The following is a 56,362-nucleotide window of genomic DNA, read 5'->3' on the forward strand; positions in this document are numbered from 1 at the left end:
AGCAACTTTAAGACGAGTCATTTTGACTCGTCTTTTTTGTGTACTAAAAAATATTTTGATATGTAAAGGACTTCGTCATTTCTCACTAATGATTTACCTTCATCAATCTGATTTTCATGAACTACTCATAAATAGCGAAAAAAAAGTCTTTTACTTTTTGAGTAATTACAATCGTAGCATTTTTTAACAGACCTAAATAATAAACTGAGTGATTAAAGAAGAAAAATTTTGGTTAGGATAGTGAAGAAGCAAAAGAGTTGCAAATTTTTTTAATACGTATATAATTAAAGTCAAAGATAGTCAAAGTCAATAAAGGTGGCGGATAAATGAGAAATATATCTGATATCATTGAGCAATATCTAAAGCAAGTTATTGACTTAAGCAATAATAATGTGATTGAAATTAAGAGAAATGAGATCGCGGACCGATTTGATTGTGTCCCGTCTCAAATTAATTATGTAATCAATACTCGTTTTACGTTAGAAAGAGGATTTTTAGTTGAAAGTAAACGAGGCGGAGGAGGTTACATTCGCATTATCAAAGTCAAATTGCATGACGATATAGACATTATTAATCAAATGCTTCATATGATTGAGCATAGTATTGCGCAAGGAAATGCAGAAAGTATCATCATAAGATTAGTGGAAGAAGGTATTGTAACAAGTAGGGAAGCAAAACTTATGTTGAGTGTATTAGATCGATCTGTATTATCGATGGATTTACCTGTTCGAGATGAACTTAGGGCTCGAATACTATGCGCAATGTTAAGGACACTGAAATATAAATAAATACAGCTTTTGTTAAGAAATGTTTTTAATGGTAATTCATTTTATTGTGGAGCTTTTTACAAGCGAGATTAAGCGAAGAAAATAATCTAGTGATGTATAAAAAGTATCATGAGGTAAATCGTTCCTATTGTAAAGGTGGGGATATAAGATGACTTGTCAAAGTTGCAACATAAGACCAGTAGCATTACATTACACAAAAGTGATAAACGGACAAAAGACGGAAGTTCATCTTTGTGAGCAATGTGCAGAGCAAAATGGCTATACGTCTTTCTTTCAATCACCACAATCTAGTTTTTCCTTCCACGACTTACTAGCTGGATTACTACATGGAGAACCGGCAATGTTTGAAAACAAAGAGGATAGTTTTTCAGATACAAGCGTGCTACGATGTCCAACCTGCAATATGACATATAAGCAATTTGCAAAAGTTGGCCGCTTTGGATGTGCTTCTTGTTATGAAACATTTAAGGGACAACTAAATCCAATGCTGAAGCGACTTCATGGTGGTCATACACATCATTGTGGAAAAATTCCAGAGCGCATGGGAGGAAATATTCATCTAAAGAAAGAATTAGATGAACTAAAACTAAAATTAAAGCAATGTGTACAGAAAGAAGAATTTGAAAAAGCAGCTCAAACACGTGATAAGATTCGAAGTATCGAAAATCAGCTTGGTGGGCATAGAAAGGGGGAATGATTCTATGTCACTGGACCGTATTATGAACGAAGCGATTAGTCCGTGGATGAGGGGAGATGGTCCTGATTCTGATATTGTTTTAAGTAGTCGTGTTCGTTTAGCTCGTAATTTAAAAGATTATCATTTCCCTATCATACAAACGGATGAAGAGGCTAAGCAGATTACTAATGTATTTAAAGAAAAGTTTTTAAATCAGAAAGTGAAATCCTTTGGGAATTTTGAACTATTAAAAATGAATGAACTACAACCAATTCAGCGAAGGGTTTTAGTAGAAAAGCATTTAATTAGTCCTAATCTTGCTGGAACAGAATTTGGTGCTTGTCTTTTATCCGAAAGTGAGCATATAAGTATAATGCTGAACGAGGAAGACCACGTGAGAATTCAATGTTTGTTTTCAGGATTACAATTATCCAAAGCATGGCAAAGCGCCAATAAAATGGATACTTGGATCGAAGAAGCAGTTGAATATGCTTTTGATGAATCACTTGGCTATATTACAAGTTGCCCTACAAATGTTGGAACGGGGTTGCGTGCTTCTGTGATGATGCATTTACCAGCACTGGTTTTGACGAAAAGAATGAATCGTATTATACAAGCAATTCAACAGTTAGGCCTAGTCGTAAGAGGAATATACGGTGAAGGTAGCGAAGCTTTAGGTAATATATTTCAAGTTTCTAATCAAATAACACTTGGAAAATCAGAAGAAGATATTATAGCAGATTTAGAGAGTGTTGTTCATCAAATTATACAACAAGAGAGAGTAGCTCGAGAATTAATTATGAAGAATTCAGGTATAGAGCTTGAAGACAAAGTATATCGTTCTTACGGTGTACTGGCCAATAGTCGATTAATTCAATCGGCAGAAGCGGCTACTTGCCTATCAGATATGCGGCTAGGCATTGACCTTGGTTATATAGAAAATATATCAAGAAATATTTTAACAGAGTTGATGGTATTAACTCAGCCTGGAATTTTACAGCAATATGCGGGCGGTTCTTTAAGTGCAGAAGAAAGGGATTATCGAAGAGCAACATTAATCCGTGAACGATTACGAATTGAACAAAATTGAGCGCAAGTAGGAGGCGATTTCTATGATGTTTGGAAGATTTACAGAACGAGCACAGAAAGTATTAGCTTTATCTCAAGAAGAGGCAATTCGCATTGGGCATAATAATATTGGGACAGAACATATTTTACTTGGGCTTGTACGCGAAGGTGAAGGAATTGCAGCTAAAGCGTTGATTGCCCTTGGATTAAGCCCGGAGAAGGTACAAAAAGAGGTAGAGGCATTAATTGGTCGTGGAACAGAGATGTCTCAAACCGTCCATTATACACCACGTGCAAAAAAAGTAATCGAATTATCTATGGATGAGGCACGTAAACTTGGTCATTCTTATGTCGGAACAGAACACATTTTACTAGGTTTGATTCGTGAAGGTGAAGGTGTTGCAGCACGTGTTTTAAATAACTTAGGTGTAAGTTTAAATAAAGCAAGACAACAAGTATTACAGCTTCTTGGAAGTAATGAAGCTACATCTGGTCATCAAGGTGGTGCATCAGCAAATGCAAATACACCAACACTAGATAGTTTAGCGCGAGATTTGACAGTTGTTGCACGTGAAGGACGTTTAGACCCTGTTATTGGGCGTAGTAAAGAGATTCAACGTGTTATTGAGGTATTGAGCCGTAGAACAAAGAATAACCCAGTATTAATTGGGGAACCTGGAGTAGGTAAAACTGCAATTGCTGAGGGTTTAGCACAACAAATTGTAAATAATGAAGTTCCAGAAACATTACGCGATAAGCGTGTTATGACGTTAGATATGGGTACAGTTGTTGCTGGTACGAAGTATCGCGGTGAATTTGAAGATCGCTTAAAGAAAGTGATGGATGAAATTCGACAAGCAGGTAATATTATCTTATTTATCGATGAACTTCATACATTAATTGGTGCAGGTGGTGCAGAAGGTGCAATTGACGCATCTAATATTTTAAAACCATCATTGGCACGTGGTGAATTGCAATGTATTGGAGCAACAACATTAGATGAGTATCGTAAATACATTGAAAAAGATGCAGCATTAGAAAGACGTTTCCAACCAATTCACGTTGATGAACCGAGCTTAGAAGAGTCGATTCAAATTTTAAAAGGACTACGTGATCGCTATGAAGCACATCACCGTGTTTCTATTACAGATGATGCAATTGATGCAGCTGTAAAACTTTCGGATCGTTATATTACAGACCGTTTCTTGCCTGATAAAGCAATTGACTTAATTGATGAAGCTGCTTCAAAAGTTCGTTTACGTTCTTATACAACGCCACCAAATTTAAAAGAGCTTGAAGTGAAACTTGAAGAAATCAGAAAAGAAAAGGATGCAGCTGTGCAGAGCCAAGAGTTTGAAAAGGCAGCTTCTTTACGTGATATGGAACAACGTTTACGTGAAAAGTTAGAAGATACAAAACGTCAGTGGAAAGAGCAGCAAGGAAAAGAAAACTCAGAAGTAACAGTAGAAGACATTGCAAATGTTGTTTCTACGTGGACGCGTATCCCGGTTTCTAAACTTGCACAAACAGAAACAAATAAATTATTGAATCTAGAATCTATTTTACATGACCGAGTAATTGGCCAAGATGAAGCTGTTGTTGCTGTAGCGAAAGCAGTACGTCGTGCACGAGCTGGCTTAAAAGATCCAAAACGTCCAATTGGTTCATTTATTTTCTTAGGACCGACTGGTGTAGGTAAAACAGAATTAGCAAGAGCATTAGCAGAATCTATGTTCGGTGATGAAGATGCAATGATTCGTATTGATATGTCTGAGTACATGGAAAAACATTCTACTTCTCGTTTAGTAGGGTCACCTCCAGGATATGTTGGATATGAAGAAGGCGGTCAATTGACTGAAAAGGTTCGCCGTAAACCATATTCTGTTGTTTTATTAGATGAAGTAGAGAAGGCACATCCAGATGTATTTAACATTTTACTTCAAGTGTTAGAAGATGGTCGTTTAACGGATTCTAAAGGACGTACAGTTGATTTCCGTAATACAATTGTGATTATGACTTCTAACGTTGGTGCCGAAGCACTAAAACGAAATAAACATCTTGGCTTTAACGTACAAGATGAGGGCCGTGATTATTCAGATATGAAGGGTAAAGTAATGGATGAATTGAAAAAAGCATTTCGTCCAGAATTCTTAAACCGTATTGATGAAATCATCGTGTTCCATATGCTTGAGAAAAAACATATTCAAGAGATCGTAACGCTTATGGTTAATCAATTAGTGAATCGATTAAAAGAACAAGAGATTGAACTAGAGTTAACAAGCAAAGCAATTGAAGCAATTGCTGATAAAGGCTTTGATCGTGAATATGGTGCTCGTCCTCTCCGCAGAGCAATTCAAAAACATGTGGAAGATCGATTGTCAGAAGAGCTTCTAAAAGGAGCGATTGAAAAAGGACAGAAAGTTGTCTTTGATGCTGAAGGAGAATCATTTGTCATTCGGAGTGCAGAAAAGGTAAAATAAGTATAGACAAACGAAGAGGGCTAAATCATAGCCCTCTTTCTTGTACAAGAAAGATACATGTTTACATATGAAAGTGAAGTGAAGTAAAAAACAAGATGGCTAAAAAGAAAACAAAGTTTATATGTCAAGAATGTGGTTATCAGTCACCAAAATATATGGGGAAGTGTCCTGGATGTGGACAATGGAACACCCTTGTTGAAGAAATGGAACAGGTTGTATCCTCGCGCCGTATTAACTATGCAAATGCGATTCAAACGGAAGTAACAAAGCCAAGGCGTCTTACAGAAGTAGAGACAAATTCAGAAGCGCGTATTGAAACAAAATTTCAGGAATTTAATCGTGTGCTTGGTGGAGGAATTGTAGACGGTTCTCTCGTACTTATTGGAGGAGACCCTGGAATTGGAAAATCAACCTTATTACTACAAATATCATCGCAATTAGCAGATTCTTCGTATGATGTACTATACATATCTGGTGAAGAATCAGCAAAACAAATTAAACTTCGTGCAGATCGCCTACATGTAAATGGGAGTAATTTATTTGTTGTTTCGGAAACGGATTTACAGAGAATTGCGGCACATATTGATGAAATGAATCCTTCCTTTGTTGTCATTGATTCCATTCAAACAATTTATTTACCAGAAGTAACTTCAGCGCCAGGAAGTGTTTCGCAAGTACGTGAATGTACAGCGGAATTGATGAAACTTGCAAAAACGAAAGGAATTCCGATTTTTATCGTAGGACATGTAACGAAAGAAGGCGCAATTGCAGGCCCCCGTATGCTAGAACATATGGTGGATGCGGTTCTTTACTTTGAAGGAGACCGTCATCATACATATCGTATTTTACGAGCTGTTAAAAATCGATTTGGTTCTACGAATGAAATGGGTATATTTGAAATGAAGGAATTAGGTCTTGCAGAAGTATTAAATCCTTCTGAGATTTTTCTAGAAGAGAGACCTGTTGGAGTTGCTGGTTCTACGGTTGTTGCTTCGATGGAGGGGACGAGACCAGTTTTAGTAGAAATCCAGGCGTTAATTTCTCCTACTAGCTTTGGAAATCCACGAAGAATGGCTACAGGAATTGATCATAATCGTGTATCACTTATTATGGCAGTATTAGAGAAAAGAGCAGGCTTATTATTACAAAACCAGGATGCGTATTTAAAGGTTGCTGGAGGATTAAAGTTGGATGAGCCAGCAATTGATTTAGCGGTTGCTTTAAGTATTGCATCGAGTTTTCGAGATAAACCAACTGCACCAACTGATGCGGTGATAGGAGAAGTTGGGTTAACTGGAGAAGTAAGAAGGGTATCAAGAATTGAACAACGTGTACAAGAAGCAGCTAAATTAGGATTTCAGCGCGCCATCATCCCGCGAAAAAATCTAGGGGGATGGACAATTCCTGATGGGATTGAAGTAGTTGGTGTTTCTAATTTAGGAGAGGCTCTTCGTTTGACATTAGGAGGCTAGGCTATGGAAGAAAACAAGCAACGTGTCAAAAGTATGATCAATATTTTACAGCTTGTTGCACCAGGGACACCTTTGCGAGAAGGAATAGACAATGTACTTCGGGCACAAACAGGTGGTTTAATTGTCCTTGGATATAATGATCAGATTAAAAGTATTGTTGATGGAGGATTTCATATTAATTGTGCATTTTCTCCTGCTAGTTTATACGAATTAGCAAAAATGGACGGGGCTCTTATTTTAAATGAGACAGGCAGTAAAATTTTAATTGCGAATGCACAATTGGTTCCCGAGGCATCTATTGATTCTATTGAAACAGGGATGCGTCATCGTACAGCAGAACGCGTAGCGAAGCAAACAGGAAGTCTTGTTGTTGCTATTTCACAAAGGCGGAACGTCATTACGCTATACCAAGGAAGTTTACGTTATACACTAAAAGACATAGGGGTTATTTTAACTAAGGCAAATCAAGCAATTCAAACTTTAGAAAAATATAAGGCAGTATGGAATGATGGCATTACGAACTTGGGTATCCTAGAGTTTGAGGAAGTTGTTACGATGTCTGAAGTGATCCATGTCTTACATAGTGTCGAGATGGTGCTCCGTATTAAGAATGAAATCTTAAGTTATATTCATGAACTAGGAACAGAAGGTAGGCTTATTCGTTTACAGCTTACGGAGCTATTGGCTGATTTGGAAGCTGAGGCAGCATTATTAATTAAAGACTACTATCAAGAAAAGACACAAGATCACTATCAAATCCTAAAAAAATTACAGGAACTTGCAAATGCGCAGCTTTTAGAAGATAGTGATTTAGTAAAATTACTTGGTTACCCAGGGCAAATGAGTTTAGAGGAAAGTGTTACACCGAGAGGATATAGGATTACTAGTAAAATTTCTAGGGTACCGCCTCTTATTATTGAAAACTTGATTAACCGATTTAAAACGTTGCAAGGTGTTTGTCGTGCAAGTATAAATGAATTAGATGATGTAGAAGGAATTGGAGAAGTTCGGGCGAAAAAAATACGAGAAGGCTTAAAACGGATACAAGAGCATCTATATATGAGTAGACACAATTAAGAATATTACATTGATTTCATAATATAACGACACTAGCACATTTTTGGTATATGATATGATATATTGGTAAATAAAACAATTTACGAAAAGACACGTCCGCTTTTGCATTCGGCGTTTTGATTAGCAAAACAATGGTTAATAATGAGTAGGAGGTGGTTGGATGTTAAAACGGATCGTACAGCTCTTCTTTTTAGTAATTGGTGGAGCGTTAGGGATTTATTTAATTCCTAAAGTTATTAATGTATTGAACATTGGTGCAATTCCTTTGCTTGAAGGTTCCTATGTTCGTGCAATTATCGGTGCAATTATTTTATTTTTAACAACATTTTGGCTTGTAGATTATATTGTTCAGCTTATTAAACATATTGAAGAAGCTCTTGTAAAAGCGCCTGTAACAGATGTTTTATTTGGTACGCTAGGATTAATTTCAGGTCTTATTGTTGCATATTTAATTTTGATACCAATTCGTGAATTTACAATTCCAGTCATTAGTACGGTATTACAAATCTTCTTTACACTTTTACTTGGTTACTTAGGATTCCAAGTAGGATTTAAAAAGAGGAATGAATTATTAGGATTATTTACATTACCACAACGCGGGGGTAAAAAGAAAAATACTAATAGCGAAAATGAAGAGGCCGAAGCGGTAGCAGAAAAAAGCACTTCTCATTGGAAAATTCTTGATACGAGCGTGATTATTGATGGTCGTATTGCTGATATTTGCCAAACAAAGTTTCTAGAAGGAACGATTGTCATTCCTCAGTTCGTATTAGAAGAGTTGCAACATATTGCGGATTCGTCAGATGCACTAAAGCGTAATCGAGGACGTAGAGGATTAGATATTTTAAACCGTATTCAAAAGGAAATGCCAATTCCAGTAGAAATTTATGAAGGCGATTTCGACGATATTCAAGAAGTAGACAGTAAGCTTGTAAAATTAGCAAAAATAACGGGTGGTACTGTTGTCACGAATGATTTTAATTTAAATAAGGTTTCTGAACTACAAGGGGTAACGGTTTTGAACATTAATGATTTAGCAAATGCGATTAAACCGGTTGTACTTCCTGGTGAAGAATTAAGTGTTTATGTTGTGAAAGATGGAAAAGAACAAAATCAAGGTGTTGCTTATTTAGATGACGGTACGATGATTGTAGTGGAAGACGGTAGGCAATATGTTGGTTCACAACTTGATGTACTCGTTACGAGTGTACTACAAACATCTGCTGGTCGAATGATTTTTGCAAAGCGTAAATCATTAGAAAAAGCACTATAATTAGAGGGTTATTAGTATGTATACATTAATTATTCCGGCTGCAGGTCAGGGGAAGCGAATGGGTGCGGGTAAAAATAAATTATTTTTGCTTATTAATGAAGTTCCTATCATTGTGCATACGTTACGCGCCTTTGAAAAAGATAAAGCATGTAAAAATATTGTTATGGCAATTAATGAAGAAGAGCGCCCTTATTTTGAAGAGTTAATACAGAAGTATCGCATTCAGAAAGATGTGCATTTTATTCAGGGTGGGGCTGAAAGGCAAGATAGCGTATATAACGCTGTTCAACATGTAAAGGATGTTGATTACGTTCTCGTGCACGATGGAGCACGTCCGTTTGTAACGAATAAAATGATTCATGCTGTATTAACTACAGCAAAGCAGAAGGGTGCTTCTATTTGTGCAGTGCCTGTTAAAGATACAGTGAAAAAAGTAGAACAGGATACGGTTGTTGAAACGGTTGAACGTTCCCAGTTGAGGGCGGTACAAACACCGCAAGGGTTTTCTGTTTCTCTTTTACTAGAAGCACATAGAAGTGCGAAACAAGGTTGTTTCCTGGGTACTGATGATGCAAGCCTTGTAGAACGTATAGGGAAAGAAGTAGGCGTAGTAGAGGGTAGTTATTACAATATTAAAGTAACAACGCCAGAAGATTTAGTAATTGCCGAAAGTTTCTTGCGTGTTCAGAAGGAACAGTAGTGGTGGTATAATATTAAGAAAAGCTCGGTAATTACCGGGCTTTTCTTAATAAATTCATCGATATAAAATCATGGAATTCAGTAGTTTAGCTTGAGGAGGATGTAAAATGTTTCGAATTGGACAAGGTTTTGATGTGCACGAATTTGCAGAAGATAGACCATTAATTATCGGCGGGATTACGATTCCGTACGAAAAGGGTTTATTAGGTCACTCAGATGCAGATGTACTTTTACATACAATTGCTGATGCATGTTTAGGGGCAATTGCTGCAGGTGACATCGGCAAACATTTTCCAGATACAGATCCTGCCTTTAAAGATGCAGATTCAGCTGTGTTATTGCAGAAAGTTTGGGAATTCGTGCGTGAGCAAGGATATGAGTTAGGTAATTTAGACTGTACAATCATTGCACAAAAGCCAAAAATGGCACCGCATATCGAAAGCATGCGTAAACGTATTAGTGAGTTATTAGAAACTTCTATAGACAATATTAATGTGAAGGCAACAACAACTGAAAAATTAGGATTTACAGGGAGAGAAGAAGGGATTGCCTCTCAAGCTGTTGTATTATTACAGAAAAAATAGTTGTTTTTGATTCGCAAGATGGATAATCATATTTTTTTGGTGTACAATTATAGAATCTGTTGACATTAAGAATGGAAGGTGTACCAATTATGGAAAAGCAAGTGAGAGTGCGCTATGCGCCAAGTCCAACAGGACACTTACATATCGGAAATGCGCGTACGGCATTATTTAATTATTTATTTGCTCGTCATCAAGACGGCAAGTTTATTATTCGTATTGAAGATACTGATGTAAAACGTAACGTTGCTGGTGGTGAAGAAAGCCAATTAAAATACTTGAAATGGCTCGGCATGGACTGGGATGAAGGTGTTGATGTTGGCGGTGAATATGGACCATATCGCCAAACAGAACGTTTAGATATTTATAAGAAGTTATATGAAGATTTATTAGAGCGTGGTTTAGCTTATAAATGTTACATGACAGAAGAAGAATTAGAAGCAGAGCGTGAAGGACAGATTGCTCGTGGTGAAACACCTCGTTATGCAGGGAATCACCGTGATTTAACAGAAGAGCAAATCAAACAATTTGAAACAGAAGGCCGCATTCCAAGTATTCGTTTCCGTGTACCCGCTGATCGCGACTACACATTTAAGGATATCGTAAAAGACGAGGTTGCTTTCCACTCAAATGATTTTGGTGATTTCGTTATCGTGAAAAAAGATGGAATTCCAACTTATAACTTTGCGGTAGCAGTAGATGATCATTTAATGGAAATCACACACGTTCTTCGTGGTGATGATCATATTTCTAATACGCCAAAACAAATGATGATTTATGAGGCTTTCGGATGGGATATTCCTCAGTTCGGTCATATGACATTAATCGTAAATGAGAGCCGTAAAAAATTAAGTAAGCGCGATGAATCTATTATTCAATTTATTGAGCAATATAAAGAGCTTGGATATCTTCCAGAAGCAATCTTTAACTTTATCGCATTACTTGGTTGGTCACCAGTAGGAGAAGAAGAAATCTTCTCTAAAGATGAGTTTATTGAAATGTTTGATGCAGCTCGTTTATCAAAATCACCTGCATTATTCGATTCTCAAAAACTTAAGTGGATGAACAACCAATATATGAAAAAGCAAGATTTAGATACGGTTGTAGCATTAAGCTTACCGCATTTAGTGAAGGCTGGTCGCGTAAGTGAAAATGCAAGTGAGCAAGAACAAGCTTGGCTTCATGATGTAATTGCTTTATACCATGAACAAATGAGCTTTGGGGCTGAAATTGTAGAGCTTTCTGAAATGTTCTTTAAAGATCATGTAGACTATGAAGAAGAAGGACAAGAAGTGTTGAAAGGTGAGCAAGTACCTGAAGTACTTCGTGCATTCGCTGCAGAATTAGAAGCTCTAGAAGAAGTAGAACCAGCAGCAGTTAAGAAGGCGATTAAAGCTGTTCAAAAAGGAACAGGCCATAAAGGTAAAAACTTATTCATGCCAATTCGTGTTGCAACTACTGGTCAAACACATGGTCCAGAACTTCCAAATGCAATTGCGCTTCTTGGAAAAGAGAAAGTTTTAAATCGTATTCATAAAGTAATTGGTTAACATTTAGCGAATTTAGAAATATAATAAGAATACTTAAAAACCTAATAAAGGAAAGCGACGAGAAGGAGAAGTAGAAAATCAGGCTTTTTACAGAGAGAACCACCTTTTGGCTGGAAGTGGTTTATAAGCGGATTTTTGAAATGCCCCTTCGAGTCTTCTACTGAACAACGAAGAGTTTCGTGAAACGTCGTAAGGGCGCAAAGTAAGTAGAAGCGGTATAAACCGTTATCATAATGAGTTTGAGGCTTTATTTAAGCCTAAACAGAGTGGAACCGCGCTTAAAAGGCGTCTCTGTCAATTTGACAGAGGCGTCTTTTTTTATACCATGTAAATAGGTATGAATTTTTGTACAGATGGATAAAGACTAGGTAATAAGTAAGGGGGATTAGCGATAAAGTGAAACTGTATGTAATTAGCAGGTATCATTTTCATCCCTTACTCATTATGAGCCTTTGTAAATCGGGCTTTACGGATAGTTTATCTCTCACTTAACTTTTTTCTTTTGCTAAATATCGAGGTGGAAGTATGATTGTCTGGGAATAGCGAGGTAAATCGGTTCACTCAGAAAAGTATCCCATAAAGGGGAGGGGACATCGATGTTTAAGAGGCTTCGAGAAGATATTGAAGTCGTTTTTGAACAAGATCCAGCAGCGCGAAGTTATTTTGAGGTTATTTTAACTTATTCTGGATTACATGCGGTTTGGGCACATCGAATTGCACATGCTTTTTATAAACGGAATTTTTTCTTCATTGCACGCCTCATTTCGCAAGTTAGTCGTTTTTTTACCGGCATCGAAATTCATCCAGGGGCAACAATTGGTCGTCGTTTTTTTATTGACCATGGTATGGGAGTTGTAATTGGGGAGACATGCGAAATTGGCGACAATGTAACGATTTATCAAGGAGTTACATTAGGTGGTACAGGGAAAGAAAAAGGAAAAAGGCATCCAACAATCCAAGATAACGTACTTATTGCAACTGGTGCAAAGGTACTGGGATCTATTATAGTTGGGGAGAATTCTAAAATTGGTGCAGGTTCTGTTGTATTGAAAGAAGTTCCTGCACATTCGACAGTTGTCGGTATACCTGGTCGTGTCGTAATTCAAAATGGAGTAAAGATAGGCCAGGAATTAAACCATTCAGATCTGCCGGATCCAATTTTTGATAAATTAAAAGTGATGGAAGCTGAACTTGAAAGATTAAAAAAGCAACTGGGAGTAAAAGTGGAAAGGAAGGATGAAAATGACTATTCACATTTATAATACGTTAACGCGTGAGAAAGAGGAGTTTGTTCCTTTAGAAGAAAATAAAGTGAAGATGTATGTATGCGGACCGACAGTATACAACTATATTCATATCGGAAATGCAAGGCCACCTATGGTATTTGATACAGTACGTCGCTACCTAGAGTACAAAGGGTATGAAGTGCAGTATGTTTCTAATTTTACGGATGTAGATGATAAATTAATTAAAGCAGCAAATGAACTAGGAGAGGATGTTCCGACAATTGCCGATCGCTTTGTTGAAGCATACTTTGAAGATGTCACTGCATTAGGTTGCAAGCATGCTACAGTTCATCCTCGTGTAACAGAAAATATGGATATCATTATTGAGTTTATTGAAGAACTTGTGAAAAAAGGATATGCATATGAGTCTGAAGGCGATGTTTATTACAAAACGAAAGAGTTTGAAGGTTACGGGAAATTGTCTCATCAACCGATTGCAGACCTGCGCCACGGTGCACGTATTGAAGTTGGGGAAAAGAAACAAGACCCACTAGACTTTGCTTTATGGAAGGCTGCAAAGGAAGGCGAAATCTTCTGGGAGAGCCCTTGGGGGAAAGGTCGACCAGGGTGGCATATTGAATGCTCAGCAATGGCGCGTAAATATTTAGGTGATACAATTGATATTCATGCTGGTGGGCAAGATTTAACTTTCCCTCACCATGAAAATGAGATTGCTCAATCAGAAGCGTTGACGGGAAAAACATTTGCACGTTATTGGATGCATAATGGATATATTAATATTAACAATGAAAAAATGTCTAAATCATTAGGGAACTTCATTTTAGTTCATGACATTATTAAGCAATATGACCCGCAGTTAATTCGCTTCTTTATGTTATCTGTACACTATCGCCACCCAATTAACTTTAGCGAAGAGTTATTACAGAGTACGAATAACGGATTAGAGCGTATTAAAACAGCGTATGGAAACTTAAAGCACCGTATGGAAAGTAGCACGGATTTAACAGATCATAATGAGAAGTGGTTAGTTGAAATAGAGAAATTCCAGTTAGCGTTTGAAGAAGCTATGAATGATGATTTTAATACAGCAAATGCGATAACTGAGCTATACAATTTAGCAAACCACGCAAATCAATATCTATTAGAAGAACATACATCAAAAGTTGTAATTGAGGCGTATGTAAAACAGTTTGAAACGTTATTTGGTATTTTAGGTTTAGAATTAACAAAAGAAGAATTGCTTGATGAAGAGATTGAAGCATTAATTCAAAAACGTATTGAGGCTCGTAAAAACCGTGACTTTGCATTGTCTGATCAAATTCGTGATGATTTAAAAGAGCGTAATATTATTTTAGAAGATACAGCCCAAGGTACAAGATGGAAAAGAGGATAAGCATGATTGATGCAAAGCAATTAAACAGCTTAGCGTTAGCATATATGGGTGATGCGGTATATGAACAATATATCCGCTATCACCTCCTTCAAAAAGGAACGGTACGTCCTAACCAATTACATCGTTTAGGGACAAGCTTTGTTTCGGCGAAAGCACAAGCGAAAGTTGTTTATCATTTACTAGAAACGGCATTTTTGACAGAGGAAGAAGAAGCGGTCTTAAGAAGAGGACGTAATGCAAATTCAGGTTCTGTACCGAAAAATACGGATGTGCAAACATATCGCTATAGCACTGCTTTTGAAGCGTTGCTTGGATACCATTACTTATTGAACAATAGTGAAAGATTAGAAGAGCTTGTATATAAAGCAATTGATGTTTTAGAAGTGAAGGAAGGGGGCACATCAATATGAGTAGTGAATACATTATCGGACGTAACCCTGTTATTGAAGCGTTGCGGTCAGGAAGAGATATTAATAAAATTTGGATTGCGGAAGGTGCAGCTAAAGGGCAAGTGCAAATTGTACTAGCATTAGCAAAGGAAAATAAAATTATTTTACAACATGCACCAAAGAAAAAGTTAGACCAACTCGTTGAAGGGAATCATCAAGGGGTTATTGCACAGGTGGCAGCCTATCAATATGCAGAATTAGAGGATTTATTTGAAGCAGCTGCTAAACGTAATGAAGATCCGTTCTTCTTAATTTTAGATGAAATCGAAGACCCGCATAACTTAGGTTCTATTATGCGTACGGCAGATGCAACAGGAGCGCATGGGATTATTATTCCGAAAAGAAGAGCGGTTGGGCTTACGGCAGCAGTTGCAAAAGCTTCAACAGGAGCAATTGAATATATTCCTGTTGCTCGTGTGACAAACTTATCTCGAACAATTGATGATTTAAAAGAGCGCGGTCTTTGGATTGCGGGTACAGATGCAAGAGGGAAAACAGATTATCGTAATTTAGATGGTAATATGCCAATTGGATTAGTAATTGGTAGTGAAGGAAAAGGTATGAGCCGTATTATTGGTGAAAAATGTGATTTCTTAATCAACTTACCGATGGTTGGTAAAGTTACATCCTTAAATGCTTCAGTAGCTGCAAGTCTGTTAATGTATGAGGTATATCGTAAACGTCACCAAATTGGTGAGTGAAAATGAATGATATTTTAATTGTTGATGGTTACAACATTATTGGGGCTTGGGGAGACTTAAAGAAATTAAGGGATGTAGACTTACAGGCATCAAGGGACGCGTTAATTGATAAGATGGCGGACTATCAAGGTTACACAGGAACAAGAGTAATGATTGTATTTGATGCTTATACAGTTCAAGGTATTGAAAAGAAAATGAAGCAATTGCGTGTTGAAGTTATTTTCACAAGGAAAAATCAAACCGCTGATGAAAAAATTGAGCAACTTGCGATTGAGCTTCGCAACATTAATACGCAAATTTATGTTGCGACTTCTGATTATACGGAGCAGTGGGTCATTTTTGCACAAGGAGCGCTTAGAAAGTCAGCCCGTGAACTAGAAATAGAGGTACAGGCAATGGAACAACAAGTGCGCCATCAAACGCAAGAGGTAAAAGAGAAACAGCCAGCTATGCGAACGATATTTAGTAAGGATATTACAGAAAAATTAGAAAAATTAAGGCGAGGAGAGCGTTGAAGCATTGACGCTCTTCAAGCCCTTACTGTATAATATTTCTAAATAAATAGCGGTCGGAGGGATTAGAGTGGAAACAGGCTTCGTAAGTACCAACAACGTTACGTTTCGCGATTTAGAGGATGAGGCAATAGTTGAGTTAGTTCGAAAAGGTAATATTGATGCTCTTGAATATTTAATTCACAAGTACAAGAACTTTGTTCGCGCAAAATCAAGATCGTATTTTTTAGTAGGTGCCGATCGGGAAGATATTGTTCAAGAAGGTATGATTGGATTATTTAAAGCCATTCGTGATTATAAAGAGGACAAGCTATCTTCTTTTAAAGCATTTGCTGAATTATGTATTACTCGTCAAATTATTACTGCTATTAAGACAGCAACGAGACAAAAACACATTCCTTTAAATTCGTATGTTTCTTTAGATAAACCGATTTACGATGAGGAATCTGATCGTACGCTATTAGATGTTATTTCAGAAACAAAAGTGACTGATCCGGAAGAAATGATTATTAGTCAAGAGGAATATACCGACATAGAACTAAAAATATCTGAATTATTAAGCGATTTAGAAAGGAAAGTTCTTTCTTTATACTTGGATGGGCGTTCTTATCAAGAGATTTCAGAGCAGTTAAATAGGCATGTGAAATCTATTGATAATGCTCTGCAACGTGTGAAAAGAAAGCTTGAACGATATATGGAAATGAGAGAAAATACAACTTTAAATTCATAGTATATGTTGCGGGAGCAGAATAATTCTCCTGCTTTCTTTTTTGTAAGGTGACAATGGCATGTCATTGACATTGTCTTTTATTGTATGATACATTTTTAGGGACATAATGTTACAAGGTTGGTGTAACTAATGAGAAAAAAAGTTGTACTCTCATGTGAAGAGTGTAAGAATCGAAACTACTCCACAATGAAAGATACGAGCTCAGTAGAGCGACTTGAGATAAAGAAGTTTTGTAAAACATGCAATATGCATACAGTTCATAAGGAAACAAAATAAATAATTGAAACAATACATTGGAGGTCCCGTAAATGCGTTTGACGAACTTTTTCGGCGATGTAGGTCGCGAAATGAAAAAAGTAAGTTGGCCTAAGAAAGATGAGTTACTCCGTTCGACAGCTACCGTTATTGCGACAGTTGTGTTTTTTGCAATTTTCTTTGCAGTAGTTGACATGGGTATTTCTTCTTTAATTCGGTTAATTCTTGGTTAATTCTTGAATAAGAAGCACTTATCCATGATATAATGTTATTTATACGAACTGTGTAAAAGCCCGATGAACGGGTTTTTTCATTTGCACAAAAAAATGTACGTCAGGGAGGGAAGGACGCTCGTCCTAAATGAATGGAAAAAAGTTGGTATGTTGTCCATACTTATTCTGGATATGAAAATAAAGTAAAAGCAAACCTAGAGAAACGTGTAGAATCAATGGGAATGCAAGATAAAATTTTCCGTGTTGTTGTTCCGGAAGAAGTAGAAGTAGAAATGAAAAACGGAAAAGAAAAATTAACAAAAAGAAAAGTATTCCCAGGTTATGTGTTAGTTGAACTAATTATGACTGATGATTCTTGGTATGTTGTTCGTAATACGCCGGGTGTAACAGGTTTTGTTGGATCTTCTGGATCAGGTTCAAAACCATCTCCTTTATTAGAGGAGGAAGTTGTTACCATTATGAAGCATATGGGAATGGACAATGAAGTGGTTGATTTTGACTTTGAACTTCATGAAACAGTACGTGTAAATGAAGGGCCATTCGCGAATTATACAGGCGCAATCGAAGAGATTGATATGGAAAAACAAAAGGTAAGAGTGCTTGTAGATATGTTTGGTCGTGAAACACCAGTCGAGCTAGATTTCCATCAAATTGAAAAATTATAAAATGAAACTTGAAATGAATTGTAAAAAGTGATAATATCTTTTAAGTCAGTACGTCTTCGGCAACGGAGACGTTTTTTGAAAAAGATTTTATCGTTACAGATAAAATATGAAGTGGGAGGGCAAATCACTGCCCAATTGACCACATCACGGACTTAAGGAGGTGTGTCTCGTGGCTAAAAAGGTAATTAAAATGGTAAAACTTCAAATTCCTGCAGGTAAAGCTAACCCAGCTCCACCAGTTGGTCCAGCATTAGGACAAGCGGGTGTTAACATCATGGGCTTCTGTAAAGAGTTCAACGCTCGTACAGCAGATCAAGCTGGACTTATCATTCCTGTTGAAATTACGGTATTCGAAGACCGTTCATTCACTTTCATTACTAAAACTCCTCCTGCTGCTGTTCTTCTTAAGAAAGTAGCTGGTATTGAGTCTGGTTCTGGTGAACCAAACCGTAATAAAGTGGCAACTGTTAAGCGTGATAAAGTACGCGAAATCGCTGAAACAAAAATGCCTGACCTAAACGCTGCTAGCGTAGAAGCTGCAATGCGTATGGTTGAGGGTACTGCGCGCAGTATGGGTATCGTTATCGAAGACTAATTCGATTTGTTTTTTGTAAAAAGGTTGCGGGTCTGGAATTCCAATTCGCAACCTTTATTATCGTAAATGAGTATCGTTTTTAAATAAATGGATGGGCGCACATCCTCAGGGGATTCCCGAAAAGAAGGCGTAAACGTGGGAGGTTATTCCGCTAAAACCACATTCAAGGAGGAAATAAACATGGCTAAAAGAGGTAAAAAGTACGTAGAAGCTGCAAAGCTTGTTGATCGTGCAACTGCTTACTCTGCAACAGAAGCAGTAGAATTAGTAAAGAAAACAAACACAGCTAAATTTGATGCAACTGTAGAAGCTGCATTCCGTTTAGGTGTTGACCCTAAGAAAGCTGACCAACAAATTCGTGGTGCAGTTGTTCTTCCACATGGTACTGGTAAAGTACAACGTGTATTAGTATTCGCTAAAGGCGAAAAAGCGAAAGAAGCTGAAGCTGCTGGCGCTGACTTCGTAGGCGATACTGATTACATCGGTAAAATCCAACAAGGTTGGTTCGATTTCGATGTAGTAGTAGCAACTCCAGACATGATGGGTGAAGTTGGTAAACTTGGTCGTGTATTAGGACCTAAAGGTTTAATGCCAAACCCTAAAACTGGAACAGTTACTTTCGATGTAACAAAAGCTGTTAACGAAATCAAAGCTGGTAAAGTTGAATACCGCGTTGATAAAGCTGGTAACATCCACGTTCCAATCGGTAAAGTATCTTTCGAAGATGCTAAACTAGTAGAAAACTTCAAAACAATCGCTGATACGCTATTAAAAGTTAAACCAGCTGCTGCAAAAGGTACTTACATGAAGAATGCAACTGTTGCTTCTACAATGGGACCTGGCGTACGTGTAGACGTTTCTACAATCGCGTAAAAATTGGAAGTTGACTTCATAAAGAAGTTTTAATATAATCATTTATGTTGTGAATTTAAATAGTGTACCGTAGACAGTAGGTGTCAATTTGGCTTAATTTCCTACCTAGGTGTTAATATACGAAGCGGAATTTTTTTCTGTGACTATATGCCTCCATGTCTACAACTGGGCATGGAGGTTTTTAGTGCACTTTCGGTACATCTTCTATATAATCTACAGGAGGTGTAATAACATGAGCAAAGCAATCGAAACTAAACAACAAGTTGTAACTGAAATCGCTGATAAACTTCGCGAAAGTAAATCTACAATCGTTGTTGACTACCGTGGTTTAACAGTATCTGAAGCAACTGAATTACGTAAAAACTTACGTGAAGCTGGCGTTGAGTTCAAAGTTTACAAAAACTCTTTAACTCGTCGTGCTGCAGAATCTGTTGAAATGGCTGAGTTAAACGAATTCTTAACAGGACCAAACGCAATCGCGTTCAGTAACGAGGATGTAGTTGCTCCTGCGAAAGTATTAAACGACTTCGCTAAAAATCATGAAGCTTTAGAAATTAAAGCGGGCGTAATCGAAGGTAAACTTGTAACACTTGATGAGGTTAAAGCTATCGCTACTCTTCCATCACGTGAAGGCTTACTTTCTATGCTTCTTAGCGTTCTTCAAGCTCCAATCCGTAACCTTGCACTTGCTACTAAAGCAGTTGCAGATCAAAAGGAAGAGCAAGGCGCTTAATTTTTTAAAAGATAATTACGTGTTATCGATAAAACAATACAAACCTATTTAAGGGAGGATATTTACAATGACTAAAGAACAAATCATTGAAGCAGTTAAATCTATGACTGTATTAGAACTTAACGACTTAGTAAAAGCTATCGAGGAAGAATTCGGCGTAACTGCTGCTGCTCCTGTAGCTGTAGCTGGTGGCGCTGGTGAAGCTGCTGCTGAGCAAACTGAATTTGATGTTGTACTTGCTAGCGCAGGCGCACAAAAAATCAAAGTTATCAAAGTTGTTCGTGAAATCACTGGTCTTGGCTTAAAAGAAGCTAAAGAAGTAGTTGACAACACTCCAAAAGCAGTTAAAGAAGGCGCTTCTAAAGAAGAAGCTGAAGAAATCAAAGCTAAACTTGAAGAAGTTGGCGCTGCTGTAGAAGTTAAGTAATTAACTTTTGAAACTATAAAAAAGCTCGCTCTTATGCGGGCTTTTTTTTTAACTGTAAAGAAAAGAGGTGGCCATATGGCAGACCATTATTTTTCTAATGACCCTTCGAGTAAAAGTGATCGTAAACGATGGGAATATACATTGCGAGGATCTCAATTTGCTTTTTTATCTGATCATGGGGTGTTTTCGAAAAACGAGGTGGACTTTGGTTCTCGTCTTTTAATTGAAGCGTTTCAAATGCCGGATATTAAAGGTGACGTATTAGACGTGGGATGTGGATACGGTCCAATCGGTTTGTCGTTAGCGAAAGAGTTTCAAGAGCGTAGTGTTCACATGGTGGATGTGAACGAAAGGGCACTTGAGCTTGCAAAAGAAAATGCTGCTAATAACAAAATCGATAACGTCCGTATTTTTCAAAGTAGCGTTTATGAAAATGTAGACGGCAAGTATGCTGCTATTCTATCTAATCCTCCAATTCGTGCGGGTAAGCATATTGTGCATGAGATTTTAGAAAAGGCTGTAGATCATCTAGTGCCGGATGGAGAACTTTGGATTGTTATTCAAAAGAAACAAGGTGCACCATCTGCGCTTAAAAAACTAGAAGAATCATTTTCTGAAGTTGAGGTTGTAGAAAAGAAAAAAGGATATTATATCATAAAATCAAAAAAACGTTGACGGTTATTTTTGGCTATGTTAACATTATACAATGCCAATATATGATTTTCTGCGTTGAGAAAGATGTATATTTTTGTTTCTCTTGGAAAAGATAGTAAAATCAGCAGATTATGAAACAGAATGATGGTTTTCTTATAGAAGCCATTTTTCTTTTTTGAGCAGGTAGAAAGACTCAACGTATCTATCTTTGAGAGGAAAAGCTACGCTAATGGCGTTAGCTATATTTATTTGTGATTTTGCACAATTTTTTTTGTGCATTTATAATACTCATGATTTGAGGGGTGAAGCAGTTGACAGGTCAACTAGTTCAATACGGACGCCACCGCCAACGAAGAAGTTATGCCCGTATTAGTGAAGTATTAGAGTTACCAAATCTTATCGAAATTCAAACCTCTTCTTATCAGTGGTTTCTTGATGAGGGTTTGCGAGAAATGTTCCAAGACATTTCTCCGATTGAAGACTTTACGGGAAATCTATCGCTTGAATTTATCGACTACAGCTTAGGTGAACCTAAATACTCTGTGGAAGAATGTAAAGAGCGTGATGTGACGTATGCAGCACCACTTCGTGTGAAAGTTCGTCTAATCAATAAGGAAACTGGTGAAGTAAAAGAACAGGATGTGTTCATGGGAGATTTCCCACTCATGACAGAGACAGGAACATTCGTAATTAACGGTGCAGAACGTGTTATCGTTTCCCAGTTAGTCCGCTCTCCAAGCGTATACTATAGTGGCAAAGTGGATAAAAACGGAAAGCGTGGTTTTACTGCTACTGTAATTCCAAACCGCGGAGCTTGGTTAGAGTATGAAACAGATGCTAAGGATGTTGTATATGTACGTATTGACCGTACACGTAAACTTCCTGTAACTGTTTTGTTACGCGCATTAGGGTTTGGCTCTGATCAAGAAATCACCGAGCTTTTAGGTGATAACGAATACTTAAGCAATACGCTAGAAAAAGACAACACAGATAGCACAGAAAAAGCATTGCTTGAAATTTATGAGCGTCTACGCCCAGGTGAACCACCGACAGTAGAAAATGCGAAAAGCTTGCTTGTTTCTCGCTTCTTTGATCCAAAGCGCTACGATTTAGCAAATGTAGGTCGCTATAAGATCAACAAAAAACTACACATTAAAAACAGATTGTTTAACCAACGCTTAGCTGAAACATTAGTAGATCCAGAAACTGGAGAGATTTTAGCGGCAGAAGGAACAGTCTTAGACCGTCGTACACTAGATCGCATTTTACCTTACTTAGAGAAAAACATTGGATTCAAGACAGCGAAACCAATGGGTGGAGTGGTAGAAGGCGATGTTGAGCTGCAATCTATTAAGATTTATGCTCCAGAGTCAGACGGTGAACGTTCTATCAATGTAATTGGGAATGCAAACATCACTCGTGATGTGAAACACATCACACCAGGTGATATCCTTGCTTCTATTAGCTACTTCTTTAACTTACTATACAAAGTAGGAGATACAGATGATATTGACCATTTAGGAAATCGTCGTCTGCGCTCTGTAGGAGAGTTATTACAAAACCAATTCCGTATCGGTCTTTCTCGTATGGAACGTGTTGTTCGTGAGAGAATGTCGATTCAAGATACAAATGCAATTACGCCGCAAGCGTTAATTAACATTCGCCCAGTTATTGCATCTATTAAAGAATTCTTCGGAAGTTCTCAGTTATCTCAGTTCATGGACCAAACAAACCCATTAGCAGAGTTAACTCACAAACGAAGACTTTCTGCATTAGGACCTGGTGGTTTAACGCGTGAGCGCGCAGGCTTTGAAGTGCGTGACGTTCACTACTCTCACTACGGTCGTATGTGTCCGATTGAAACGCCAGAGGGACCAAACATCGGTTTGATTAACTCGTTATCTTCGTTCGCGAAAGTAAATGAGTTTGGTTTCATTGAAACACCATACCGTCGTGTTGATCCAGAAACTGGTCGAGTAACAGGGCATGTTGATTACCTAACAGCAGACGAAGAAGATAACTATGTTGTAGCCCAAGCGAATATGAAATTATCTGATGAAGGAGAATTCCTTAGTGAAGATATCGTAGCTCGTTTCCGTGGTGAAAACATTGTCACAAATAGAGAACGCATCGACTACATGGATGTATCTCCAAAACAAGTAGTGTCGGCAGCGACAGCTTGTATTCCGTTCTTAGAAAACGATGACTCTAACCGCGCACTTATGGGAGCGAACATGCAACGTCAGGCGGTTCCGTTAATGAATCCGGAATCTCCGATTGTAGGTACAGGTATGGAGTACGTATCAGCAAAAGACTCAGGTGCTGCAGTAATCTGTAAACATCCTGGTGTTGTTGAGCGCGTAGAAGCACGTGAAGTTTGGGTACGTCGCTATGTAGAAGTTGACGGTCAAACAGTAAAAGGCGACTTAGATCGCTACAAAATGTTGAAATTCATTCGTTCTAACCAAGGAACTTGTTACAACCAACGTCCAATCGTAAGTGTTGGAGATCAAGTTGTAAAAGGTGAAATCCTTGCGGATGGTCCTTCTATGGAATTAGGTGAACTAGCACTTGGACGTAACGTGCTTGTTGGCTTCATGACATGGGACGGTTATAACTACGAGGATGCGATCATCATGAGTGAGCGCCTTGTAAAAGATGATGTGTACACTTCTATTCATATTGAAGAATATGAGTCAGAAGCTCGTGATACGAAGCTTGGACCAGAAGAAATTACACGTGACATTCCAAACGTTGGGGAAGATGCATTGCGCAACCTTGACGAGCGCGGTATCATTCGCGTTGGTGCTGAAGTAAAAGATGGAGACTTACTTGTTGGTAAAGTAACACCTAAAGGTGTTACAGAATTAACAGCTGAAGAACGTCTATTACACGCTATCTTTGGAGAAAAAGCACGTGAAGTACGTGATACATCACTACGTGTACCACACGGTGGTGGCGGTATTATCTTAGACGTAAAAGTATTTAACCGTGAAGATGGCGATGAGTTGCCACCAGGTGTAAATCAACTTGTACGTGCATATATCGTTCAAAAGCGTAAAATTTCTGAAGGTGACAAGATGGCCGGTCGTCACGGTAACAAGGGTGTTATCTCCCGTATTTTACCGGAAGAGGATATGCCTTACTTACCAGACGGTACGCCAATCGATATCATGTTAAACCCATTAGGGGTACCATCTCGTATGAATATCGGTCAGGTATTAGAGCTTCATCTTGGTATGGCAGCAAGATACCTTGGCATACACGTTGCAACACCAGTATTCGATGGTGCTCGCGAGGAAGATGTATGGGGCACAATCGAGGAAGCTGGTATGGCGAATGACGCGAAAACGATCCTATATGATGGACGTACTGGTGAGCCATTCGACAACCGTGTATCTGTTGGTGTCATGTATATGATCAAACTTGCGCACATGGTTGACGATAAACTTCATGCTCGTTCTACTGGACCATACTCACTTGTAACGCAGCAGCCTCTTGGAGGTAAAGCTCAGTTCGGTGGACAGCGTTTCGGTGAGATGGAGGTTTGGGCACTTGAAGCTTACGGTGCTGCTTATACTCTTCAAGAAATCTTAACAGTGAAGTCTGATGATGTTGTTGGACGTGTTAAGACGTATGAAGCAATTGTTAAAGGCGAAAATGTTCCAGAACCAGGCGTTCCTGAATCATTCAAAGTATTGATTAAAGAACTGCAAAGTTTAGGTATGGACGTTAAAATGATGTCTAGCGACGATACAGAAATTGAAATGCGTGATACGGAAGATGATGATGATCATCAATCAGCAGATAAATTGAATGTCGAAGTTGAGACAACTAAGGAATAATTGGGATAACCTGTAGACTAAAAGGGAGGTAGGCCCCTTGATAGATGTAAATAACTTTGAATATATGAAGATTGGACTTGCTTCACCTGACAAGATTCGTTCTTGGTCATACGGTGAAGTTAAGAAACCAGAAACAATTAACTATCGTACGTTAAAGCCTGAAAAAGATGGCTTGTTCTGTGAGCGTATTTTCGGACCACAAAAGGACTGGGAATGTCATTGCGGAAAATATAAGCGTGTACGTTATAAAGGTGTAGTTTGTGATCGATGTGGCGTAGAAGTAACGCGTGCGAAAGTACGTCGTGAACGTATGGGTCATATCGAATTAGCTGCTCCTGTATCTCATATTTGGTATTTCAAAGGTATCCCGAGCCGCATGGGACTTGTCTTAGACATGTCCCCTCGCGCGCTTGAAGAAGTAATTTATTTCGCTTCTTATGTTGTAACAGAAAGTGGGGATACACCACTTGATAAGAAGCAATTGCTTTCTGAAAAAGAATACCGTGCATATCGTGACCGATATGGCAGCACGTTCCAAGCTGCTATGGGTGCAGAAGCGATTAAGAAGCTATTACAAGACATCGATTTAGATAAAGAAGTAGACTTCTTAAAAGAAGAATTAAAAACAGCACAAGGACAACGTCGTACTCGTGCTATTAAACGTCTGGAAGTATTAGAAGCATTCCGTAACTCTGGAAATGAGCCATCTTGGATGATCTTAGATGTTCTTCCAGTTATTCCACCAGAACTACGCCCAATGGTACAGTTGGATGGTGGACGTTTTGCAACTTCTGACTTAAACGATTTATATCGTCGTGTAATTAACCGTAACAACCGTTTAAAACGTCTATTGGACTTAGGTGCACCAAGCATTATTGTTCAAAACGAAAAACGTATGTTACAAGAAGCTGTAGATGCACTAATCGATAATGGTCGTCGTGGCCGTCCAGTTACTGGACCAGGTAACCGCCCATTAAAATCACTATCTCACATGCTAAAAGGTAAACAAGGACGTTTCCGTCAAAACTTATTGGGTAAACGTGTTGACTACTCTGGTCGTTCCGTTATCGTTGTAGGACCGAACTTAAAAATGTATCAATGTGGATTACCGAAAGAGATGGCACTTGAATTGTTCAAACCTTTCGTTATGAAAGATTTAGTGGAAAAAGGTTTAGCACACAACATTAAGAGTGCTAAACGTAAAATCGAGCGTGTACAACCTGAAGTTTGGGACGTTTTAGAATCTGTGATCAAAGAGCATCCAGTACTTCTAAACCGCGCGCCAACACTTCACCGTCTTGGTATCCAGGCGTTTGAACCTACATTAGTAGAAGGTCGCGCAATCCGTCTTCACCCACTTGTATGTACTGCATACAACGCGGACTTTGACGGTGACCAAATGGCGGTTCACGTTCCGTTATCATCAGAGGCACAAGCAGAAGCTCGTATTCTTATGTTAGCGGCACAAAACATCTTGAATCCAAAAGACGGAAAACCAGTTGTTACTCCATCTCAGGATATGGTATTAGGTAACTACTACTTAACACTTGAGCGTGAAGGTGCAATCGGTGAAGGTATGGTCTTCAAAGATGCAAACGAAGCAATACTTGCATATCAAAATGGATATGTACATCTGCACACACGTGTTGCAGTTGCTGCAAGTTCAGTAAATAACGTAACATTTACTGAAGAGCAAAAAGGTAAGCTTCTATTAACAACAGTTGGTAAATTAATATTTAACGAGATCTTACCAGAGTCGTTCCCTTATATTAATGAACCAACAAACTCAAACCTTGAAAAAGAAACTCCAGCGAAGTATTTCGTTGAAAAAGGTGCGAACATTAAAGAGATTATTGCTAGTCGCGAAGAAGTGGCGCCATTTAGTAAGAAAATCCTTGGTAATATTATTGCGGAAGTGTTCAAACGTTTCCAAATTACGGAAACATCTCGTATGCTTGACCGTATGAAAAACTTAGGATTTAAATACTCTACAAAAGCTGGTATTACAGTTGGGGTATCAGACATTCTTGTATTAGGCGAAAAAGATGAAATTCTCCATGAAGCACAAGCAAAAGTAGATAATGTAATTAAACAATTCCGTCGCGGTTTAATCACGGAAGAAGAACGTTACGATCGCGTTATCTCTATTTGGAGTAATGCAAAAGATGTTATCCAAGGAAAACTGATGAAATCCTTGAATAAACGCAATCCAATCTTCATGATGAGTGATTCCGGTGCCCGTGGTAACGCATCGAACTTTACTCAGCTTGCTGGTATGCGTGGTCTGATGGCCAATCCATCTGGTCGTATCATTGAACTTCCGATCAAATCAAGTTTCCGTGAAGGTTTAACAGTACTTGAGTACTTCATCTCTACGCATGGTGCTCGTAAAGGTCTTGCCGATACAGCACTTAAAACTGCCGATTCTGGTTACTTAACACGTCGTCTTGTAGACGTTGCGCAAGATGTAATCGTTCGTGAAGATGATTGTGGAACAGATCGCGGTCTACTAATTGGTGCGATTAAAGAGGGTAATGAAGTTATTGAGTCACTATATGATCGTCTTGTTGGACGTTTTGCAAGAAAAACTGTAAAACATCCTGAAACAGGTGAAGTATTAGTTGGTGAAAACCAATTAATTACTGAGGATATCGCTCATATTGTTGAAAATTCGGGTGTTGAAACAGTACACATCCGTTCAGCGTTTACGTGTAATACTCGCCACGGTGTATGTAAGAAATGTTACGGTCGCAACTTAGCTACTGGTACAGACGTAGAAGTAGGGGAAGCGGTAGGTATTATCGCAGCTCAATCTATCGGTGAGCCAGGTACACAGTTAACGATGCGTACGTTCCATACAGGTGGGGTTGCCGGAGACGATATTACGCAAGGTTTACCTCGTATCCAAGAGATCTTTGAAGCTCGTAATCCAAAAGGTCAGGCAGTTATCAGTGAAATCGACGGTGTTATCGCGGCGATCAACGATGTTAAAGATCGTCAAGAGGTAGTTGTACAGGGCGAGGTTGAAACTCGTACGTATGCAATTCCTTATGGTGCTCGTCTGAAAGTAGCTCCAGGACAGCCGATTGCTCACGGAAAAGAGTTAACAGAAGGTTCTATTGATCCGAAAGAATTACTGAAAGTAACGGACATTACGGCAGTTCAAGAATACTTACTACGCGAAGTTCAAAAAGTATACCGTATGCAAGGGGTAGAAATTGGTGACAAACACGTAGAGGTAATGGTTCGCCAAATGCTTCGTAAAGTTCGTGTGATTGATGCTGGTGAAACAGATGTGTTACCAGGAACATTACTGGATATCCATCAGTTTACTGATGCGAATGCAAAAGTGTTACTTAAAGGTAAACAACCTGCAACAGCAAGACCAGTACTTCTTGGTATTACAAAAGCTTCACTGGAAACAGATTCATTCTTATCTGCAGCGTCGTTCCAAGAAACAACTCGCGTTCTAACAGATGCAGCAATTAAAGGTAAGCGCGATGAGCTTCTAGGATTGAAAGAAAATGTTATTATCGGTAAACTTGTTCCTGCTGGAACTGGTATGAATCGTTATCGCAAAGTCGATCTTGTTAAAACAACACAAGATGACATGAATGTGGAAAACGATGAAGTTTACGTGGAACAGTAAAATTTTCCGTCGTAAATTTTGTATAAAAACAGATAATCCTAGTTGACATTGTATGAGTCAAAATGTTACTATAAGCAAGGTTGCTCCTGAACGATGCTTTGGAGGATATGTATATGTCTTATCAAAAAGTATCAAATGCTGAAAATGTAGTCGTTGGTCATAAACGAACATTGGAAGCGATCAAAAACGGTACAGTTAAAGAAGTTGTTATTGCAGAAGATGCTGACATGCGGTTAACCCATGTTATCACTCGTACTGCGGTGCAACATAACGTGCCTATAACCAAAGTTGAATCAGTTCGTAAGCTTGGGAAAGCTTCGGGGATTCAAGTAGGAGCTTCAGCAATTGGAATAATAAGTTAAAACTGTTTTTGTGAGGAGGGAGCATTTGCTCTTCCTTGCAAAAACTTTGTTTTCAACTAATAATGAACCACCTGGATATGTGGTCATACAAACATGCGAAGGGAGGATAAATCAAATGCCTACTATTAACCAATTAGTGAGAAATGGTCGTACTGATAAAGTATGGAAATCTAAATCACCTGCGTTAAACAAAGGTTTTAACTCTTTAAAGAAAAAATCAACTGATATCTCTGCACCTCAAAAACGTGGTGTATGTACTCGTGTTGGTACAATGACTCCAAAGAAACCAAACTCAGCGTTACGTAAATACGCTCGTGTACGTTTAACAAATGGTATCGAGGTTACTGCTTACATCCCAGGTATCGGTCATAACCTACAAGAGCATAGCGTAGTATTAATTCGCGGTGGTCGTGTAAAGGATTTACCGGGGGTACGTTACCACATCGTTCGTGGTGCGCTTGACACAGCTGGTGTTGACAAACGTATGCAAGGACGTTCTAAATATGGTACTAAGCGACCAAAACCTGCTAAAAAATAATAAATTTAAAATGAAAGGAGGAACTCAATATGCCTCGTAAAGGACCTGTTGCGAAACGTGACGTGTTACCAGATCCAATGTACAATTCGAAACTAGTAACGCGCCTAATCAACAAAATGATGGTTGACGGTAAAAAAGGTAAATCTCAAACAATTCTTTATAACGCGTTCGATATCGTTAGCGAACGTACTGGTAAAGAACCAATGGAAGTATTCGAGCAAGCTCTTAAGAACATCATGCCTGTTCTTGAAGTACGCGCTCGTCGTGTTGGTGGTGCTAACTACCAAGTTCCAGTTGAGGTTCGTCCAGAACGCCGTACAACTTTAGGCCTTCGCTGGTTAGTAAACTACGCTCGTCTTCGTGGTGAAAAAACTATGGAAGAGCGTCTTGCTAACGAAATCTTAGATGCAGCTAACAATGCTGGTGCATCTGTTAAGAAACGTGAAGACACTCATAAAATGGCAGAAGCTAACAAAGCATTTGCTCATTACCGTTGGTAGGATTCAACGTAAAATAAATGTAAGCATAAACCGCTTTATTTGTCGCTTATGGAAGTGTGGAGAGGGAGAATGCCTCTCCCTTTCAATGGGCGCTCGTTTTACATAATGAGGGTACTGGACATACTGACATATGTAACAAAATAAAGTGGCTTTTTTGCTACTTAAAATAAAATAATCCAATCCATATATGGAAGGAGCAAGACACCAAATGGCAAGAGAGTTCTCTTTAGAAAACACTCGTAATATTGGTATCATGGCTCACATCGATGCTGGTAAAACAACAGCAACTGAGCGTATTCTGTATTACACAGGACGTATTCATAAAATCGGTGAAACTCACGAAGGTGCATCTCAGATGGACTGGATGGAGCAAGAGCAAGAGCGTGGTATCACAATTACTTCTGCTGCAACTACAGCTCAATGGAAAGGTCACCGTGTAAACATCATTGACACTCCAGGACACGTAGACTTCACAGTAGAAGTAGAACGTTCTTTACGCGTACTTGATGGCGCAGTAGCAGTACTTGATGCACAATCTGGTGTAGAACCACAAACAGAAACTGTTTGGCGTCAGGCTACTACTTACGGCGTACCTCGTATCGTATTCGTTAACAAAATGGATAAAATCGGTGCGGACTTCTTATACTCTGTAGGAACAATCCATGATCGTTTACAAGCAAACGCACATCCAATTCAGTTACCAATCGGTGCTGAAGATGAGTTCAATGGTATCATTGACCTTGTTGAAGAGTGTGCTTACATGTACGGTAACGATTTAGGAACAGACATTCAACGTGTCGAAATTCCTGAAGAGCATAAAGAGTTAGCTGAAGAATACCGTGGAAAACTTATCGAAGCGGTAGCTGAGCTTGATGAAGAAATGATGATGAAGTACCTAGAAGGTGAAGAAATCACTGTAGAAGAGCTTAAAGCTGGTATCCGTAAGGCTACAACTTCTGTTGAATTCTTCCCAGTAATCTGTGGTTCTGCATTCAAAAACAAAGGTGTTCAAATTCTGTTAGATGCAGTTATCGACTACCTACCATCTCCATTAGATGTACCAGCTATTAAAGGTATTCTTCCGGATACAGATGAAGAAGTAGAACGTAAATCTAGCGATGAAGAGCCTTTCGCAGCTCTAGCATTCAAAATCATGACTGACCCTTATGTTGGTAAGTTAACGTTCTTCCGTGTGTACTCTGGTGTGTTAAACTCTGGATCATACGTGAAAAACTCAACTAAAGGTAAGCGTGAGCGTGTAGGTCGTATCCTACAAATGCACGCTAACAGCCGTGAAGAGATTTCAACAGTTTACGCTGGTGACATCGCTGCTGCTGTAGGTCTAAAAGATACTACTACTGGTGATACTCTTTGTGACGAGAAATCTCTTGTTATCCTTGAGTCTATGGAATTCCCAGAGCCAGTTATCTCTGTAGCTATCGAACCAAAATCTAAAGCTGACCAAGATAAAATGGGTACAGCGCTATCTAAGCTTTCTGAAGAAGATCCAACATTCCGTGCTCACACTGACCAAGAAACTGGCCAAACAATCATCGCTGGTATGGGTGAACTTCACCTTGATATCATCGTTGATCGTATGCGCCGTGAATTCAAAGTAGAAGCAAACGTTGGTGCTCCTCAGGTAGCATACCGTGAGACTTTCCGCGCTGCAGCGAAAGTTGAAGGTAAGTTCGCACGTCAATCTGGTGGTCGTGGACAATTCGGTCACGTATGGATTGAGTTCGAGCCTAACGAAGAAGGTAAAGGATTCGAATTCGAAAACAAGATCGTCGGTGGTGTAGTTCCTCGTGAATACATCCCAGCTGTTGGAGCAGGTCTTGAAGATGCACTTAAAAATGGTGTACTAGCTGGTTATCCACTAGTTGACATTAAAGCTGCATTAGTTGACGGATCTTACCATGATGTTGACTCCTCTGAGATGGCGTTCAAAATCGCTGCATCTATGGCGCTTAAAGCTGCGGTTTCTAAATGTAGCCCAGTAATTCTTGAGCCAATGATGAAAGTTGAAGTTGTAATTCCTGAAGAGTACATGGGTGACATTATGGGTGACGTAACATCTCGTCGTGGACGTGTAGAAGGTATGGAAGCTCGCGGTAACGCTCAAGTTGTTCGCGCTATGGTTCCACTTTCTGAAATGTTCGGTTATGCAACGTCATTACGTTCTAACACTCAAGGACGCGGAACATTCTCAATGACATTTGATCATTATGAAGAAGTACCGAAGTCTGTTTCAGAAGAAATTATTAAAAAAAATAAAGGTGAATAATTGATTTTTATCGATTGTTCAAGTATAACTACTTATGTAAGCTTAGAAAGTGAGGCTTATGTCTCGCTTTCTAGTCTAAATATAAAATAACCTATATAAACTAAGGAGGAATTTAGAATGGCTAAAGCTAAATTCGAACGTTCTAAACCCCATGTTAACATCGGTACTATCGGCCACGTTGACCATGGTAAAACTACATTAACTGCTGCGATCACTACAGTTCTTGCAAAAGCTGGTGGTGCTGAAGCACGCGGATACGATCAAATCGACGCTGCTCCAGAAGAAAGAGAGCGCGGAATCACAATCTCAACTGCACACGTTGAGTACGAAACTGAAACTCGTCACTATGCACACGTTGACTGCCCAGGTCACGCTGACTATGTTAAAAACATGATCACTGGTGCTGCTCAAATGGACGGCGGTATCTTAGTAGTATCTGCTGCTGATGGCCCAATGCCTCAAACACGTGAGCACATCCTTCTTTCTCGTCAAGTAGGTGTTCCTTACATCGTTGTATTCTTAAACAAATGCGACATGGTAGACGACGAAGAGTTATTAGAATTAGTAGAAATGGAAGTTCGCGACCTATTATCTGAATACGGATTCCCAGGCGACGACATTCCTGTAGTTAAAGGTTCTGCTCTTAAAGCTCTTCAAGGAGAAGCTGAGTGGGAAGAAAAAATTATCGAATTAATGGCTGAAGTTGATTCTTACATCCCAACTCCAGAACGTGAAACTGACAAACCATTCTTAATGCCTGTAGAGGATGTATTCTCTATCACAGGTCGTGGTACAGTTGCTACTGGTCGCGTAGAGCGCGGTATCGTTAAAGTTGGTGACGTAGTAGAAATCATCGGTCTTGCTGAAGAAAATGCTTCTACAACTGTAACTGGTGTAGAGATGTTCCGTAAACTTCTTGACCAAGCTCAAGCTGGAGACAACATCGGTGCTTTACTTCGTGGGGTTGCTCGTGAAGACATCCAACGTGGACAAGTTCTTGCGAAAAGCGGTTCTGTAAAAGCTCACGCTAAATTCAAAGCTGAAGTTTTCGTATTATCTAAAGAAGAAGGTGGACGTCACACTCCATTCTTCGCTAACTACCGCCCACAGTTCTACTTCCGTACAACTGACGTAACTGGAATCATCCAATTACCAGAAGGTACTGAAATGGTAATGCCTGGCGACAACATTGAAATGACTATCGAGCTTATCGCTCCAATCGCGATCGAAGAAGGAACTAAGTTCTCTATTCGTGAAGGTGGACGTACTGTAGGTTACGGCGTAGTTGCTACAATCGTTGCTGAGTAATCTTTAATAGATTATTAAAAACTCAAGGGAATTTCCCTTGAGTTTTTTTGTTTATGAAAAGTAGTATTTTCTAGTTTAAAACGAGTTTCTTCTATAGTATATAAAAACAAAAGAATAACACCCAAAAACTGTAAGTTGAATAAGAGTAGATGAAAACTTGAAATTCTTTAAAGTGCCATGTATAATAGCAAAAGTAGAGAAAAGCAGATGCAAACAAAAAGATGCTTGCATCTAGACGAATAACATTGTATAATAGACAATGTTGGTCTTTGACTGCGATGAAGTGGAAGGTTGCTGACACACCCGGCCGCTTTGCCATGGCATGGTGTGGGGAAATTTCCATGGAGAAGGTCTATTTTAGAAATAGGCGAACGAAGGAGGGAAAATAATGGCAAAAGAAAAAATTCGTATCCGTTTAAAAGCTTACGATCACCGTATTCTTGATCAGTCAGCTGAGAAAATTGTAGAAACAGCTAAGCGTTCTGGGGCAACAGTTTCTGGTCCGATCCCATTACCAACTGAAAAGACTGTTTACACAATTCTTCGTGCTGTTCATAAGTACAAAGATTCTCGTGAGCAATTCGAAATGCGCACGCACAAACGTCTAATCGACATCGTGAGTCCTACTCCGCAAACAGTAGATTCATTAATGCGTTTAGATTTACCATCTGGTGTAGATATCGAAATCAAACTATAATTCATATAACTTAAAAAATGTAGGAGGTGTAACTCATGACCAAAGGAATCTTAGGAAGAAAGATCGGTATGACTCAAGTATTTGCTGAAAATGGTGAGCTAATCCCAGTAACGGTAATCGCTGCTAATCCAAACGTTGTTCTTCAAAAGAAAACAACAGAAACTGATGGCTACAACGCAATTCAGTTAGGATTCGAAGATAAACGTGAAAAGTTAACTAACAAACCTGAACAAGGCCACACTGCTAAAGCATCTACAACTCCTAAGCGCTTCATTCGCGAAATCCGCGATGCAGACGTGGACGGATTAGAGGTTGGTCAAGAGGTAAAAGTCGAAGTTTTCGCTGCAGGTGAAATCGTTGACGTAACAGGAATTTCTAAAGGTAAAGGTTTCCAAGGTGTAATTAAACGCCACGGACAATCTCGCGGACCTATGTCTCATGGTTCTCGCTATCACCGTCGTCCAGGTTCAATGGGCCCAGTTGCTCCGAACCGTGTATTCAAAGGCAAAAAACTTGCTGGACGTATGGGTGGAGACCAAGTTACTATCCAAAACTTAGAAATCGTTCAAGTTGACACTGAGCGCAACTTATTACTAGTAAAAGGTAACGTTCCAGGTGCTAAGAAATCTCTTGTAGTTGTTCAAGGCGCTGTGAAGGTTAGCAAATAATTCACAATAGGAAGGAGGAATTCCAATGCCAAAAGTTACTGTATATAACCAAACTGGTTCACAGGTTGGTGAAATCGAATTAGCTGAAGCTATTTTCGGTATCGAACCAAATGAAGCTGTACTTTTCGAAGCTGTAATGATGCAACGTGCATCTTTACGTCAAGGTACACACAAAGTAAAAACTCGCTCTGAAGTTCGCGGTGGTGGTCGTAAACCATGGCGTCAAAAAGGAACTGGACGTGCTCGTCAAGGTTCTATCCGCTCTCCTCAATGGCGTGGTGGTGGTACGGTATTCGGACCTACACCAAGAAGCTATGCGTACAAACTTCCTAAGAAAGTTCGTCGTTTAGCAATCAAATCTGCATTAGCTACTAAAGTAGTTGAGAACAACATTGTAGTTCTTGAAGACCTAGTGTTAAATGCACCAAAAACAAAAGACATGGTAGCAGTACTTAAAGGATTACCTGTTGAGAAGAAAGCTCTTATCGTAACTGCTGATGCAAACGAATCTGTAGAGTTATCTGCTCGCAATATCCCTGGAGTAACAGTAATCACTGCTGATGGCGTAAACGTGCTAGATGTGCTTCATCATGATAAGCTAATCATGACAAAAGCGGCAGTGGAAAAAGTAGAGGAGGTGCTTGCATAATGAGAGATCCTCGTGATATCATTAAGCGCCCAGTTATCACTGAACGTTCTATGGAAATGATGGCTGAAAAAAAATACACGTTCGATGTGGACGTTAAATCTAATAAAACAGAAGTTAAAGACGCTGTAGAAGCGATCTTTGGTGTTAATGTAGACAAAGTAAACATCATGAACTACAAGCCGAAAGCAAAACGCGTTGGTCGTCACGCTGGTTTTACTAGCCGTCGTCGTAAAGCAATCGTTAAGCTAACTGCTGACAGCAAAGAAATCGAAATCTTCCAAGGTGTTTAATTCTTACTAAAGAAGGAGGGAAATTGAGATGGGAATTAAAAAGTATAATCCAACTACTAACGGTCGTCGTAACATGACTACGAATGATTTCGCTGAAATCACGACTGACAGACCGGAAAAGTCTTTACTTGCTCCTTTAAGCAAAAAGGCTGGTCGTAATAACCAAGGTAAAATTACTGTACGTCATCAAGGTGGCGGACATAAGCGTCAATACCGTATCATCGACTTTAAGCGTAACAAAGATGGAATTCCAGGACGCGTTGCTACGATCGAATACGATCCAAACCGCTCTGCGAATATCGCATTAATTAACTACGTTGACGGTGAAAAACGTTACATTCTTGCTCCTAAAACTTTAGAAGTAGGTATGGAAGTTATGTCAGGCCCTGAAGCTGACATTAAAGTCGGTAACGCATTACCACTAATCAACATTCCAGTAGGTACTGTTGTTCATAACATCGAGCTTAAGCCTGGTCGTGGCGGACAATTAGTTCGTTCTGCTGGTACATCTGCTCAAGTACTTGGTAAAGAAGGAAAATACGTACTTGTACGTCTAACTTCTGGTGAAGTACGTTTAGTATTATCTGCTTGTCGTGCTACAGTAGGTCAAGTTGGTAACGAGCAACACGAACTTATCAAAATCGGTAAAGCAGGTCGCTCTCGCTGGTTAGGTAAACGCCCAACAGTTCGTGGTTCTGTAATGAACCCGGTTGATCACCCACACGGTGGTGGTGAAGGACGTTCTCCAATCGGACGTAAGTCTCCAATGTCTCCATGGGGTAAACCAACTCTTGGATTCAAGACTCGTAAGAAAAACAAAGCGTCTGATAAATTTATCGTTCGTCGTCGTAAAAAATAATGGGATTGTAGTACGGTTCATCTCTAGAACCGTACGCCAATCGCGAAGGGAGGCACCAAAATGGCTCGTAGCTTAAAAAAAGGACCATTTGTCGATGATCACTTAATGAACAAAATGGAAAAATTAGTTGCATCTGAGCAAAAACAAGTTGTTAAAACTTGGTCTCGCCGTTCAACAATCTTCCCTCAGTTCATCGGGCACACAATCGCTGTATATGATGGTCGTAAACACGTACCTGTGTACATCACTGAGGATATGGTTGGCCATAAGTTGGGTGAATTCGCACCAACTCGTACGTACAAAGGTCACCTTGCTGACGATAAGAAAACTAGAAGATAATGAGAGGAGGCACTTCAATGCAAGCTAAAGCAGTAGCGAGAACAGTTCGTATTGCTCCTCGTAAAGTTCGTTTAGTAGTAGACTTAATCCGAGGTAAGCAAGTGGGTGAAGCGATTGCTATCCTTAACCACACACCAAAAACTGCTTCTCCAGTTGTAGAAAAAGTTTTAAAATCTGCAATCGCAAATGCAGAGCACAATTATGAAATGGACATTAACAACCTAGTTGTAGAAAAAGTTTTCGTTGACGAAGGTCCAACGTTGAAACGTTTCCGTCCACGTGCAATGGGTCGTGCAAGCCAAATTAACAAACGCACAAGCCACATCACAGTTGTGGTATCAGAAAAGAAGGAGGGATAATCGATGGGTCAAAAGGTTAATCCAATTGGTCTTCGTGTCGGCGTTATCCGTGACTGGGAATCTCGTTGGTTCGCTGAGAAAGATTACGCTACATTATTACATGAAGACATCAAAATCCGTGAGTACATTACTGTACGCTTAAAAGATTCTGCTGTTGCTAAAGTAGAAATCGAACGTGCAGCAAATCGTGTAAATGTTACAATTCACACTGCAAAACCTGGTATGGTAATTGGTAAAGGTGGTACTGAAGTTGAAGCACTTCGTAAAGCTCTTAACCAATTAACAGGCAAGCGTGTACACATCAACATTTTAGAAGTTAAGAGAGCTGATCTTAACGCTAAATTAGTAGGCGAAAACATCGCTCGTCAATTAGAAAACCGTGTATCATTCCGTCGTGCACAAAAGCAAGTTATTCAACGTGCTATGCGTGCAGGTGCTAAAGGTATTAAAACACAGGTTTCTGGTCGTCTTGGCGGAGCTGATATCGCTCGTGCAGAATCTTACAGTGAAGGAACTGTTCCACTTCATACACTTCGCGCTGATATTGACTATGCAGCAGTTGAAGCTGATACAACATACGGTAAATTAGGCGTAAAAGTATGGATCTACCGTGGAGAAGTCCTTCCTACAAAAAAGAAAGCTTCTGAGGAAGGAGGAAAATAATATGTTAATGCCAAAACGCGTAAAATATCGTAGAGAGCATCGTGGTAAAATGCGTGGTCGTGCAAAAGGTGGCGCTGAAGTAGCATTTGGTGAATTCGGTCTTCAAGCTCAAGCAGCTTCATGGATCACTAACCGTCAAATCGAAGCAGCTCGTCGTGCAATGACTCGTTACATGAAACGTGGCGGTAAAGTTTGGATTAAAATTTTCCCTTCTAAACCTTACACTGCAAAACCTCTAGAAGTACGTATGGGTTCCGGTAAAGGGGCACCAGAAGGCTGGGTAGCAGTAGTAAAACCTGGGAAAGTTATGTTTGAAATCGCGGGTGTATCTGAAGAGGTAGCACGCGAAGCATTACGTCTTGCTGCTCACAAGTTACCTGTGAAATGTAAATTCGTAAAACGTGAAGAAAATGGTGGTGAATCTAATGAAAACTAATGATATTCGTGAATTAACCACTGCCGAAATCGAAACAAAAGTTAAAGCTTTAAAGGAAGAGTTGTTCAATCTTCGCTTCCAACTTGCTACAGGACAATTAGAGAATCCAACTCGCATCCGTGAAGTGCGTAAAGCAATTGCTCGTATGAAAACTGTAGTTCGTGAAAGAGAGATCGGAATTAATCGATAAATTGAGGGGAGGTTTGCATAGTGAGCGAACGTAACCAACGCAAAGTTTATACTGGTCGTGTTGTGTCTGATAAAATGGACAAAACGATTACAGTTTTAGTTGAAACTTACAAAACTCATTCCTTGTACGGAAAACGCGTTAAGTACTCTAAAAAGTACAAAGCCCATGATGAGCAAAACCAAGCAAAAACTGGCGATATCGTAAAAATCATGGAAACTCGCCCGCTTTCTGCTACTAAGCGTTTCCGTTTAGTTGAAATCGTTGAAGAAGCGGTTATTATCTAAATAGACGAATCGGAATTTTTAGTCCGAAGGGAGGTTTCATAACATGATCCAACAAGAATCTCGTTTGAAAGTTGCTGACAACTCTGGTGCACGTGAACTTTTAACAATTAAAGTATTAGGCGGCTCTGGTCGTAAATATGCTAACATTGGTGATATTATCGTTGCTACGGTAAAACAAGCAACACCAGGTGGCGTTGTTAAAAAAGGTGACGTTGTTAAGGCAGTAGTAGTACGTACGAAGAGCGGAGCTCGTCGTCCGGATGGTTCTTACATCAGCTTTGATGAAAACGCAGCGGTTATCATTAAAGACGATAAGAGCCCACGTGGTACTCGTATCTTCGGACCAGTAGCTCGTGAATTACGTGATAGCAACTTCATGAAGATCGTTTCTTTAGCTCCAGAAGTTCTATAATTTAAGGTATTGCCTTGCTAAGGAGGTGCAGAATTAAGATGCATGTAAAAAAAGGTGATAAAGTACAGGTAATCACTGGTAAAGACAAAGGAAAACAAGGCGTTATCCTTGTGGCTTTCCCAAAGCAAAACCGTGTTATCGTTGAGGGTGTCAATATCGTTAAGAAGCACTCTAAGCCATCTCAATTAAATCCACAAGGTGGAATTATTACTAAAGAAGCACCTATTCACGTTTCTAACGTTATGATTTTAGATCCGAAAACAGGTGAACCTACTCGTGTAGGCTTCAAAGTAGAAGATGGTAAAAAAGTTCGTATTGCAAAAAAATCTGGTGAATTATTAGATAAATAATTTTCTTAAGAAAGGAGGTCACTTCATTGAATCGCCTTAAAGAGAAGTTCCAAAAGGAAATTACTCCTGCTCTAGTGAGCAAGTTTAACTATAAATCTGTGATGGAAGTACCGAAAATCGAAAAGATCGTAATCAACACTGGTGTTGGTGACGCGGTATCTAACTCAAAAGCTTTAGACAATGCAGTAGAAGAATTAACACAAATCGCAGGTCAAAAACCTGTTGTAACTCGTGCTAAAAAATCAATCGCTGGTTTCCGTCTTCGTGAAGGTATGCCAATCGGTGCGAAAGTAACTTTACGCGGCGAGCAAATGTATGAGTTCTTCGACAAATTAGTATCAGTTTCTTTACCACGTGTACGTGATTTCCGTGGTGTTTCTAAGAAATCATTCGATGGTCGTGGAAACTATACATTAGGTGTTAAAGAGCAACTTATCTTCCCTGAGATTGATTATGATAAAGTAAGCAAAGTCCGCGGTATGGACATCGTAATCGTTACTACAGCGAAAACTGATGAAGAAGCTCGTGAACTTTTAACACAATTCGGTATGCCATTCCAAAAATAATGGAAGCCAACGCTAAGTAGAGGAGGCGAAAACGTGGCTAAAAAATCTATGATAGCGAAACAAAAGCGTACTCCTAAGTTTAAAGTACAAGAGTATACACGTTGCGAGCGCTGCGGTCGTCCGCATTCTGTATACCGCAAATTTAAACTTTGCCGTATTTGTTTCCGTGAACTTGCATATAAAGGTCAAATTCCTGGTGTTAAAAAAGCTAGTTGGTAAAACCCACAAATGGGAAGGAGGTAAAACACATGGTGATGACAGATCCAATTGCAGACATGCTTACTCGCATCCGTAATGCGAACATGGTACGTCATGAGAAATTAGAGGTTCCTGCTTCTAAAATCAAAAAAGAGATCGCTGAACTTTTAAAACGTGAAGGTTTCATTCGTGATGTAGAATACATCGAGGATAACAAACAAGGTATCCTTCGTATTTTCCTGAAATATGGTGCAAACAATGAACGTGTAATCACTGGATTAAAACGTATCAGTAAACCTGGCTTACGCGTTTACGCTAAAGCTGATGAAGTACCACGTGTACTTAACGGATTAGGTATCGCTCTTGTTTCTACATCTAAGGGAGTAATGACAGACAAAGACGCTCGTCAATTACAAACTGGTGGAGAAGTAGTAGCATACGTTTGGTAATATATATTTAAAACGAACGGAGGTGTGACCACATGTCTCGTATTGGTAAAAAGATTCTTGAAATCCCTGCAGGTGTTACTATTACAGTTGCAGAAGACAATACTGTAACAGTAAAAGGCCCTAAAGGTGAATTAACTCGTACTTTCAATGCTGATATGCTTATCAAAATTGAAGAGAATACATTAACAGTTGAGCGTCCATCTGAACAGAAGGAACACCGTGCATTACACGGTACAACTCGTGCTTTAATCGGAAACATGGTTGAAGGTGTAACTGCAGGTTTCGCACGCGGACTTGAATTAGTCGGTGTTGGTTACCGTGCCCAAAAACAAGGTGATAAACTTGTATTAAGCGTAGGTTATTCTCATCCAGTAGAAATGACTCCGGAAGCAGGTCTTGAAGTTGAAGTACCTGCACCAACTAAAATCGTAATTAAAGGTATCGACAAGCAACGTGTTGGCGAATTCGCTGCTAACATCCGTGCTGTACGTGCTCCTGAGCCATATAAAGGTAAAGGTATTCGTTACGAAGGCGAAGTTGTTCGTCGTAAAGAAGGTAAAACTGCTAAGTAAACCCGTTAGGTGAGAGAAAGGAGTGACAAGAATGATCACTAAAGCTGATAAAAATGCGACTCGTAAGAAAAGACATGCGCGTGTACGTGCTAAACTTACTGGTACTGCAGAACGTCCACGTTTAAACGTGTTCCGTTCTAACCAACATATTTACGCTCAAGTTATTGATGATGTGAATGGTGTAACGTTAGTAAGTGCATCTACTCTTGATAAAGACCTTGCTCTTAACGGTACTAGCAATACTGAAGCTGCTACGAAAGTTGGAGAATCAGTTGCTAAGCGTGCTGTAGAGAAAGGCGTTAAAGAAGTAGTATTTGATCGCGGTGGTTACTTATACCATGGCCGTGTTAAAGCTCTAGCTGAAGCTGCTCGTGAGGCTGGATTACAATTTTAATGGTCAAAGGAGGGAAAATTGATGCATCGCATTGACCCAAGTAAATTAGAACTTGAAGAACGTGTAGTTACGATAAATCGTGTCGCGAAAGTTGTTAAGGGTGGTCGTCGTTTCCGCTTTGCTGCACTAGTTGTAGTTGGCGATAAAAACGGTCATGTTGGATTCGGTACTGGTAAAGCACAAGAGGTACCAGACGCAATCCGCAAAGCTATCGAAGACGCTAAGAAGAACTTAATCGCAGTGCCATTAGTTGGTACAACAATTCCACACACAATCAACGGTCACTTTGGAGCTGGTGAAGTATTCTTAAAACCTGCTGCTGAAGGTACTGGTGTTATTGCTGGTGGACCTGTTCGTGCGGTACTTGAATTAGCTGGTGTACAAGATATTCTTTCGAAATCTCTTGGTTCTAACACACCAATCAACATGATTCGCGCTACTGTGAACGGATTAAGCGAACTTAAGCGCGCTGAAGATGTTGCAAAATTACGCGGTAAATCTGTAGAAGAGCTACTAGGTTAAGGAGGGAAAACAAATGGCGAAAAAGTTAGAAATTACCCTCACTCGTAGTGTAATTGGTCGTCCACAGGATCAACGTGCGACGGTAGAAGCTTTAGGTCTTAAAAAGTTGAATTCAACTGTAGTTAAGGAAGAAACTCCTGCTATTCTTGGTATGATCAACAAAGTTTCTCACCTTGTAACTGTAAAAGAAGCTTAAGGATAACTCATTAATATAAGGAGGTGCCTGGGAATGAAACTTCATGAATTAAAACCTGCAGAAGGTTCTCGTAAAGTACGTAACCGTGTCGGTCGTGGTATCGGTTCTGGTAACGGTAAAACTGCTGGTAAAGGTCATAAAGGACAAAACGCACGTTCTGGCGGCGGTGTTCGTCTTGGCTTCGAAGGTGGTCAAACTCCATTATTCCGTCGTTTACCAAAACGCGGCTTCACAAACATTAACCGTAAAGAGTTTACTATTGTAAACTTATCAACGTTAAATCGTTTTGAAGATGGTACAGAAGTAACACCTGAATTATTGCTGGAAACTGGCGTTATCAGTAAATTAAACGACGGTGTTAAAGTTCTTGCAAGCGGAGCAGTAGAGAAAAAGTTAACTGTTAAAGCGCACAAGTTCTCTTCAAGTGCTAAAGAAGCAATTGAAGCAGCTGGCGGATCAGTTGAGGTGATCTAATGTTTCGTACAATCTCCAACTTTATGCGCGTTGCTGAGATAAGACGTAAAATATTATTCACTTTAGCGATGTTAATCGTATTCAGGATTGGCACGTTTATCCCAGTGCCATTTACAAATGGAGACGTACTGAAAGCACAAGATCAATTAAATGCCTTAGGTATCCTAAATACATTTGGCGGTGGCGCTTTGAAAAACTTCTCCATCTTCGCGATGGGAATCATGCCGTATATTACAGCATCCATCATCGTGCAATTATTGCAGATGGATGTTGTTCCTAAATTTTCGGAATGGTCGAAGCAAGGCGAAATGGGCCGTCGTAAATTAACACAATTCACGCGTTACTTTACAATTGTTCTTGCGTTTATTCAGGGGTTTGGTATGTCAATCGGTTTTAACAGTATGGTAGGTGGGCAGTTAATTTTGAATCCAGGTTGGAGCACTTATTTATACATTGCTACGGTACTGACTGCTGGTACTGCATTTTTAATGTGGTTAGGTGAACAGATTACAGCTAAAGGTGTAGGTAATGGTATTTCCATTCTTATCTTTGCTGGTATTGCTGCAGCGATCCCAAGTGTAATATCTCAAGTGTATCAACAACAGTTTCAAAATGTCGGAGACGAACTGTTCATGAGTATCGTTAAAGTTGTATTGATTTTACTAGCTGTGCTAGCAGTTGTTGTTGGTGTTATTTTCATTCAACAAGCTGTTAGAAAGATCCCAATTCAATATGCGAAGCGTGTAACAGGAGGGAATGGGAATCATGCTGGAGCACAAAACACACATTTACCGCTTAAGGTAAATAGTGCGGGTGTTATTCCAGTCATTTTTGCTGTTTCATTCTTAATTACGCCTCCAACTATTGCACAGTTCTTCCCGAAATATGATGTATCGCAGTGGATTATTGCAAACTTTAACTATTCTCACCCAGTGGGAATGATTATATATGTTGCGCTCATTGTAGCCTTCACATATTTCTATGCATTTGTTCAGGTTAATCCAGAGCAAATGTCAGAGAATCTCAACAAGCAAGGTGGATATGTTCCAGGTATTCGTCCGGGTAAGAATACAGAACAATATCTAACAAAAATCTTGTATCGTTTGACCTTTGTAGGATCCATTTTCCTAGCAGCGATTGCAATTCTACCAGTTATCTTTACGAAATTGGGAAATCTTCCTCCATCTGCACAGATTGGTGGAACGAGTATGTTAATCGTTGTCGGCGTTGCTTTAGAAACAATGAAGCAGCTAGAAAGCCAACTGGTAAAACGCCATTACAAAGGGTTTATCAAGCAGTGAGTAAGTGGGAAGAATCATCTTCCCTACATGCTCATGTACTGAGGGGGAACAAGGATGAACTTAATTTTAATGGGGCTTCCTGGTGCTGGTAAAGGTACACAAGCCGAACAGATTGTTGCCAAGTATAACATCCCTCACATCTCAACAGGAGATATGTTCCGTGCAGCTATGAAGGCTGAAACTGAACTTGGTTTACAAGCAAAATCTTTTATTGATAAAGGTGCCCTTGTACCAGATGAAGTTACAATCGGAATCGTTCGTGAGCGTTTAAGTCAAGAAGACTGTATTAAAGGCTTCTTACTAGACGGTTTCCCACGAACTGTTGCACAAGCATCTGCTCTTGAAGAGATAATGAAAGATCTTGGCAAAAAAATCGACTATGTTTTAAACATTAATGTGGATTCAGGATTGCTATTAAAACGTCTTACAGGCCGTCGCATTTGTAAAGAGTGCGGTGCGACTTACCACTTAGAATTCAATCCGCCAGCAAAAGCTGATGTGTGCGATAAATGTGGTGGCGAATTATATCAACGCTCTGATGACAATGAAGAAACTGTAGCGAATCGTTTAGATGTAAATATTAAGCAAACAAAACCTTTGCTTGATTTCTATGAAGAGCTTGGTTACTTACAAAGCATTAATGGTGAGCAAGATATCAATAAAGTATTTGTTGATATCGATGTTCTCATCGGAGGCTTAGCGTAATGATCATTTGCAAAACTCCTCGCGAGATAGAAATCATGCGAGAAGCTGGCAGGATCGTTGCTTTAACTCATCAAGAGTTGAAAAAGCATATTGCGCCAGGAATTACAACGAAAGAGCTCGATCAAATAGCGGAAAAGACGATTCGAAAATATGGTGCTACGCCATCTTTTAAAGGATACAACGGATTTCCGGGAAGCATCTGTGCTTCTGTAAATGAAGAGCTTGTACATGGGATTCCAGGAAAGCGCAAGCTCCAAGAGGGCGATATCATCAGTATCGATATTGGTGCGAAATACAATGGGTACCATGGAGATTCTGCATGGACGTATCCAGTAGGAAACATTTCTGAATCTGTTCAAAAGCTACTTGATGTCACAGAAAAATCGTTGTATCTTGGTCTAGAACAAATAAAACCAGGCGAAAGATTATCGAATATCTCACATGCGGTTCAAACGTATGCTGAAGATAATGGATTCTCAATCGTTAGGGAGTATGTTGGTCACGGAATCGGGCAAGACTTACATGAAGACCCTCAAATCCCGCACTATGGTCCACCAAATAAAGGTCCTAGATTAAAGCCGGGAATGGTCATCTGTGTTGAGCCGATGGTGAACCAGGGAAGACGATATGTAAAAACACTATCTGATGACTGGACAGTGGTAACGGTAGATGGTAAATGGTGTGCCCACTTCGAGCACACGATTGCTCTTACAGAAGCAGGATACGAAATCCTTACCACTTTATAAGTAGCTGGCTCTCCGGGATTTCAGAGCAGTGTAAAATGTTACTGAAGAAGGGAGAACTATTGAATGGCTAAAGATGATGTAATTGAAGTCGAAGGTACCGTTCTTGAAACGTTGCCAAATGCTATGTTCAAAGTAGAATTAGAGAATGGGCATGTCGTATTGGCTCACGTTTCTGGTAAAATCCGTATGAACTTCATTCGTATTTTACCAGGAGACAAAGTTACGGTAGAATTATCTCCGTACGATTTAAATCGTGGTCGTATTACGTACCGTTTTAAATAATATAGCACTCCGTAATCTTTAAGGAGGTTCGAGACATGAAAGTAAGACCGTCAGTTAAACCAATCTGCGAAAAATGTAAAGTTATTCGTAGACGTGGAAAAGTAATGGTTATTTGTGAAAACCCTAAACATAAACAAAAACAAGGTTAATCAGAAGGAGGTGCATTCGGAATGGCACGTATCGCAGGTGTAGATATTCCTCGTGACAAACGCGTTGTTATTTCTTTAACTTACGTATTCGGCATTGGTCGCACAACTGCTGAAAAAATTCTTACTGAAGCTGGTGTTTCTGAAGAAACACGAGTTCGTGATTTAACGGAAGACGAATTAGGACGTATCCGTGATATCATCGATCGTATTAAAGTTGAGGGAGACCTTCGTCGTGAAGTATCTCTTAACATTAAACGTCTAATGGAGATCGGTTCTTACCGTGGTCTTCGTCACCGTCGTGGTTTACCAGTTCGTGGTCAAAACTCTAAAAACAATGCTCGTACACGTAAAGGTCCACGTCGTACAGTAGCAAATAAAAAGAAATAATAAGTAAAGGAGGTTGAACTAACAATGGCACGTAAAACAAACACTCGTAAAAAACGTGTGAAAAAGAATATTGAAGCTGGTGTAGCTCATATTCGTTCTACTTTCAACAACACAATCGTAACACTTACAGATACTCACGGTAACGCGCTTTCTTGGTCTAGTGCTGGTGCACTTGGTTTCCGTGGATCTCGTAAATCTACTCCATTCGCTGCGCAAATGGCTGCTGAAACTGCTGCTAAAGTTGCAATGGAGCACGGTTTAAAAACTTTAGAGGTTACTGTAAAAGGTCCTGGTGCTGGTCGTGAAGCTGCAATTCGTGCTCTTCAAGCTGCAGGTCTAGAAGTAACAGCAATCAGAGATGTTACTCCAGTTCCTCATAATGGATGTCGTCCGCCAAAACGTCGTCGTGTTTAATTTTTCTGTATAGAATTTTCCCTTTTGTCTATAATGGATATGATGCATTATCGAGAAATTTCGTACAGAAACATCGCTTGTTGTGCACAATCGGGAACTGCCTAAGGGGGACTTTCGGTTAGACAGAGGTTTTTTCCTTTGTTTAGCCGGGGTTTCGACGTTTTGAAGGAGGGTTTAGTTAATGATTGAAATCGAAAAACCGAAAATCGAAACGGTTGAACTTAACGAAGATGCTAAGTATGGCAAATTCGTGATTGAACCGCTTGAGCGTGGATATGGTACTACTTTGGGTAACTCCTTACGTCGTATTCTTTTATCCTCACTCCCTGGTGCCGCTGTAACTGCCATCCAAATCGATGGCGTATTACACGAATTTTCAACAGTTGAGGGCGTAGTAGAAGACGTTACAACGATCATCTTAAACTTGAAAAAGTTAGCTCTTAAAATCTACTCTGAAGAAGAGAAGACGTTGGAAATCGATGTACAGGGCGAAGGTATTGTCACAGCTGCTGATATTACTCACGATAGTGATGTTGAAATCTTAAATCCAGATTTATACATTGCGACGTTAGCAAAAGATGCGCATTTCCGCGTGCGTTTAACTGCAAAGCGTGGCCGTGGGTATACGCCAGCTGATGCAAATAAAAGCGAAGATCAACCAATAGGAGTTATTCCTATTGATTCTATTTATACTCCAGTATCACGTGTGACTTACCAAGTGGAAAAGACACGTGTCGGACAAGTGGCAAATTATGATAAGCTTACGCTTGATGTATGGACGGATGGAAGCATCGGGCCAAAAGAAGCTATCTCTTTAGGTGCCAAAATCTTAACTGAGCATTTAAACATCTTCGTTGGTTTAACTGACGAAGCACAAAATGCTGAGATTATGGTCGAGAAGGAAGAAGATCAAAAAGAAAAAGTTCTAGAAATGACTATTGAAGAACTGGATCTTTCTGTTCGTTCTTATAATTGCTTAAAACGTGCAGGAATTAATACTGTACAAGAGCTTGCGAACAAAACAGAAGAAGATATGATGAAAGTTCGTAACTTAGGACGTAAATCCTTAGAAGAAGTTAAGCATAAGCTTGAGGAATTAGGTTTAGGCTTACGTAAAGACGACTGAGGATTTAATCTCATCAACAAAGGAGGGAACTACGAATGGCATACAGAAAATTAGGCCGTACAAGTGCGCAACGTAAAGCTATGTTACGTGACTTAGCTACTGATTTAATTATCAACGAGCGCATCCAAACGACAGAAACTCGTGCAAAAGAACTTCGTTCTGTAGTGGAAAAAATGATCACTTTAGGTAAACGCGGAGATCTTCATGCTCGCCGTCAAGCTGCATCTTTCATCCGTAATGAAGTTGCTAACGCTGAGACTGGTCAAGATGCACTTCAAAAATTATTCGCTGATGTAGCTCCACGCTATGCTGAGCGTCAAGGCGGATACACTCGTATTGCAAAAATTGGTCCACGTCGTGGAGACGCAGCACCAATGGTAATTATCGAGTTAGTATAATGATAATTAAAAGGGCAGGACAGTTCTTTTCAAGTAACTGGTCATGGCCCTTTTTTTTTAAATATAGAAAACGGGCTAACTTGCTGAAGTAATGAGAGAGGGTGCCTTGCATTGAAAAAAGAGAAACTTCGTACGCAAAATATATCCTTTCAATATCCTGGGACAACTTCTTATGCACTAAGAGACATATCATTCTCTTTATATGAAGGGGAATGGGTTTCTATAATCGGACAGAATGGTTCAGGAAAGTCTACACTTGCAAAGTTATTAAATGGTTTGTTTCTACCGGAATCAGGAACAATTATTGTAAATAATACAATGGTTTTATCTGAGGAAACGGTATGGGATATTCGAAAGCAAATTGGTATGGTATTTCAAAACCCAGATAATCAATTTGTTGGGACAACAGTACAAGATGATGTTGTATTTGGTCTTGAGAATATCGGGATGCCTCGGGAACAGATGGTAGAACGGCTGAATCAAGCGCTTAAGATGGTCCGAATGGAAGAGTTTCTTAATGAGGAACCTCATTCGTTATCTGGTGGACAAAAGCAACGTGTTGCGATTGCAGGTGTGTTAGCTTTGCAACCGTCTATTTTAATATTGGATGAAGCAACATCGATGTTAGATCCTCAAGGGCGACGTGAAGTAATTGAAACAGTTAGAAAGCTTGTTAATACAAAAAATATTACTGTGCTATCGATTACACATGATTTAGAAGAAGCTGCGCAATCAGACCGCGTTATTATTTTGAATCAAGGCGAAATATTAGGGGAAGGTACGCCAGGACAAATCTTCGGGTCTCCTCATATGCTTAGAGAAATTGGGTTAGATGTACCATTCTCAGTGAAAATAGCAGAATTATTAAAAAGAAATGAAATCCCACTGCAAAATACGCATCTTACAATGGAAAGCTTGGTGAACGAACTTTGGAGATTACATTCCAAACAGTAGAGCATCGTTATCAATATAAAACTCCATTTGAAAGACGCGCGCTTTATGATGTAAACGTGTCGTTTCCAAGTGGGGGATATTATGCCATTATCGGCCATACTGGTTCGGGCAAATCAACGATGATTCAACATTTAAATGGTTTATTGCAGCCGACAAATGGTACGGTTCAAATAGGGGAACATTTGATTTCCTCCCAAAAGAAAGAAAAGAAGTTAAAGCCGCTACGAAAAAAAGTAGGGGTTGTCTTTCAATTTCCAGAGCATCAATTATTTGAAGAAACCGTTGAGAAAGATATTTGTTTTGGGCCCTCAAATTTTGGGGTATCGGAAGAAGAGGCAAGACAAAAGGCAAGGGATGCAATTGAGCTTGTAGGATTGGATCCAGAGCTATTAACGCGTTCTCCATTTGAGTTAAGTGGTGGACAGATGAGACGTGTTGCAATAGCGGGTGTACTTGCAATGGAACCTGAAGTTCTCGTATTAGATGAACCGACAGCAGGGCTTGATCCTAAGGGACAGCAAGAGCTTATGGAGATGTTTTATAAGCTTCATAAGGAACAGGGATTGACAGTAATTCTAGTTACTCATAATATGGAGGATGCTGCCAAGTATGCAGATCAAATTGTGGTTATGCATAAAGGAACGGTCTTTTTGCAAGGAATAGCAGAGGAAGTATTTTTACATGCAGATGAATTAGAACAAATCGGTGTCGATCTTCCAATGTCTTTAAAGTATAAACGTGCAATTGAAGAGAAGTTTGGTATTTCCATTCAAAAGGCTACCTTATCTTTAGAAGATCTTACTCATGAAGTTGTACAGGTGTTACGAAAAGGTGGTCATAAATCATGCAGCAGTTGATTATTGGGAGATATATTCCAGGTAGGTCGCTCATTCATCAACTTGATCCACGTACGAAGCTGTTGATTGTCTTTTTATATGTATTTGTGGTCTTTTTAGCAAATAATGCGATTTCATATGGACTTTTATTTTTATATGCACTCATTGCTTTATTTTTTGCAAAAGTGCCGATTCGTTATGTACTTTCGGGCTTAAAACCAATCTTATGGATTTTTCTTTTTACATTTTTTCTGCATATTTTTACAAATAAAGAAGGGGATGTACTATTCCAGCTTGGTTGGTTTTCAATACATGAAAAAGGATTAGAGCAAGGGATATATATTTCTATACGCTTCTTTGTCATTATTTTAATGACGACATTATTAACGTTAACAACAACACCAATTGAAATTACCGATGGTATGGAGACGTTATTAAAGCCTTTAAAGCGTATAAAGGTTCCTGTACATGAAATCGCATTAATGATGTCTATTTCCCTTCGTTTTATCCCAACCTTAATGGATGAAACGAGTAAAATTATGAAAGCACAAGCATCTCGTGGTATTGATTTTGCTGGTGGACCGATAAAGGATCGACTGAAAGCAGTTATTTCTTTACTTGTCCCTCTTTTTATTAGTGCTTTTAAGCGTGCTGAGGATTTAGCAATTGCAATGGAAGCACGTGGGTATCAAAGCGGTGAAGGACGTACTAAATTTAGGCAACTGCGCTGGAAAACAAGTGATACGTTAACAATAGTGAGTTTACTTTGTCTAGCGTGTGTTTTAGCATGGGTGCGATCGTAATGGAGAATAGAGAAATGGAAAGAATAAAATGTACAGTTGCATATGATGGCATCAATTTTTGTGGTTATCAAATTCAACCACAGCATCGTACTGTGCAACAAGAGATAGAGAAGGCACTGCAAAAATTGCATAAAGGAGAGAATGTTCGTGTCCAAGCATCGGGGCGGACAGATTCTACTGTTCATGCAAAAGGACAAGTGATACACTTTGATACACCTTTGACTCTTGAAGAGTGGCAATGGAGTAATGCTTTAAACACAATGTTGCCAGATGATATTGTTATCAGGCAAGTAGAGAAGAAAACAGAAGAATTTCATGCACGTTACGGTGTCGAGAAAAAAGAATATCGTTATCGTGTGTTATTATCAAAGACTGCGGATGTATTCCGTAGAAATTATGTATATCAATATCCATACCCTCTTGAAATAAACTCTATAAGAAAAGCGATTCCTTATTTAATTGGAACGCATGATTTCACTTCTTTTTGTTCGGCAAAAACTGACAAAAAAGATAAAGTGCGAACAATTTATGAAATAGAGTTAATTGAGCAAGATGATGAATTAATTTTTCGTTTTGTAGGTAATGGATTTTTATATAATATGGTCAGAATTATCGTTGGTACGTTACTTGACGTAGGGCAAGGAAAGCTTGATGCCGATAGCATTCCAGAGATTTTAGCGAAACAAAATCGCAAGTTTGCTGGAAAGATGGCTCCAGGTCATGGACTTTACTTATGGCAGGTAAACTATAACAACTAATCCTGGTGTAACATTTGCTTGACATTAGAAACTCAAAAGTATATCATAACATATGGTATTGTTTCTAAAACCACGATTAGCCCCGGAAGGAAATCGTGTTTAAGATAAACAATAGATTTTTTCTATGGAAAAGATAACGAGGAGGGAAACACATGCGTACGACTTTTATGGCAAAAGCTAACGAAGTTGAGCGTAAATGGTATGTGGTTGATGCTGAAGGTCAAACTTTAGGTCGCCTTGCTAGTGAAGTAGCATCCATTTTACGTGGTAAAAACAAACCTACATTTACACCACACGTTGACACGGGTGATCATGTAATTATTATTAACGCTGAGAAAATTCATTTAACAGGTAATAAATTAAACGATAAAATTTACTACCGTCACACTAACCACCCAGGTGGACTTAAACAAAGAACAGCTCTAGAAATGCGTACAAACTACCCTGTACAAATGTTAGAGCTTGCAATTAAAGGCATGCTTCCAAAAGGACGCTTAGGCCGTCAAGTTTCTAAGAAACTAAACGTGTATGCTGGAGCAGAGCATCCACACCAAGCACAAAAACCAGAAGTTTACGAACTTCGCGGATAATCAATTAAAGGAGGGCTTACTTTGGCACAGGTTCAATACTATGGCACTGGACGTCGTAAGAGTTCAGTAGCGCGCGTACGCCTAGTTCCAGGCGAAGGACGCGTTATCATTAACGGTCGTGATTTTGAAAACTATATCCCATTTGCTGCATTACGTGAAGTAGTGAAACAACCTCTAGTTGCAACAGAAACTTTAGGTAACTACGATGTACTTGTAAACGTAAATGGTGGTGGATACACTGGTCAAGCTGGTGCTATTCGTCACGGTATTTCTCGCGCTTTATTAAAAGCTGATCCAGAATACCGTCTAACACTAAAACGTGCAGGTCTATTAACTCGTGACGCACGTATGAAAGAGCGTAAAAAATACGGTCTTAAAGGCGCACGTCGTGCACCTCAGTTCTCAAAACGTTAATTTTTGCGAACTTCAAACCCCAGCCATTTGGCTGGGGTTTTTTATTATGTCTTAATTAAGAGAACTATGTAAACCGCTGTTATGAAGAATAAAAAGGCGATCTGCATCTAGCTATATATTTTTTGTTTTTGCACGGCATGAGGCAGAAAAAGGAACTGACCGCTTCTATGCATGGCTGGATGCTCTCTTCTACCTAAAAAGGAAGGTCTTATATCAGTTTTTAATTATATCTTGGAATATTTTAGTGCCGCCTTCTTACGTATGCTTCATCTTTAGAAGTTTAGACTAATACGTATTAGGGAGGTTCAAGTACTATGAATGTCATTGTTAGCTTACAAGAAAAACAAAAAGAAAAGCAGTTAAAATATGAGCGGAAGATGCTTCGCGAATTATCACTAAAAACGCTGAGATCGAATATTCGTGATGCATTCGATATGAAAGAGCTGCATAGGCAGTATGAGGATTATTGTATCGAACTTGGAATTGAATCATATTTATTAGGAGCAAGGTATAGTAAATTTGGCTATTATGGGGAATCATTCTTTGATGTAAAATATAGAGCTTTAGAAGAAGAGCAACAATTAACGGAAACGTTATTTCACTTTTTAACGAGTATGGCCGTAAGAGAGATAGAATTAAAAGATGAGGAGTTGCTGTATGAATCCTGTGCGCAATTTATTAGTTCATGGTGGCGTGAAGGATTTGAAAAGGGTGAAAGAAGATATCGTTTAAAGCTACACTAAGAAAAGCATAAACTTTCCTCTTGTCCCATATAAGTAATTAGAGGGACTAGCTGAAGGAGGAAAGGTATGAAGAGAATTCGGATTATCTCTTTTATGCTCGCTGCAGTTGTACTGTTTTTCTTGGTAAAACAAGAATTTCAAATTACAAAGTCGTGGCGGGCATGGAATTTACCCTTATCGGGGAAAGTGATTGTATTAGATGCTGGACATGGTGGGCCAGATGGAGGAGCAGTTGGCGGTAAGGACATAGTGGAAAAAGAGATTACGCTTGAAATTGTAAAAATGGTGCAAGATTATTTGCAGGAGCAAGGTGCATTAGTTATTTTAACGCGAGAGGGAGATTATGATTTAGCTGATAAAAGTACAAAGTCATATAGTAGACGTAAAGCAGAGGATTTAAAAAAGCGAGTAGAAATTATTAATAAACCCGATGTGGATTTTTTTGCGAGCATCCATTTAAATGCCTTGCCGAGTAGTGGATCAAAAGGGGCACAAACGTTTTACTATCGTTCTTTGATTGAAAATGAACGAGCTGCGAAGTTTATCCAAGCCGAATTACAGACGAGTTTAGAAAACACAAATCGTTCGGCTAAAATTATCCCTCACGTTTATTTGCTTAAGTATGCGAAAACACCGGGTGCTTTAATTGAAGCTGGATTTTTATCGAATGTGAATGAAAGATATATGTTGAATTCAGAGAAGTATCAGCAAAAGGTGGCAGCTGCAATATATCGCGGAATATTACGCTATTTTACGGAAAAAGGCAATCCTCCTGAATAAGGAGGATTTTTGAATTCCTCTCGTTAACGAAGTTTTCGGAAAATATGTTATACTGGAAATGAAAACGCATTTATTTTTAAAATGAAAATATATAAACCCAATTCATTTAACATTACTTTACTTTTCATACAGGGGGCTGGGCTGATTATGGTAACGAAAGAGCAAGTCGTAAAAACGCTTGAAGGGATTGCTGATCCATTTCTACATAAAACATTAAAAGAAACAAATGCAATTAAAGAGGTAACTATAAAGCCTGAGAAAGAACATGTTAGTGTTAAAATTGCAATTGTAAAAACAGGGACTGCTGAACAAATGCAATTGCAGTCGGCAATTGTGAAGCTTGTGAAAGAACTTGGAGCAGCAACGGTTGGTTTGCGTTTTGCTGAGTTCACAGAGGACGAGCTAGCACAGTTTGCACAGCCTAAGGAAGAGCAAGCAGATCAATCTTTATTATCACCGAATTCTAAAACAACATTTTTAGCAGTTGCAAGTGGAAAAGGTGGGGTTGGTAAATCCACTGTTTCTGTAAACCTCGCGATTTCATTAGCTCGTTTAGGAAAGAAAGTTGGTATTATTGACGCTGATATATATGGCTTTAGTGTGCCTGATATGATGGGAATCGAAAAACGTCCAATTGTAAGAGGCGATAAAATTATTCCTGTAGAGCGTTTAGGGGTAAAGGTAATTTCAATGGGCTTCTTTGTGGAAGACAATGCTCCGGTTATTTGGAGAGGGCCAATGCTTGGCAAAATGTTAAATCACTTTTTCACAGAGGTAGAATGGGGCGATTTAGATTATTTAGTCTTAGACTTACCGCCAGGTACAGGGGATGTAGCTTTAGATGTGCATTCGATGCTACCATCATGTAAAGAAATTATTGTAACAACGCCTCATCCAACAGCGGCATTTGTAGCAGCTCGTGCAGGTGCTATGGCACTTCGGACTGAACATAGTATTCTTGGGGTTGTCGAAAATATGGCTTACTTCGAAAGTAAAGCAACTGGTGAGAAAGAGTATGTGTTTGGAAAAGGTGGAGGAGATAAGTTAGCTGAAGAATTACAAACAGATGTATTAGGGAGAATACCACTTCAGCAACCAGATTGGAATAAAGAGGATTTTGCACCATCCGTATACGAGGATACACATAAAACAGGTATCATCTACCGAACGATAGCTGAGCAAGTTATTGACAGAACGGCAGTTAAACAAAAATAAACCTCTGCGATGAGGAGATTTCCCCGCCCTATATATGTAGAGGTGGGGAAATTCTTATGTGTAGAGGTTTTTATTTTGTTTCTTGCTTCTCAGATCCGCCACTTTTTTCAGCTTTTTCAATACCTTTACTGATGATATCAATCATTTTAGTCTGGAAGAGAGGGCTTTCGGCAGTTTCTGTTAAGACTTGTTGTAAATATTGGCGGTATTCTTTGCTTTTCATCGTTTGTAGCATTATTTTTTCTACTTCGGGATTTTTCATAATTTCTATAACGCCTGCTTGGTATTCGGGGTCTTTTAGTAGCGTCTTCATCAAGGCTGTTTGTTCTTTTTCGATACCTTTAGCAAATTTTGTTGAAAACTCAGGGTCCTTAAATAGTTTTTCCCAAAGCTGCTGTCCCTTTTCGGATACCATTGCGTCTTCAATTGTTTTTTTGACTACGTTTTCATCCAATATAAGTGCTTGTTTCATTTTCTCATCTGTCAATACATCTTGGATTGCTGTCTTTCCTTGATCAGTTTTTAAAATATCGATAATCATTTTTTTTGTTTGATCGTAATCTAATTCAGCTTT

Annotated in this window: 71 protein-coding genes and 2 other annotated features (1 of these 73 cut by a window edge); of the genes, 70 read left to right on the forward strand and 1 reads right to left on the reverse strand. The window is 39.2% G+C overall.

What is annotated here, in order from left to right; genetic code table 11:
* Nucleotides 1-326: 326 nt before the first annotated feature.
* From CN373_RS06390 to CN373_RS06735, 70 genes are all read left to right on the forward strand, one after another.
* Complete coding sequence (locus CN373_RS06390) at nt 327-788, forward strand: CtsR family transcriptional regulator (RefSeq protein ID WP_001244554.1); 462 nt, start codon at nt 327-329, stop codon at nt 786-788.
* A 148-nt stretch (nt 789-936) separates the two neighbouring features.
* Nucleotides 937-1,485 (forward strand): UvrB/UvrC motif-containing protein, encoded by a 549-nt coding sequence (locus CN373_RS06395; protein WP_000128410.1) that lies wholly within the window; start codon nt 937-939, stop codon nt 1,483-1,485.
* Nucleotides 1,486-1,489: 4 nt separating this feature from the next.
* Nucleotides 1,490-2,554: a protein arginine kinase gene (locus CN373_RS06400; RefSeq protein WP_098358973.1), complete on the forward strand. Its 1,065-nt coding sequence runs from the start codon at nt 1,490-1,492 to the stop codon at nt 2,552-2,554.
* 22 nt (nt 2,555-2,576) lie between these two features.
* Nucleotides 2,577-5,012 carry an ATP-dependent protease ATP-binding subunit ClpC gene (clpC, locus tag CN373_RS06405; protein WP_000971191.1) on the forward strand — a complete coding sequence of 812 codons (2,436 nt, stop codon included), beginning with the start codon at nt 2,577-2,579 and terminating at the stop codon, nt 5,010-5,012.
* Nucleotides 5,013-5,107: 95 nt separating this feature from the next.
* The gene (radA, locus tag CN373_RS06410; protein ID WP_001085201.1) at nt 5,108-6,484 is read left to right on the forward strand and encodes a DNA repair protein RadA; all 1,377 of its coding nucleotides are present in this window, start codon (nt 5,108-5,110) and stop codon (nt 6,482-6,484) included.
* Nucleotides 6,485-6,487: 3 nt separating this feature from the next.
* A complete protein-coding gene (disA, locus tag CN373_RS06415) occupies nt 6,488-7,561 on the forward strand; it encodes a DNA integrity scanning diadenylate cyclase DisA (protein WP_000392160.1) in 1,074 nt (357 codons plus the stop codon).
* 160 nt (nt 7,562-7,721) lie between these two features.
* Entirely contained in the window at nt 7,722-8,834 is a 1,113-nt protein-coding gene (locus tag CN373_RS06420) for a PIN/TRAM domain-containing protein (RefSeq protein WP_000919688.1), read from the forward strand.
* 16 nt (nt 8,835-8,850) lie between these two features.
* Nucleotides 8,851-9,534, forward strand: coding sequence for a 2-C-methyl-D-erythritol 4-phosphate cytidylyltransferase (ispD, locus tag CN373_RS06425; RefSeq protein WP_000288296.1), 684 nt, complete (start codon nt 8,851-8,853; stop codon nt 9,532-9,534).
* Nucleotides 9,535-9,640: 106 nt separating this feature from the next.
* Nucleotides 9,641-10,117, forward strand: coding sequence for a 2-C-methyl-D-erythritol 2,4-cyclodiphosphate synthase (gene ispF / locus CN373_RS06430; RefSeq protein WP_098358974.1), 477 nt, complete (start codon nt 9,641-9,643; stop codon nt 10,115-10,117).
* An 89-nt stretch (nt 10,118-10,206) separates the two neighbouring features.
* On the forward strand, nt 10,207-11,664 hold the full coding sequence (gene gltX, locus CN373_RS06435; protein ID WP_000415166.1) for a glutamate--tRNA ligase: 1,458 nt from the start codon (nt 10,207-10,209) through the stop codon (nt 11,662-11,664).
* 48 nt (nt 11,665-11,712) lie between these two features.
* Nucleotides 11,713-11,960 (forward strand) — a binding site (T-box leader).
* A gap of 300 nt (nt 11,961-12,260) precedes the next feature.
* Nucleotides 12,261-12,926, forward strand: a complete 666-nt coding sequence (gene cysE, locus CN373_RS06440) for a serine O-acetyltransferase (protein ID WP_000476501.1) — start codon at nt 12,261-12,263, stop codon at nt 12,924-12,926.
* On the forward strand, nt 12,907-14,304 hold the full coding sequence (gene cysS, locus CN373_RS06445) for a cysteine--tRNA ligase (protein WP_000152247.1): 1,398 nt from the start codon (nt 12,907-12,909) through the stop codon (nt 14,302-14,304). Before cysE ends, cysS begins: the two co-directional genes overlap by 20 nt.
* Before the next feature lie 2 nt (nt 14,305-14,306).
* Nucleotides 14,307-14,714, forward strand: coding sequence for a Mini-ribonuclease 3 (locus CN373_RS06450; protein ID WP_000564268.1), 408 nt, complete (start codon nt 14,307-14,309; stop codon nt 14,712-14,714).
* Nucleotides 14,711-15,454 carry a 23S rRNA (guanosine(2251)-2'-O)-methyltransferase RlmB gene (gene rlmB, locus CN373_RS06455; RefSeq protein ID WP_000093758.1) on the forward strand — a complete coding sequence of 248 codons (744 nt, stop codon included), beginning with the start codon at nt 14,711-14,713 and terminating at the stop codon, nt 15,452-15,454. The genes CN373_RS06450 and rlmB overlap by 4 nt, the downstream gene beginning before the upstream one ends.
* Nucleotides 15,455-15,456: 2 nt before the next feature.
* A complete protein-coding gene (locus tag CN373_RS06460; RefSeq protein WP_000997875.1) occupies nt 15,457-15,969 on the forward strand; it encodes an NYN domain-containing protein in 513 nt (170 codons plus the stop codon).
* A 67-nt stretch (nt 15,970-16,036) separates the two neighbouring features.
* The gene (locus CN373_RS06465) at nt 16,037-16,696 is read left to right on the forward strand and encodes an RNA polymerase sporulation sigma factor SigH (protein ID WP_000447418.1); all 660 of its coding nucleotides are present in this window, start codon (nt 16,037-16,039) and stop codon (nt 16,694-16,696) included.
* A gap of 129 nt (nt 16,697-16,825) precedes the next feature.
* Nucleotides 16,826-16,972 carry a 50S ribosomal protein L33 gene (gene rpmG, locus CN373_RS06470; protein WP_002055487.1) on the forward strand — a complete coding sequence of 49 codons (147 nt, stop codon included), beginning with the start codon at nt 16,826-16,828 and terminating at the stop codon, nt 16,970-16,972.
* Nucleotides 16,973-17,004: 32 nt separating this feature from the next.
* Complete coding sequence (gene secE / locus CN373_RS06475; RefSeq protein ID WP_001241321.1) at nt 17,005-17,184, forward strand: preprotein translocase subunit SecE; 180 nt, start codon at nt 17,005-17,007, stop codon at nt 17,182-17,184.
* 131 nt (nt 17,185-17,315) lie between these two features.
* On the forward strand, nt 17,316-17,849 hold the full coding sequence (gene nusG / locus CN373_RS06480; RefSeq protein ID WP_000415795.1) for a transcription termination/antitermination protein NusG: 534 nt from the start codon (nt 17,316-17,318) through the stop codon (nt 17,847-17,849).
* Nucleotides 17,850-18,018: 169 nt separating this feature from the next.
* The gene (gene rplK / locus CN373_RS06485; protein WP_001085872.1) at nt 18,019-18,444 is read left to right on the forward strand and encodes a 50S ribosomal protein L11; all 426 of its coding nucleotides are present in this window, start codon (nt 18,019-18,021) and stop codon (nt 18,442-18,444) included.
* Nucleotides 18,445-18,624: 180 nt separating this feature from the next.
* On the forward strand, nt 18,625-19,317 hold the full coding sequence (rplA, locus tag CN373_RS06490; RefSeq protein WP_002055489.1) for a 50S ribosomal protein L1: 693 nt from the start codon (nt 18,625-18,627) through the stop codon (nt 19,315-19,317).
* Between the two features lie 49 nt (nt 19,318-19,366).
* Nucleotides 19,367-19,510: a sequence feature (ribosomal protein L10 leader region), on the forward strand.
* 39 nt (nt 19,511-19,549) lie between these two features.
* Nucleotides 19,550-20,050, forward strand: a complete 501-nt coding sequence (gene rplJ / locus CN373_RS06495; RefSeq protein WP_000030104.1) for a 50S ribosomal protein L10 — start codon at nt 19,550-19,552, stop codon at nt 20,048-20,050.
* Between the two features lie 67 nt (nt 20,051-20,117).
* Nucleotides 20,118-20,477 carry a 50S ribosomal protein L7/L12 gene (gene rplL, locus CN373_RS06500; protein WP_000159738.1) on the forward strand — a complete coding sequence of 120 codons (360 nt, stop codon included), beginning with the start codon at nt 20,118-20,120 and terminating at the stop codon, nt 20,475-20,477.
* A 75-nt stretch (nt 20,478-20,552) separates the two neighbouring features.
* Nucleotides 20,553-21,152 carry a class I SAM-dependent methyltransferase gene (locus CN373_RS06505; RefSeq protein WP_000763290.1) on the forward strand — a complete coding sequence of 200 codons (600 nt, stop codon included), beginning with the start codon at nt 20,553-20,555 and terminating at the stop codon, nt 21,150-21,152.
* Between the two features lie 290 nt (nt 21,153-21,442).
* Nucleotides 21,443-24,976, forward strand: a complete 3,534-nt coding sequence (gene rpoB, locus CN373_RS06510) for a DNA-directed RNA polymerase subunit beta (protein WP_000147561.1) — start codon at nt 21,443-21,445, stop codon at nt 24,974-24,976.
* Nucleotides 24,977-25,013: 37 nt separating this feature from the next.
* Nucleotides 25,014-28,625, forward strand: a complete 3,612-nt coding sequence (gene rpoC / locus CN373_RS06515) for a DNA-directed RNA polymerase subunit beta' (RefSeq protein ID WP_000567934.1) — start codon at nt 25,014-25,016, stop codon at nt 28,623-28,625.
* Between the two features lie 113 nt (nt 28,626-28,738).
* Nucleotides 28,739-28,987, forward strand: coding sequence for a ribosomal L7Ae/L30e/S12e/Gadd45 family protein (locus CN373_RS06520; protein WP_000121834.1), 249 nt, complete (start codon nt 28,739-28,741; stop codon nt 28,985-28,987).
* A gap of 115 nt (nt 28,988-29,102) precedes the next feature.
* Entirely contained in the window at nt 29,103-29,525 is a 423-nt protein-coding gene (rpsL, locus tag CN373_RS06525) for a 30S ribosomal protein S12 (RefSeq protein ID WP_001142341.1), read from the forward strand.
* Nucleotides 29,526-29,554: 29 nt separating this feature from the next.
* Nucleotides 29,555-30,025, forward strand: coding sequence for a 30S ribosomal protein S7 (rpsG, locus tag CN373_RS06530; RefSeq protein WP_001137493.1), 471 nt, complete (start codon nt 29,555-29,557; stop codon nt 30,023-30,025).
* 208 nt (nt 30,026-30,233) lie between these two features.
* Entirely contained in the window at nt 30,234-32,312 is a 2,079-nt protein-coding gene (gene fusA, locus CN373_RS06535) for an elongation factor G (protein WP_000090360.1), read from the forward strand.
* Nucleotides 32,313-32,429: 117 nt separating this feature from the next.
* On the forward strand, nt 32,430-33,620 hold the full coding sequence (tuf, locus tag CN373_RS06540; RefSeq protein WP_001029618.1) for an elongation factor Tu: 1,191 nt from the start codon (nt 32,430-32,432) through the stop codon (nt 33,618-33,620).
* 388 nt (nt 33,621-34,008) lie between these two features.
* Entirely contained in the window at nt 34,009-34,317 is a 309-nt protein-coding gene (gene rpsJ, locus CN373_RS06545; protein ID WP_001040596.1) for a 30S ribosomal protein S10, read from the forward strand.
* Between the two features lie 35 nt (nt 34,318-34,352).
* Nucleotides 34,353-34,985, forward strand: a complete 633-nt coding sequence (gene rplC, locus CN373_RS06550) for a 50S ribosomal protein L3 (protein WP_000160209.1) — start codon at nt 34,353-34,355, stop codon at nt 34,983-34,985.
* A 25-nt stretch (nt 34,986-35,010) separates the two neighbouring features.
* Nucleotides 35,011-35,634, forward strand: a complete 624-nt coding sequence (gene rplD, locus CN373_RS06555) for a 50S ribosomal protein L4 (RefSeq protein WP_001127259.1) — start codon at nt 35,011-35,013, stop codon at nt 35,632-35,634.
* Nucleotides 35,634-35,924, forward strand: coding sequence for a 50S ribosomal protein L23 (gene rplW / locus CN373_RS06560; protein ID WP_001205559.1), 291 nt, complete (start codon nt 35,634-35,636; stop codon nt 35,922-35,924). Before rplD ends, rplW begins: the two co-directional genes overlap by 1 nt.
* A 28-nt stretch (nt 35,925-35,952) precedes the next feature.
* The gene (rplB, locus tag CN373_RS06565; protein WP_000511586.1) at nt 35,953-36,783 is read left to right on the forward strand and encodes a 50S ribosomal protein L2; all 831 of its coding nucleotides are present in this window, start codon (nt 35,953-35,955) and stop codon (nt 36,781-36,783) included.
* A gap of 60 nt (nt 36,784-36,843) precedes the next feature.
* Entirely contained in the window at nt 36,844-37,122 is a 279-nt protein-coding gene (gene rpsS / locus CN373_RS06570) for a 30S ribosomal protein S19 (protein ID WP_000124452.1), read from the forward strand.
* Nucleotides 37,123-37,139: 17 nt separating this feature from the next.
* Nucleotides 37,140-37,481 carry a 50S ribosomal protein L22 gene (gene rplV / locus CN373_RS06575; protein ID WP_001148024.1) on the forward strand — a complete coding sequence of 114 codons (342 nt, stop codon included), beginning with the start codon at nt 37,140-37,142 and terminating at the stop codon, nt 37,479-37,481.
* Nucleotides 37,482-37,484: 3 nt separating this feature from the next.
* On the forward strand, nt 37,485-38,144 hold the full coding sequence (gene rpsC, locus CN373_RS06580; protein WP_000529958.1) for a 30S ribosomal protein S3: 660 nt from the start codon (nt 37,485-37,487) through the stop codon (nt 38,142-38,144).
* A gap of 1 nt (nt 38,145) precedes the next feature.
* Entirely contained in the window at nt 38,146-38,580 is a 435-nt protein-coding gene (gene rplP / locus CN373_RS06585; protein WP_000928968.1) for a 50S ribosomal protein L16, read from the forward strand.
* Entirely contained in the window at nt 38,570-38,770 is a 201-nt protein-coding gene (gene rpmC, locus CN373_RS06590; protein ID WP_000855718.1) for a 50S ribosomal protein L29, read from the forward strand. Before rplP ends, rpmC begins: the two co-directional genes overlap by 11 nt.
* Before the next feature lie 20 nt (nt 38,771-38,790).
* Nucleotides 38,791-39,054, forward strand: coding sequence for a 30S ribosomal protein S17 (rpsQ, locus tag CN373_RS06595; protein WP_000004107.1), 264 nt, complete (start codon nt 38,791-38,793; stop codon nt 39,052-39,054).
* Nucleotides 39,055-39,097: 43 nt separating this feature from the next.
* Entirely contained in the window at nt 39,098-39,466 is a 369-nt protein-coding gene (rplN, locus tag CN373_RS06600) for a 50S ribosomal protein L14 (protein WP_000615914.1), read from the forward strand.
* Nucleotides 39,467-39,504: 38 nt separating this feature from the next.
* Nucleotides 39,505-39,816 carry a 50S ribosomal protein L24 gene (gene rplX, locus CN373_RS06605; protein WP_000558200.1) on the forward strand — a complete coding sequence of 104 codons (312 nt, stop codon included), beginning with the start codon at nt 39,505-39,507 and terminating at the stop codon, nt 39,814-39,816.
* Nucleotides 39,817-39,842: 26 nt separating this feature from the next.
* The gene (gene rplE, locus CN373_RS06610) at nt 39,843-40,382 is read left to right on the forward strand and encodes a 50S ribosomal protein L5 (RefSeq protein ID WP_001080829.1); all 540 of its coding nucleotides are present in this window, start codon (nt 39,843-39,845) and stop codon (nt 40,380-40,382) included.
* A 33-nt stretch (nt 40,383-40,415) separates the two neighbouring features.
* Nucleotides 40,416-40,601 carry a 30S ribosomal protein S14 gene (rpsN, locus tag CN373_RS06615; RefSeq protein ID WP_001085700.1) on the forward strand — a complete coding sequence of 62 codons (186 nt, stop codon included), beginning with the start codon at nt 40,416-40,418 and terminating at the stop codon, nt 40,599-40,601.
* A 29-nt stretch (nt 40,602-40,630) separates the two neighbouring features.
* Nucleotides 40,631-41,029 (forward strand): 30S ribosomal protein S8, encoded by a 399-nt coding sequence (rpsH, locus tag CN373_RS06620; protein ID WP_000245511.1) that lies wholly within the window; start codon nt 40,631-40,633, stop codon nt 41,027-41,029.
* Nucleotides 41,030-41,061: 32 nt separating this feature from the next.
* A complete protein-coding gene (rplF, locus tag CN373_RS06625) occupies nt 41,062-41,601 on the forward strand; it encodes a 50S ribosomal protein L6 (RefSeq protein ID WP_000086556.1) in 540 nt (179 codons plus the stop codon).
* Nucleotides 41,602-41,632: 31 nt separating this feature from the next.
* The gene (gene rplR / locus CN373_RS06630; RefSeq protein WP_000628818.1) at nt 41,633-41,995 is read left to right on the forward strand and encodes a 50S ribosomal protein L18; all 363 of its coding nucleotides are present in this window, start codon (nt 41,633-41,635) and stop codon (nt 41,993-41,995) included.
* Between the two features lie 21 nt (nt 41,996-42,016).
* Nucleotides 42,017-42,517 (forward strand): 30S ribosomal protein S5, encoded by a 501-nt coding sequence (gene rpsE / locus CN373_RS06635; RefSeq protein WP_000554646.1) that lies wholly within the window; start codon nt 42,017-42,019, stop codon nt 42,515-42,517.
* A gap of 13 nt (nt 42,518-42,530) precedes the next feature.
* Nucleotides 42,531-42,713 (forward strand): 50S ribosomal protein L30, encoded by a 183-nt coding sequence (gene rpmD / locus CN373_RS06640; RefSeq protein WP_001085234.1) that lies wholly within the window; start codon nt 42,531-42,533, stop codon nt 42,711-42,713.
* 33 nt (nt 42,714-42,746) lie between these two features.
* A complete protein-coding gene (rplO, locus tag CN373_RS06645; protein WP_000766084.1) occupies nt 42,747-43,187 on the forward strand; it encodes a 50S ribosomal protein L15 in 441 nt (146 codons plus the stop codon).
* Nucleotides 43,187-44,488, forward strand: coding sequence for a preprotein translocase subunit SecY (secY, locus tag CN373_RS06650; RefSeq protein WP_000490123.1), 1,302 nt, complete (start codon nt 43,187-43,189; stop codon nt 44,486-44,488). Before rplO ends, secY begins: the two co-directional genes overlap by 1 nt.
* 54 nt (nt 44,489-44,542) lie before the next feature.
* Nucleotides 44,543-45,193 (forward strand): adenylate kinase, encoded by a 651-nt coding sequence (locus tag CN373_RS06655; RefSeq protein WP_001048987.1) that lies wholly within the window; start codon nt 44,543-44,545, stop codon nt 45,191-45,193.
* Nucleotides 45,193-45,939, forward strand: a complete 747-nt coding sequence (gene map, locus CN373_RS06660; RefSeq protein ID WP_000582533.1) for a type I methionyl aminopeptidase — start codon at nt 45,193-45,195, stop codon at nt 45,937-45,939. The genes CN373_RS06655 and map overlap by 1 nt, the downstream gene beginning before the upstream one ends.
* A 63-nt stretch (nt 45,940-46,002) precedes the next feature.
* The gene (gene infA / locus CN373_RS06665) at nt 46,003-46,221 is read left to right on the forward strand and encodes a translation initiation factor IF-1 (RefSeq protein ID WP_001029884.1); all 219 of its coding nucleotides are present in this window, start codon (nt 46,003-46,005) and stop codon (nt 46,219-46,221) included.
* A 35-nt stretch (nt 46,222-46,256) separates the two neighbouring features.
* Nucleotides 46,257-46,370, forward strand: coding sequence for a 50S ribosomal protein L36 (gene rpmJ, locus CN373_RS06670; protein ID WP_000868344.1), 114 nt, complete (start codon nt 46,257-46,259; stop codon nt 46,368-46,370).
* A gap of 21 nt (nt 46,371-46,391) precedes the next feature.
* Complete coding sequence (gene rpsM / locus CN373_RS06675) at nt 46,392-46,757, forward strand: 30S ribosomal protein S13 (RefSeq protein WP_000090794.1); 366 nt, start codon at nt 46,392-46,394, stop codon at nt 46,755-46,757.
* A 24-nt stretch (nt 46,758-46,781) separates the two neighbouring features.
* Nucleotides 46,782-47,171, forward strand: a complete 390-nt coding sequence (gene rpsK / locus CN373_RS06680) for a 30S ribosomal protein S11 (protein ID WP_000101801.1) — start codon at nt 46,782-46,784, stop codon at nt 47,169-47,171.
* 181 nt (nt 47,172-47,352) lie between these two features.
* The gene (locus tag CN373_RS06685) at nt 47,353-48,297 is read left to right on the forward strand and encodes a DNA-directed RNA polymerase subunit alpha (protein ID WP_000569645.1); all 945 of its coding nucleotides are present in this window, start codon (nt 47,353-47,355) and stop codon (nt 48,295-48,297) included.
* A gap of 35 nt (nt 48,298-48,332) precedes the next feature.
* Nucleotides 48,333-48,695, forward strand: a complete 363-nt coding sequence (rplQ, locus tag CN373_RS06690; RefSeq protein WP_000331491.1) for a 50S ribosomal protein L17 — start codon at nt 48,333-48,335, stop codon at nt 48,693-48,695.
* 111 nt (nt 48,696-48,806) lie between these two features.
* Nucleotides 48,807-49,649 (forward strand): energy-coupling factor ABC transporter ATP-binding protein, encoded by an 843-nt coding sequence (locus CN373_RS06695; protein WP_000711789.1) that lies wholly within the window; start codon nt 48,807-48,809, stop codon nt 49,647-49,649.
* Nucleotides 49,625-50,506, forward strand: a complete 882-nt coding sequence (locus tag CN373_RS06700) for an energy-coupling factor ABC transporter ATP-binding protein (protein WP_000406543.1) — start codon at nt 49,625-49,627, stop codon at nt 50,504-50,506. The genes CN373_RS06695 and CN373_RS06700 overlap by 25 nt, the downstream gene beginning before the upstream one ends.
* Complete coding sequence (locus CN373_RS06705) at nt 50,494-51,288, forward strand: energy-coupling factor transporter transmembrane component T family protein (RefSeq protein WP_001186538.1); 795 nt, start codon at nt 50,494-50,496, stop codon at nt 51,286-51,288. Before CN373_RS06700 ends, CN373_RS06705 begins: the two co-directional genes overlap by 13 nt.
* A gap of 14 nt (nt 51,289-51,302) precedes the next feature.
* Nucleotides 51,303-52,046 (forward strand): tRNA pseudouridine(38-40) synthase TruA, encoded by a 744-nt coding sequence (gene truA, locus CN373_RS06710; RefSeq protein ID WP_033664595.1) that lies wholly within the window; start codon nt 51,303-51,305, stop codon nt 52,044-52,046.
* Nucleotides 52,047-52,198: 152 nt separating this feature from the next.
* Nucleotides 52,199-52,636, forward strand: coding sequence for a 50S ribosomal protein L13 (gene rplM, locus CN373_RS06715; protein WP_001260793.1), 438 nt, complete (start codon nt 52,199-52,201; stop codon nt 52,634-52,636).
* Nucleotides 52,637-52,657: 21 nt separating this feature from the next.
* Entirely contained in the window at nt 52,658-53,050 is a 393-nt protein-coding gene (gene rpsI / locus CN373_RS06720; protein WP_000079986.1) for a 30S ribosomal protein S9, read from the forward strand.
* Between the two features lie 314 nt (nt 53,051-53,364).
* Complete coding sequence (locus CN373_RS06725) at nt 53,365-53,793, forward strand: DUF2521 family protein (protein ID WP_001101002.1); 429 nt, start codon at nt 53,365-53,367, stop codon at nt 53,791-53,793.
* 66 nt (nt 53,794-53,859) lie between these two features.
* Nucleotides 53,860-54,573 carry an N-acetylmuramoyl-L-alanine amidase CwlD gene (gene cwlD, locus CN373_RS06730; RefSeq protein WP_098358975.1) on the forward strand — a complete coding sequence of 238 codons (714 nt, stop codon included), beginning with the start codon at nt 53,860-53,862 and terminating at the stop codon, nt 54,571-54,573.
* Between the two features lie 147 nt (nt 54,574-54,720).
* Nucleotides 54,721-55,788, forward strand: coding sequence for an Mrp/NBP35 family ATP-binding protein (locus tag CN373_RS06735; protein ID WP_098358976.1), 1,068 nt, complete (start codon nt 54,721-54,723; stop codon nt 55,786-55,788).
* A gap of 70 nt (nt 55,789-55,858) precedes the next feature.
* Here the strand turns inward: CN373_RS06735 and gerD are convergent, their stop codons facing one another.
* A protein-coding gene (gerD, locus tag CN373_RS06740) for a spore germination lipoprotein GerD (RefSeq protein ID WP_098358977.1) crosses the window boundary here: on the reverse strand, nt 55,859-56,362 show its 3' portion. Its footprint extends 78 nt past the window's final position; only the last 504 of its 582 coding nucleotides appear in the window; the start codon falls outside the window, past its right edge — the gene reads right to left on this strand; the stop codon is at nt 55,859-55,861.

This window comes from Bacillus cereus (assembly GCF_002561295.1).
In the GTDB taxonomy this organism is placed as follows: domain Bacteria; phylum Bacillota; class Bacilli; order Bacillales; family Bacillaceae_G; genus Bacillus_A; species Bacillus_A cereus_S.

Bases quoted from the DNA above. Each gene is read 5' to 3' on its own strand.
- CN373_RS06390 (WP_001244554.1), top strand. From the start codon at position 327: ATGAGAAATATATCTGATATCATTGAGCAATATCTAAAGCAAGTTATT.
- CN373_RS06395 (WP_000128410.1), top strand. From the start codon at position 937: ATGACTTGTCAAAGTTGCAACATAAGACCAGTAGCATTACATTACACA.
- CN373_RS06400 (WP_098358973.1), top strand. From the start codon at position 1,490: ATGTCACTGGACCGTATTATGAACGAAGCGATTAGTCCGTGGATGAGG.
- clpC (WP_000971191.1), top strand. From the start codon at position 2,577: ATGATGTTTGGAAGATTTACAGAACGAGCACAGAAAGTATTAGCTTTA.
- radA (WP_001085201.1), top strand. From the start codon at position 5,108: ATGGCTAAAAAGAAAACAAAGTTTATATGTCAAGAATGTGGTTATCAG.
- disA (WP_000392160.1), top strand. From the start codon at position 6,488: ATGGAAGAAAACAAGCAACGTGTCAAAAGTATGATCAATATTTTACAG.
- CN373_RS06420 (WP_000919688.1), top strand. From the start codon at position 7,722: ATGTTAAAACGGATCGTACAGCTCTTCTTTTTAGTAATTGGTGGAGCG.
- ispD (WP_000288296.1), top strand. From the start codon at position 8,851: ATGTATACATTAATTATTCCGGCTGCAGGTCAGGGGAAGCGAATGGGT.
- ispF (WP_098358974.1), top strand. From the start codon at position 9,641: ATGTTTCGAATTGGACAAGGTTTTGATGTGCACGAATTTGCAGAAGAT.
- gltX (WP_000415166.1), top strand. From the start codon at position 10,207: ATGGAAAAGCAAGTGAGAGTGCGCTATGCGCCAAGTCCAACAGGACAC.
- cysE (WP_000476501.1), top strand. From the start codon at position 12,261: ATGTTTAAGAGGCTTCGAGAAGATATTGAAGTCGTTTTTGAACAAGAT.
- cysS (WP_000152247.1), top strand. From the start codon at position 12,907: ATGACTATTCACATTTATAATACGTTAACGCGTGAGAAAGAGGAGTTT.
- CN373_RS06450 (WP_000564268.1), top strand. From the start codon at position 14,307: ATGATTGATGCAAAGCAATTAAACAGCTTAGCGTTAGCATATATGGGT.
- rlmB (WP_000093758.1), top strand. From the start codon at position 14,711: ATGAGTAGTGAATACATTATCGGACGTAACCCTGTTATTGAAGCGTTG.
- CN373_RS06460 (WP_000997875.1), top strand. From the start codon at position 15,457: ATGAATGATATTTTAATTGTTGATGGTTACAACATTATTGGGGCTTGG.
- rpmG (WP_002055487.1), top strand. From the start codon at position 16,826: ATGAGAAAAAAAGTTGTACTCTCATGTGAAGAGTGTAAGAATCGAAAC.
- secE (WP_001241321.1), top strand. From the start codon at position 17,005: ATGCGTTTGACGAACTTTTTCGGCGATGTAGGTCGCGAAATGAAAAAA.
- nusG (WP_000415795.1), top strand. From the start codon at position 17,316: ATGGAAAAAAGTTGGTATGTTGTCCATACTTATTCTGGATATGAAAAT.
- rplA (WP_002055489.1), top strand. From the start codon at position 18,625: ATGGCTAAAAGAGGTAAAAAGTACGTAGAAGCTGCAAAGCTTGTTGAT.
- rplJ (WP_000030104.1), top strand. From the start codon at position 19,550: ATGAGCAAAGCAATCGAAACTAAACAACAAGTTGTAACTGAAATCGCT.
- rplL (WP_000159738.1), top strand. From the start codon at position 20,118: ATGACTAAAGAACAAATCATTGAAGCAGTTAAATCTATGACTGTATTA.
- CN373_RS06505 (WP_000763290.1), top strand. From the start codon at position 20,553: ATGGCAGACCATTATTTTTCTAATGACCCTTCGAGTAAAAGTGATCGT.
- CN373_RS06520 (WP_000121834.1), top strand. From the start codon at position 28,739: ATGTCTTATCAAAAAGTATCAAATGCTGAAAATGTAGTCGTTGGTCAT.
- rpsL (WP_001142341.1), top strand. From the start codon at position 29,103: ATGCCTACTATTAACCAATTAGTGAGAAATGGTCGTACTGATAAAGTA.
- rpsG (WP_001137493.1), top strand. From the start codon at position 29,555: ATGCCTCGTAAAGGACCTGTTGCGAAACGTGACGTGTTACCAGATCCA.
- fusA (WP_000090360.1), top strand. From the start codon at position 30,234: ATGGCAAGAGAGTTCTCTTTAGAAAACACTCGTAATATTGGTATCATG.
- tuf (WP_001029618.1), top strand. From the start codon at position 32,430: ATGGCTAAAGCTAAATTCGAACGTTCTAAACCCCATGTTAACATCGGT.
- rpsJ (WP_001040596.1), top strand. From the start codon at position 34,009: ATGGCAAAAGAAAAAATTCGTATCCGTTTAAAAGCTTACGATCACCGT.
- rplC (WP_000160209.1), top strand. From the start codon at position 34,353: ATGACCAAAGGAATCTTAGGAAGAAAGATCGGTATGACTCAAGTATTT.
- rplD (WP_001127259.1), top strand. From the start codon at position 35,011: ATGCCAAAAGTTACTGTATATAACCAAACTGGTTCACAGGTTGGTGAA.
- rplW (WP_001205559.1), top strand. From the start codon at position 35,634: ATGAGAGATCCTCGTGATATCATTAAGCGCCCAGTTATCACTGAACGT.
- rplB (WP_000511586.1), top strand. From the start codon at position 35,953: ATGGGAATTAAAAAGTATAATCCAACTACTAACGGTCGTCGTAACATG.
- rpsS (WP_000124452.1), top strand. From the start codon at position 36,844: ATGGCTCGTAGCTTAAAAAAAGGACCATTTGTCGATGATCACTTAATG.
- rplV (WP_001148024.1), top strand. From the start codon at position 37,140: ATGCAAGCTAAAGCAGTAGCGAGAACAGTTCGTATTGCTCCTCGTAAA.
- rpsC (WP_000529958.1), top strand. From the start codon at position 37,485: ATGGGTCAAAAGGTTAATCCAATTGGTCTTCGTGTCGGCGTTATCCGT.
- rplP (WP_000928968.1), top strand. From the start codon at position 38,146: ATGTTAATGCCAAAACGCGTAAAATATCGTAGAGAGCATCGTGGTAAA.
- rpmC (WP_000855718.1), top strand. From the start codon at position 38,570: ATGAAAACTAATGATATTCGTGAATTAACCACTGCCGAAATCGAAACA.
- rplN (WP_000615914.1), top strand. From the start codon at position 39,098: ATGATCCAACAAGAATCTCGTTTGAAAGTTGCTGACAACTCTGGTGCA.
- rplX (WP_000558200.1), top strand. From the start codon at position 39,505: ATGCATGTAAAAAAAGGTGATAAAGTACAGGTAATCACTGGTAAAGAC.
- rpsH (WP_000245511.1), top strand. From the start codon at position 40,631: ATGGTGATGACAGATCCAATTGCAGACATGCTTACTCGCATCCGTAAT.
- rplF (WP_000086556.1), top strand. From the start codon at position 41,062: ATGTCTCGTATTGGTAAAAAGATTCTTGAAATCCCTGCAGGTGTTACT.
- rplR (WP_000628818.1), top strand. From the start codon at position 41,633: ATGATCACTAAAGCTGATAAAAATGCGACTCGTAAGAAAAGACATGCG.
- rpsE (WP_000554646.1), top strand. From the start codon at position 42,017: ATGCATCGCATTGACCCAAGTAAATTAGAACTTGAAGAACGTGTAGTT.
- rpmD (WP_001085234.1), top strand. From the start codon at position 42,531: ATGGCGAAAAAGTTAGAAATTACCCTCACTCGTAGTGTAATTGGTCGT.
- rplO (WP_000766084.1), top strand. From the start codon at position 42,747: ATGAAACTTCATGAATTAAAACCTGCAGAAGGTTCTCGTAAAGTACGT.
- secY (WP_000490123.1), top strand. From the start codon at position 43,187: ATGTTTCGTACAATCTCCAACTTTATGCGCGTTGCTGAGATAAGACGT.
- CN373_RS06655 (WP_001048987.1), top strand. From the start codon at position 44,543: ATGAACTTAATTTTAATGGGGCTTCCTGGTGCTGGTAAAGGTACACAA.
- map (WP_000582533.1), top strand. From the start codon at position 45,193: ATGATCATTTGCAAAACTCCTCGCGAGATAGAAATCATGCGAGAAGCT.
- infA (WP_001029884.1), top strand. From the start codon at position 46,003: ATGGCTAAAGATGATGTAATTGAAGTCGAAGGTACCGTTCTTGAAACG.
- rpmJ (WP_000868344.1), top strand. From the start codon at position 46,257: ATGAAAGTAAGACCGTCAGTTAAACCAATCTGCGAAAAATGTAAAGTT.
- rpsM (WP_000090794.1), top strand. From the start codon at position 46,392: ATGGCACGTATCGCAGGTGTAGATATTCCTCGTGACAAACGCGTTGTT.
- rpsK (WP_000101801.1), top strand. From the start codon at position 46,782: ATGGCACGTAAAACAAACACTCGTAAAAAACGTGTGAAAAAGAATATT.
- CN373_RS06685 (WP_000569645.1), top strand. From the start codon at position 47,353: ATGATTGAAATCGAAAAACCGAAAATCGAAACGGTTGAACTTAACGAA.
- rplQ (WP_000331491.1), top strand. From the start codon at position 48,333: ATGGCATACAGAAAATTAGGCCGTACAAGTGCGCAACGTAAAGCTATG.
- CN373_RS06705 (WP_001186538.1), top strand. From the start codon at position 50,494: ATGCAGCAGTTGATTATTGGGAGATATATTCCAGGTAGGTCGCTCATT.
- truA (WP_033664595.1), top strand. From the start codon at position 51,303: ATGGAAAGAATAAAATGTACAGTTGCATATGATGGCATCAATTTTTGT.
- rplM (WP_001260793.1), top strand. From the start codon at position 52,199: ATGCGTACGACTTTTATGGCAAAAGCTAACGAAGTTGAGCGTAAATGG.
- CN373_RS06725 (WP_001101002.1), top strand. From the start codon at position 53,365: ATGAATGTCATTGTTAGCTTACAAGAAAAACAAAAAGAAAAGCAGTTA.
- cwlD (WP_098358975.1), top strand. From the start codon at position 53,860: ATGAAGAGAATTCGGATTATCTCTTTTATGCTCGCTGCAGTTGTACTG.
- CN373_RS06735 (WP_098358976.1), top strand. From the start codon at position 54,721: ATGGTAACGAAAGAGCAAGTCGTAAAAACGCTTGAAGGGATTGCTGAT.